Here is a 57,671-nt window from a genome sequence, read left to right on the forward strand (position 1 = left end):
CAGTAATAGTCGGTGAACCAGAATTTTCCAAAACCGTACAGATATTATTACAAATCCCCAAGTTATTGTTGAGGTTTTGTCTAAATCTACTAAAAACTACGATCGCGAAGATAAATTTCAGGCTTACCGAACTATTTCTACCTTCCAAGAATATTTATTAATTGACCAAACTCGGATTCATATAGATCAATTTTCCAAAACTGGGAAAAAGCAATGGGCGCTTCGTGAATATGATGAAGAAGATGATGCGATCGCACTTGTAACTGTACAATTTGAGATTTCCCTACAGAATTTATACAACAAAGTTAAGTTTGATTCGATTGAGTTGGAAGGGGAAAGTGCTGATGTTGAGGAATTGGGGTAAGTGCGATCGCCTGTTTTTGGTAAAGTGAGAAGTGTTAGGACTGCTTATACTAATATTTAGTCATTAACTCTTTGTTGTCTCCGGCTAGCAAAATTATGTTGAAGACGATAAAAATAGAAAATTTCCGTAGTTTCCAATCTTTCGAGCTTCAGCAGCTTGGTAGAGTTAACCTACTGGTAGGTAAAAACAATAGTGGTAAAACATCAATACTGGAAGCTATTCAACTTTTATGCTCACGAAATAATCTTGATCCACTACGTCAGACAATGACTAACCGGAGTGAATATTTTTTTGATGATGAGCGTAGTGAACGTAGGTTAAGGTTAGCTCAAGAGCTTGATGTTCGTCACCTTTTTTATGGTCACGAAATTGAATTTGGGAGCAAATTTTCAATAACAGGTATTAATGGCAATATTCAAGAGGAGCTTGTTGTATCAATAGAAGAACGCAAAATTCATTCAAAAGAGCAACTTAGCTTATTGCCTGAGTTTCTAGATGATGAAGTCCCAGATGCATTAAGGGAACTAGATTTCAGTATTAAGTGGAATTATGGGCGAGAAGAAAAACCTTGGAAACTACCGCTATCAGCTAATGGTGGACTTTCTATAGAGGATTATACTCGCCAATTGCGTAGAGATACTAAGAATTCATCACCAAAAATACAATTTGTCACATCATCTTCTCTAGGAACCGAGAAGATGATTGAACTATTTGATCAAATAGTACTAACACCTGAAGAAACACTTGTAGAGCAAGCACTTCATAGAATAGACTCTAAAATTCAACGGATTGCTCCCGTTAGTTCTCGAAAGTCCAGGTATTCCTTAGATTCGCGGGGCGGTTTTTTTGTACTTCTTTCTGATAGTAATCAGCGTGTACCAATTGGCAGTATGGGCGATGGTATTTGGCGTATCTTAGGACTAGCACTAGCTACAGTGTGTGCTAAAGATGGATACTTATTTGTTGATGAGATTGATACTGGACTACATTTTACGGCAATGTCTGATATGTGGAAACTGATTTGGGAAACAGCCAAAAGATTAAATGTGCAAGTTTTCGCAACTACTCACAATAGTGATTGTTGGACAAGTTTAGCCAGTATTGCACAGCAGGAAGATGCTACTGAAGATGGTATTAGAATTCACAGAATTGAAAGAGGTAAAGAAACAAGTGTAGTCTTCACTGAACCTCAAATTGTCATTGCTGCTGAAAGAGAAATTGAGGTACGTTAGTAATGGTAAAAGGTTATGAACCCAAGAAGCTGTTAGTAGAAGGATCGGAAGATTTACGAGTAATACCAGAATTAATAGAAAAAAACGGAATTCGTTGGGGTGATAACAAAAGGGAAGCAATTGTATCAATACAAGATTGTGGAGGTTATGAAAACATTGATGAAAACCTTATATCTACTGAATTACAAGCATCAGGACTTACCCATTTAGGCGTGATAATAGATGCAGATGAAGATTTACCTGCACGTTGGATAAGTATAAGAAATGCTTGTTTGCCAAGTATACCTGACATTGCTGAAGAAATATCAGAGACAGGACTTATCCACGTTACAAAAAATGGGATTAAGTTTGGTATCTGGATTATGCCAGATAACCAAATGAGAGGTATGTTAGAGACGTTTTTAGCTTACATGATTAGAGATGAAGGCGAAACTATTTGGCAATATGCTCAGGAAGTAGCACAAGAAGCAAAAAATCAAGGAGCATCATTCAAAGATTCTTATCTTGATAAAGCGAAAATTTACACTTGGCTAGCATGGCAAGAAGAGCCAGGAAGACAACTGCATCAAGCTATAAAATATGAAATTCTGCATCCTCAACATCCAAAGGCGCAGACATTTTTAATATGGTTTAAAAATCTGTACAACTTATAATATTTTGCTATTTTCAAAAAGCGATCGCCCCTTCCCCCTTTCCCCACCAACTTAGATAAAATCACTATGGTGCTACTTAACCCGAAGACTGATGAAAAGCGATGTCTGGCGACAAGCCGCTCCACGTCTACGCACTTGTAACCGTACCCTTTGAAATTTCTCTACAGGATTTATACAGCGCATTTAAAGTTGGTGAGGTACACAAGCAAAGTCTCAAACCCTGGTGTAAAAGCTGTTTTACTTCTGAATTCTGACCCCTGAATTCTGAATTCTGCTGTATAACAAAGTTAAGTTTGAGCCTGTTGAGTCGGAAGGGGAAAGTGCTGATGTTGAGAGATTGGGGTAAGGTGCGATGACGAATAGCCCATCGTACCCCGACGGGGAAGCAAGCTACGTGTAGCGTCTGGCAGAGAATACAGCAGATTTCAGGTTGGTGAAGTACACAAGCTAAGTCTCAAAGTCAGGTATAAAGCCTGTTTTACTTCTGAATTCTGACTCCTTAATTCTGAATTCTGCTGTATATCGCTGATTTCATACTTTTGTGTCATAGTATTTTAGACCTTTTTTCAAAGATTAGAAACCTACAAGCATAAAAAAATGGGCAAAAAAAAACTGATAGCTTTTGGCTGGTATGGTGGTAAGTTCAGCCATCTTGATTGGCTTTTACCTCTATTACCAGATGCCCAGCATTACTGTGAACCATTTGGAGGTTCGGCGGCAGTTTTGCTCAATCGACATCCTTCACCAGTAGAAACATATAATGACTTGGATGGTGAATTAGTAAACTTTTTTCGTGTATTAAGAGAGCAAAAGGAAAGTTTAATTGAAGCTATTGGTCTGACTCCCTTTTCTCGTGAAGAATTCGAGATAGCAATCTCTGAACCTACCCAAAATTTATCTGATATTGAAAGAGCTAGACGATTTTTCATCACAGCTAGACAGGTTAGAACTGGGTTAGCACAGAAGGCAAGTTCTGGTAGGTGGGCACACTGTAAACTAACCAGCCGTGCGGGGATGGCTGGTGCAGTTTCCAGATGGTTAGGAAGTGTAGAAGATTTGCCTGGGATTGTCCAAAGACTTTTACGAGTTCAGATGGAGCATGACTCAGCAATTAAAGTGATTCAACGCTATGATTCTGAAGAGACTTTGTTTTATTGCGATCCTCCATATCCACATGCTTCAAGAGGCGATCGTCAAGCTTACGCTTACGAGATGACAGATGAACAACATCGGAAACTGAGTGATGTTCTTCATAATATCAAAGGCAAAGTTGCTATCTCAGGTTATCAATGCTCTCTCATGGAAGAACTTTACAGTGATTGGAAATGCATCGAAGCACCCACTAAAACTTGCCATTCTATAAAAGGATTGCGAACAGAAATCCTGTGGGTAAATTATGCGCTAGATGATATTAGAAAAAATACTGTTAATGGCACTCAGACACAACAGCTAGAATCTCAATGTCAACCCCAGAAGCTATCCTTGATTTAGCTTTTGAAAGGGTTGTTTCCGATTTGACGATCATTTTCTACATCTTTTCCATAGATTACGAATGGTTTTTTTGGAGGCATATCAACAATTAGTACTCGATGAACCTGATAGTGCTGTCAGCCAACCTTTAAAAGAGGCATTCCTCGCACTACGCCAAGCCTCTGAAAGTAGCAAAGAGGAGTTAGAAGAATGAATGAATGTCTATTTATTATTACAGGACGTTTACGTTGTCGTAGCGTGTGCAAACTTTATCAAAAATAAAATTAAAGATGAAATCAGATTCACAAACACCACTAGATTTAGAAGAATTGGCTTTTTCGCATATTCCCGTTTTGGGGCGAGAAGTAATTGAGGGTTTAGCGGTGCGTCCGGGCGGGCATTATTTAGATGTGACGGTAGGCGGTGGTGGTCATAGTCGCCTGATCTTAGAAGCTGCGGCGGATGTGCGGGTAACGGCTGTTGACCAGGATGAAGATGCTTTAGCAGCAGCGCAGAAGAATTTAGCTGAATATAGCGTTAGCGTTCGCGAAGCGTCTCCGTCAGGAGAAGCTCCTGCGAAGGAGGCTCGCATACAATTTATTCATTGCAACTTTGCTGACTACGAGTTTACGCCTAATACTTTTGACGGTATTATCGCCGATTTAGGGGTGAGCTCTTACCATTTAGATCAGCCAGAACGGGGTTTCAGCTTTCGCCAAGCCGCAAATTTGGATATGCGAATGGATCGAGGGCGATCGCTAACTGCTGCCGATGTGATTAATAATTGGAATGAAGCAGATTTAGCAGATATTTTCTTTAAGTACGGTGAAGAACGATTATCACGGCGCATTGCTAGACGCATTGTAGAACGGCGTCCGTTGCACACGACTGTTGAGTTGGCTGAAGCGATCGCTTCTTCAGTTCCCCCTAAATACCGTTATGGTAGAATTCACCCCGCTACCCGTGTTTTTCAAGCTCTGCGAATTGTCGTCAACGATGAGTTAAAATCCCTAGAAACCTTTTTGGATAAAGCACCAAATGCCCTTGTCCCTGGCGGCAGAATTGCGATTATCAGTTTTCACAGTTTGGAAGATCGCCCGGTGAAGCACGGTTTAAGAAATTCACCTTTATTAAAGGTCTTGACAAAAAAGCCGATTATTGCCCAAGAAGAGGAAATTGCTAATAATCCGCGATCGCGATCGGCGAAACTGAGGATAGCCCAAAAGCTGCTGTAACTACAATGCAGCGTTAAACTGCTCCATCTCGTGGCTCAGAACTGCTACGAATACGCTCAATGAACTTAGGATAATTTTCTAAATCCTCTTCTGACTGTAACGGTGGCATTTCAATCCAATTACCTTCGACATGCAGCTTATCCACATAAGCGTAGAAGGCTTCCTGATCTTCCCGATGAGCAAGAACGTAATCATGTAACTCTTTCTGACTCATTGCATGAAAATTAGGCTTGCTCATCCTATGTATCTCCATTTACCGTTAGGGTATATTTCTATAATATTTTCCTCACCTGCCAAGAAGAATAGATTTTCTGTCCGTTCATCCATCCGAACGATATTTATAGGCAAGTAAAGCCTAGTAAACCAGCAGCACAATATGTAGCACTGTGTTTTTTGTTCTGGTGTAGGAATAATCTGAACTCCAAAACATTTGTACCCCGACTGATTGATAGTATTCTAAAATGACGAATAGCTTTTTTCGCTAGACTTTTCGAGGGAATACTCCATGACTATTTGGGTAAATGAGCAAATTGATCCGTCTGGGATGATTCATGCCTGTATTGCCTGTTGTAATGAATCTCAAGCTAAAGATTGTCATGATTCCTATGAGAATAATTTAACTGAGACACAAAAGGCAGCAGGTTGGGTAGCGCGATTGCGGACAGTCGATTCTTGGGATGAGGTGCCAGTGAATTCTTTAAAACTCGATTAATTCGGGTCATTTTTGGGGATTTTGATCGACCAAATTTCAGGAGCGTAGGTGTAGGCATCGCTTGTCTACCACACGCTGTATCTATTCCAACGCCTACAGCGATCGCCGCAAATCCCATTAGAATAGGTTAATAAAGGATAAAATTCGGATTAAAATTGTTAAATTATTAACAACTGCTACCAAAAAAAGCAACATATTAGAGAAGATTGATGATTTTTTGGAACTTTTAAGAGCTATCATCTATACCGGAGATTAAATTAAAAAACTTGCATAAACCGAATCAATTTAGTGAACTATCCCAAGGTTTACACTTCGGAGCAAGCCTGTCCCATTAACTTAGTTGCCGAAACGGGACAAGCGGTTCAAATTTCAATTCATCCTCCCAGTCAATATATCTGTGCCAACTGCGAACGGATATTACCAGATTGGAAACGGCAGCCATTTTTACGAGTAGTGATTGTCTTACAGCAATCGCGTTATCAACTAGTTGAAAAGACGGCAGAAGTCGAGACAGAGAAAGAACGCTTGCGAGAAAAGTTTATGAGATTTGGCTGCGATTTAGCATTTAATCTGCGCGATCGCGGCTATTTAACCGACCTAATCGACCCTCGTACAGGCTATCCTTTATTGTCCCATCCGGGAGCAATCCCCCACGATGACACAGCAGTTGTCAAAGCTTTGCTCAACTATCCAGTGATTAAAAATCAATGCCGTGTGTTAATTCATCCCGACTGGGGTGCAGCAGTTTATCCTAGCATTTTGATATCAGAAGCTCCCCCAATTACGATCGAATGGGTTACAAAAAGCATCGCAGCCATGCATGGGTGGAAAGAAATTGATTATTAATTGGGCATTGGGCATTGGGCATTGGGCATTGATTAGCAAAGCCAATATTTTACAGTGGCTGATTTAAGCGTAATCTACCAAAAGATAATAATTAATAAAATCAGGTGCAATCATGCCAGATGGCAGAATACGACAACCTTTGTAAAATACTCGCAGAAAAGTATCCCCGCGATTTTACTCGTTGGTTATTAAATCAAGAACCGCGAACAATTGAAATTTTAAAAACCGAATTGAGCATTGAACCGATCCGCGCTGATTCCGTGACATTTCTGCAAACAGAAAATCGGATTTTACACCTGGAATTTCAAACCACAATTAAATCCCAAAAACCAATTTCTCTGCGGATGCTAGATTATTACGTCAGATTGACACGGAAATATCAAGTTCCTGTTACCCAGGTAGTGATTTTCTTGCAAGAGACTAGTAACGAAATCGCTTTTACCGAAGAATATGTCAGCGAAGTCACAACCCACCGTTTTCGAGTTATACGAATGTGGGAGCAAGATTCGGCATTATTTCTTAGCAATTTTGCGTTATTACCTTTAGCACCGTTAACACGAACAGATTCAGCCCAAGCGTTATTATCGCAGGTTGCCGAGGAAATTGCTAAAATTCCAGATATCGAGACTAGACAAAATACTGCTGCTTACACGGAGATTTTAGCAGGGTTGAAGTTTGAGAAAGATTTTATTCGTCAATTATTCCGGGAGGAGATTATGCAAGAGTCAGTGATTTATCAGGATATTTTGCATCAGGGAGAACAGAAGGAAGCATTGAAATATACTTTACGCCTTGTAAATAGACGCTTTGGTGAGATAGATTTATTAATAATTGAACGTCTCCAAGTATTATCTACTGAACAATTGGAAGGATTGGGATAAGCATTTTTAGATTTTTCAAATGTATCTGATTTAGTCGCTTGGCTTGAGCAAAATACAAGCAGTTAAATTCATCATATTTTGCGTGCGATCGCGTTATTCTTAATATTCAGAAAAGTTAATTTTGTCAGAGCGGATAAAGCCTTGAGATCGCTGATTTCATTTGAGTTGAGGTACAGATAAGTCAAATGCTTTTGGGATTTGCCAGAGGAGCAGCAATAGTCTGTGTGGTGTAAAATCCCAAAGTAAAAGTAAATATTGTGGCGATCGCTAAAGTAAGTTTCATTGCATAATCTTATACTATCCGCTTATGCAATTACACTATGTAATAATTACCTAAATTTAGTATAAAAAATTAATAAAGGAAAAATAAAATCAGCTATTTTTCGGTTTACGCAATTTCTGAGAACCAATTGGGCCGAGAATTTGGTTAAGGCTCCGCAACTGCTCTGCTGTACCCATCCCAATTAGCCGATCTCCCGGCATTAACACCGTATCGCCAGTGGGTCCACCGATTAAAGTCCCATCAAGGCGGCGAATTGCCAGAACTAACGCCCCAGTTTGCGATCGCAATCTCGCTTTTTGCAAACTCTGACCCACAAAAGGACAAAAAGCCGGGTCAAGTAAAAATTCTTCCATATACAACTGACGGTCTGTACCTGTCAAAATCCCGTCTACAAAGTCCAACACTTGAGGTCTGAGAGCCGCAGCAGCCATGCGCTTCCCACCAGTAATATAGGGGGATATCACCTCATCGGCGCCACCGCGTTGTAACTTCTGCAAAGCCTCTTCTGTACTTGCCCGTGCGATCACCCGAATTCCCGTATTCAGTGTTTTTGCTGATAATACTATATATAAATTTTCGGCATCTGAAGGAAGTGCTGCAACGATACAAGTCGCTCTTTCAATGCCAACTTTCAAGAGTGTATCATCTAGGGTAGCGTCGCCTTGGTATGCCGTGTAACCTTCCATCTGCGCCCTTTGTACAGATTCCATCCCCGAATCAATCACCACAAACAGTACATCTTCTGCCTGAAATTCTTTGGCAATTTGACGACCAGTCCGACTAAATCCACAGATAATGTAATGTTCTGATAGAGATTCCATTAACCGCCTCTGCTGCTGTAGCCGAATTCCTTCGTGAAAGTAGCCTTCAATGATTGCTTCTGTAAATCTGTTGACAATGTAACCGATATTGACTACACCCAACAAAATCAGGGCAATTGTAAACAACCGTCCTCGGCTACCCAATGGGTGCGTCTCTCCATATCCCACAGTCGCTAAAGTGATGACTGTCATGTAAGCCGCATCTTCCCATGACCAGCCCTCTATTATTCGATACCACAAAGTGCCAATGAAGAAAACACCGCCAAGAGCGATCGCCCCGGCCATTAACTCCTTTTGGATACGTTGATATTTTTGCTCAAGTGTTGAGAATGACGTAACAATAGTACTTTTAACCTACTTTTTCTAGTTTTCTGCTAACTTTATAGCATTCGTCCTTTTTAGTATATTTAAACTAAGTACAACATTTGATTTAACCGCAGAGCAGATTTTTAATGCTGGTAATCAAGTGTTGAGAATAACGTAACAATAGTACTTTTAGCCTACTTTTTCTAGTTTTTTACTAACTTTATAGCATTCGTCTTTTTTAGTATATTTAAACTACAAGTTATCTAAATAACTCAGGACTACTTATCTTTTTTCTTGTCTAGTGCTTCCTGGATAGCGCGTCTACAGAACTCTGGGGGGTCATCTTGTGCTTTCACCTCTTCTTTCATATCCTTAGTAACCCGAAAGTTGAGTTGTTCAGTTAGTTCTTTGCTTGGTTGATTTCCGAAATTTTCAGGTTTACCCTTGGGGTTAGGCATTATTGAGAGATGTAAATAACGATTGAATCGATGTTAACAACGATATAAAGTTTTAAATCGGTGGTGTTCTCAGTCTGACAAACGGTTCACCACCGATACCACTTTTACCAAGAGGTAATTCTATTTTATGTTCACGCGTTCCGAGTTAGAAATCAAAACCATCCCAGAATTACGCGACTTATGCCGTCGATATGGTATTAAGCCTACAGGAAGTGCAGCATACAAAGTCAGCTACATAACTTCTCTGATGGCATTTCCTCAGCTAGCACTCCAGCAGGTGAGAGAAGGAAGGGGATTAAAATCTCCTGGATTTAGCATCATTCAATTTTTTGAAGGGGTGATAGATGAAATAAATTCACCCACAGATGAGCAAGCAGCACTGATTAAAATAACCTTGGAAGGTAGGAGGATGGCTTACCCCGATCGGTTTGATCAAGAGAACCTGCTGAATTTGCACAAGGCTAAGATGCATCTGGAAATGGCGGTTGGGTTACTAAGTCAATCGTGATCGACAAGATCCCCGACTTCTTTAAGAAGTCGGGGATTTGTGGCTTTCAATTGCTCAAGTCTTGAGTACAAAGTTTTTTCACCACCGCCAAGCGTTTGAGGTTATATAAGCGTTAGCCTAAGAAGAAGTACGAGTTGTGCTAAATAAAAAGTATTTTTTAGGGATTTCTAGGAAACTAGTAAATAACTATATAATTAAAAACTTTCAGGAGGAGCGGTAGTGAGCCTACAAACTCTCGTTGACCAAGCCACCATCCCCCCAGATTCAGGGTCAGCATCCAGTCCCTTTGATGCAGATAGCTTTAATGAAGCTGTCATGTCCACCTACGCGCGGTTTCCCTTAGCCCTAGAACGGGGTGCTGGATGCCGGGTTTGGGATACACAGGGGCGAGAATATCTGGACTTTGTGGCGGGAATTGCCACTTGTACTTTAGGGCACGCCCACCCAGCGATGGTAGAAGCGGTGACACGCCAAATCCAGAAGCTGCACCATGTCTCTAATTTGTACTACATTCCTGAGCAAGGTGAATTGGCAAAATGGATCGTTGATCATTCCTGTGCCGATCGCGTATTTTTCTGCAACTCTGGCGCTGAAGCTAACGAAGCCGCAATTAAACTGGCGCGGAAATATGCCCACACAGTATTAGACATTGAAAAACCGATTATTTTAACCGCCCATGCTAGTTTCCACGGACGGACTTTAGCAACCGTTACCGCCACAGCACAACCGAAGTATCAAAAGTATTTTGATCCCTTGGTTCCTGGGTTCCACTACGTAAATTACAACGATATTAACGCTGTGGAAGTAGCAATTAGCGAGTTGGATGAAGGCGATTATCGGGTAGCGGCGATTCTGATTGAGCCATTGCAGGGAGAAGGCGGTGTGCGTCCCGGAGATGTTGCCTATTTCAAAAAGCTCCGGCAGATTTGCGACGAAACTGGCATTTTATTGATTTTTGATGAAGTGCAAGTTGGCATGGGGCGCAGTGGCAAATTATGGGGTTACGAACATCTCGGCGTTGAACCGGATATTTTCACCAGTGCCAAAGGCTTAGGTGGCGGTATTCCCATCGGTGCAATGATGAGCAAGAAATTCTGTGATATTTTCCAACCAGGGGAACACGCCAGCACCTTTGGCGGAAATCCTTTTGTGTGTGGTGTGGCACTTAGTGTTTGCCAGACATTAGAGCGGGAAAATATTTTGCAGAATGTGGAAGATCGGGGTGAACAATTGCGAACTGGATTGAGAGCGATCGCCGCGAAATATCCTCAGCACATTGCCGAAGTTCGGGGTTGGGGTTTAATCAACGGTTTGGAGTTGCGAGCCGACATCGGGCTAACCGCAGCCGATGTCGTCAATGCTGCCATCAACCAGGGCGTATTGCTGGTACCCGCCGGGCCAAAAGTAGTCCGATTTGTGCCACCGCTAATTGTCACAGAGGCGGAAGTAAACACTGCTTTGGAAGCTGTGGATCAGGCGATCGCGATTCTCACAAAATAGGCAATCTGGAAAATATAGTTAAAACAAGTCGCAAGTCGCAAGTCGCAAGTCGCAAGTAAGTTTTGTGACGGGGATTTAGACCCCGACCCAAAACGTTCTGCTTAAAAAGCAGGGGACTTAAACCCCTAAACTTAGTTAAAAGGGCGGTTAGAAACCGCGTCTACACGAAGCAAAACCCACCCGCGTGGGTTTCAAACACTCAATTTTTCCTTAGTCCGCGCAGGCGGACTTTGCCTGTGTAGCCAAGCCACTGCGTTGGGCGGGTTCCCCGACTTGAAGCAAGTGGCGTGCGAATTCTATTCGCCAGGGCTTTTTCATGCTTGCGAAATTTCCCGATAAGCTTGCCGACACTGCTGATAATTGTCTGGCAAAATCTCGGCATTGCCAAAACATAATTGCTCGTGAGTAGTAATTAAAGTTTCATAAGGCTGTATGGGAGTCACAGACGATCGCAGCAATTGTAGATATTCTCCATCTGTGCGGCTGAGTTTGTGGGGTGCGATCGCGTTTTGATCCAACTGTTGCAACATCGCTAAATAGACACAACGGCAAGCCTCACGGTAGTTACCTTGACGGTAAAATTCTTGCGATCGCTCCAACAAAAGGGCTATGGATGACTCACTAGAGCGAGTTTTTGCGCGAAAATCAATGAGATTACCACTTCTATTCAGCCAAGAATATACATAAGGACTGAATTCTCGCCATAATCGCCAACCCACCCAAGCTATAAATAAGCCTATTACCAGCCAAAACAGGAATTTCAGCAACTCACCAAGCCTTGGGCTAATTGACCATCCAGTAGGCAATTCGGGCATTGCCTGTTCAAAGCGGTAAAACTGGTATTCCCACCATTCTCCCGCTTGTTGTTGAAATTGAGAAAGCTGCCAACTCCAGCTAGTTTTTTCAAAAGTATCTGTCATAGGGGGGAGTGGGGAGTGGGGAGTGGGGAGTGGGGGGATGAGGGGGACAAGGAGAATAAGCAATGCCCAATGCCCAATGCCCAATGCCCCATGCCCCATGCCCAATGATTAATTGACTACTGACTCTTTTTTGATCATTATCCAGCCCATAACAATAAGTAGCGCACCGAATGCAAGAAATCCTAGATCCCAAGCTAACTGATTTGGGCCTGCTTTTACATGATGGATACCGAGAATTTGGTGGTCAATTAAACCTTCAACCAAGTCAAACAACCCAGTCCCAATCACTATTGACCCAATAAAAGTCTGTGATGACCAAGGAACATCATCACGCCCTCCTGCACGCCATAGCAACACAAGTCCGACCACGGTGAATACCCAATCCAAGGCATGAAATAACCCATCCCATACCATGTTCAAATCTATATTCGCCGTGTTTGTCAGAGGTCGAATGCTACTGACCATATGATGCCACTGGAGGAGCTGATGCAGTAAAATTCCATCAAGAAATCCTCCAAGACCCACACCAAGAAAAATTCCAGCCGTAATTAGCGGTGCGCGTCGGTTGAAGGTTTCACTTTTTGCCTCCATTGTCAACCTCATAGATAGGCTTTTTTACCAAAATACAACTCTTTTAGGAGAAATATCTTCTATCTTGAGGCAAGTACAATCATTCAACTTAAATATTATTTTCACGGTAACTGAAAGTTTGGGGATTTGAAAACCCTTGATCATCGTGAAGTTCATAGCCGATAAAGGTATTGTAATAAAAGCGATTCCTAGATAAAACAAAAAATTTATATGACTTCAGTTGATTCTAGCAAGCACAAAAAAGCTAAAGCCCTCAAACCTACCAGCCGCCGCCCTGCTAAAGAACTGTGTAGCGAGTGCGGACTATGTGATACATACTATATTCACTATGTCAAGGAAGCCTGCGCTTTTATTAATCAGCAAATAGGCGAACTTGAAGCAGAAACGCACACGCGATCGCGCCATCTTGACAACCCTGATGAACTCTACTTTGGTGTTCACCAAGATATGATAGCAGCGCGGAAACAGCAGGCGATCGCAGGCGCACAATGGACGGGTATTGTTAGCAGCATTGCCATTGAAATGCTCAATCGCGGCTTAGTTGAAGGTGTCGTCTGTGTGCAAAACACCAAAGAAGACCGCTTTCAACCCATGCCCATCATCGCCCGGACTCCAGAAGAAATACTAGCAGCACGGGTAAATAAACCAACACTTTCCCCGAACCTTTCCGTATTGGAACAGGTGGAAAAATCGGGGATGAAGCGGCTGTTGGTAATTGGTGTTGGTTGCCAAATTCAGGCATTACGAGCCGTAGAAAAACAACTTGGTTTAGAAAAGCTGTATGTTTTGGGTACGCCCTGCGTAGATAATGTTAACCGCGCCGGACTGCAAAAATTCTTAGAAACCACCAGCCGATCGCCTGATACAGTTGTGCATTACGAATTCATGCAAGACTTCCGGGTTCACTTCAAACATGAGGATGGCTCATCAGAAACAGTACCTTTCTTTGGCTTGAAGACCAACAAACTTAAAGATGTCTTTGCCCCATCCTGTATGAGTTGTTTTGATTACGTCAACTCCCTAGCCGATTTAGTCGTTGGTTACATGGGCGCACCCTTCGGCTGGCAATGGATTGTAGTTAGAAATGACACAGGTAAGGAAATGCTGGACTTGGTGAAAGACCAGTTAGACACCCAACCAGTGATGTCTAAAGGGAATCGTAAGGAAGCTGTACAGCAAAGCATTCCCGCCTACGATAAAGGCGTTACCCTCCCCATGTGGGCAGCAAAACTCATGGGTGTGGTTATCGAAAAAATCGGCCCCAAGGGTTTAGAATATGCGCGGTTTTCCATTGATTCTCACTTTACTCGGAACTATTTGTATGTGAAGCGGAATCATCCAGAGAAATTAGAAGCGCACGTTCCAGAGTTTGCCAAGCGTATTGTTGAGCAATATAAGTTACCTGAATAAAGATTGGGCATTGGGCATTGGGCATTGGGCATTGGTGTCAACTTAAGGTTAAAAGGGCGGTTAGAAACCGCGTCTACACGAGACTTAACCCACCTCCGTGGGTTAAGAACCCTTGATTTTGTATTAGTCCACGGAGGTGGACGAGAGTTTGTGTACCCGCAAATTCTATTCGCCCTGGCTCTAAGTTGACACGTATGCTCCTTGTCCCCCTCATCTCCCTCATCTCCCTCATCTCCCTCATCTCCCCACTCCCCACTCCCCACTCACCACTCCCCACTCACTTATAACTACTAGCTTGACGAGTAAACATCAAATGATACTGTCCCCCTAGTGCGATGAGTTCGTCATGAGTGCCTACCTCGATAATTTGACCATGTTCTAGTACTACTACTTGGTCTGCTAGTTTTGCCAAGGCGAGGCGATGGCTGACTACAACGGCTATTCTCCCCTTCGCCAAGCTCTGCAAAATATTGTAAATCTCATGTTCTGTCTTCGGATCAAGGTTCGCTGTTGGCTCGTCAAGTATGACTAGTTCGGCTGGAGACAGTCGCAACAAAGCACGAGCGATCGCTAATCTTTGCCATTGTCCACCTGATAGATCAATACCTCCTTCTAGCTGTTTGCCCAAGAGGGTTTCTAAACCTTGATCGAGGTTTTGAATTACTTTAGCCAAACCAGCCTCAGCGATCGCTTCTGTGATCGCGGCATCATCCTGCATTTTCGCTAAATCTCCAAAGGCAACATTCTCCCGCACAGTAGTCGGAAACCGAGCGTAATCTTGCATAACTACATCAATCCGCGATCGCAAATCTTCTAACGGGAGCGATGCCAAATCCTGCCCATTCCAAATAATCGCACCTTGGCTAGGATCATAGAGGCGACATAATAACTTTGCTAATGTGGTCTTACCAGCACCATTTTCACCCACTAATACAATCATCTCGTTGGGGTGAATCGTCAGATTGATGTTTTTTAGGATTGGGCGATCGCTGTTGGGATAGCTAAAGGATAGATTTTTGATGTAAATACCTGTCTGCGATGCTTCATTGAAAGCGGCGGGAAACTCCATCCCCTCGTGGGTGGTCGAGGTTGCTCCCCCCAACCCTTGGGGCATAGGGCATGGGGCATTGGTAACTTCTTCCCCATTCCCCATTCCCCATTCCCCATGCCCAAAAACTCCACCCACAAGGGGATGGAGTTTTTTATACTCAGTTGCATTCACACCTGATAAAGCTTGCCGATGATCAGATGAATTATTTCCATTTTTTTGAAAGTTCCGATTGTTAGCAGCCGATTCCTTGGCTTCTCCCCATACCTTCTTTGATTGCAACTCTGGATGAGAACGGGATAACTGCGGCTCTAACTCCAAAAGCTGGAAAATAGGCGTCGTTGCCAGTGCAATATTATACAACTCTGACCCGCCAGACATCAGATTCTCCAAACTCCGACGCACTTCCAAAATTACCCCAGTGTAAAGCGCCAAATCCCCCAAAGTATGGGTTCCACCGATCACTCCCTGGACTACGTATACATAGGGCAACGCCAAACCTAAACCACTCAATAAAGACCAGCCAATAACGGCTGTTGTCCCCCGACGGCGGATTTGTTGCATTGCCCGAAAAATAGTCCGGTAAAGCCCGTGCCAGCGTTCTAATAGTAAGGTTTGCAAGCTAAATAAGCGTATTTCTTTGGCGTATGTCTCTCCGGTTAAAACCGTTTTATATAAGTTCATTTCACGAAGAACACTCGCTTGGGTTCTTTCTACTCCCCAAACTTGCTTACGGTATTTTATCTGCACATACATCACAGGGGTAACGCAGCTAAACAAAATTAGGGGTACCCACCAAGCAAGAGACACCAAAAGCAGTATGGCTGGAATGAAGATAAAAACTCCCTCTAACATCGTCACAAGCCTCATACAAAGCTCTGGAAGTCGTTGCACTCCCTTTTCGGTCAACTGCACCAAATTGAGCAAATCGGGTGTTTCAAACAGGGCAATATCTTCAAAAGTGGCAATCTTTTCAATCACTTGTCCTTGGACAAAACCGGAAATGCGATCGCGCAGAGAAGTATATACAAAGGGATTGATGTTTGCGATCGCATCACTTACCAAATTCACCAGCAGGGAACCGGCAATACTGGAGAGTAGCAGTGGTTGGGAAAGTATCAGGGCGATCGCATTTTCCGTTGTGCCGATGCTCAATAAGCGGGTAATTTCATCAATGATCTCCTTGTTGAGCCAAATGGCGAGCGCTGGGCCTGCACCACCCAGTAATGTCAGAATTGTTACATAACGTAGCTCCTTTGGAACTACCTGCATCACTGTTGCCACACTGCGGCGAAATGCTTGGAATGGAGAAATTTCAATTATTTGCATCATGTTTCAAAGTAGCAAATAATTGCAAAATTCTCACTCAAATGATCAGCAAGTGCGATCGCCTTAGACTTCGGCAACCGCAGTTATGCTGAGAGAAATCAATCTATATATATTTCATATATTTCACCTCGACAGGGTTACACCCAACCCCTAACCAATCTCTAACAATATCTTCAAAACACCCCGATTCTGAGCGTGTTCAAAAGCTGCAAGACCTTCAATCAGGGGGTAGGTAGCATGAATCAGGGGTTGCACGTCAACTTGTCCTGTAGCTAGTAGCTGGAGTGCTGGGGGAAAGGGACCACAACGGGAGCCGATGAGGGTGATTTCATCCACTACTAAAGAAGAAGCATCCAGGCTGAGGTTGCCAGCATAAGTACTTTTAAGTACAAGCGTACCACGAGGACGTAGGGCGCGACGAGCGATCGCAAATCCTTCTGGGTTGCCAGTACATTCTACTGAGATATCGAAATATCCATCTGTAACAGCATCGGCTAGACTCGTTTTTATTCCCCGTGCTTCTAAGTTAGCTAGTTTGTCTCGATGACGCCCCACAGCTAAAAGTTCACAGCCAGTTAGGGCTAGTGTCTGGGCTACCAATTGCCCTAGTTTGCCATCTCCAACCACTAGCACGCGGTCATTTGGATGCAATAATACTTGCTGCTGAATTTCCAAAGCTGCTGCTAAAGGTTCAGTAAATGTTGCTACTTCTGTTGGCACATTATCAGGTACGCGATGCAAGTTCTCCACCGGCAAACAGAGATATTCTCCAAAGGCTCCATGACGGTTGACAATACCTAGAACTGTGCGATTTTCGCAGTGAGTTGGTTGTCCACTGCGACAAAACCGACAATGCCCACACACAGCGTTGATTTCTCCAACTACGCGTTGGTTAACTAAGTGTTCTGGTCCTTGTTCGACGATGCCGACAAATTCATGACCTAAAATACCACGGTAAGGATAGTAGCCTCTGAGTAGTTCCAGGTCAGTGTTACAGATACCTGCACGCAAGACACGTACCAAGGCTTCTCCCGGTGGTGGTTCAGGAATAGCAATATCTGTGCGTAATTGCAACTGGTTGTTTTCGAGCCAAAGTCCTTTCATTTTTCTTCGCATCCTTTGTCTAATATTTTGTCATAGCATTTTGAAAAATCTTTGCAATATAATCAATCGGCTATAGGGCAATACAGTTCAGTTAAGCATTTCTTCCTTCTCTCTGTGTTCTCTGCGCCTCTGCGGTTCGTTAAAAAAAATTAATTTTCACAAAGAGTTTTAGGCTTAACCCAAGCGTATTGGGCTATAGGGGCCTACATCTGTATATGGGTGTTAACTTAACGTTAAGCGATCGCATTTGCTACATCGGCGCTCGCATTTGCGATATCGGCGATCGCATTTGTGATATCAGCGATCGCATTTGCTACATCGGCGATTGCATTTGCGATATCGGCGATCGCATTTGCTATATCGGCGATCGCATTTGCTACATTGGCGATTGCATTTGCTACATCGGCGATTGCATTTGCTACATCGGCGCTGGCATTTGTTATATCGGCGATCGCATTTGTGATATCGGCGCTGGCATTTGTTATATCGGCGATGCCTACGGTGGTAACAGAGCCTGCGTTGCCTACTTCTTTCCTCCTACCTTTCTTAAAAAACTAAGGAATCATCGCTACCTTAATAACCTGACGCGCCTTCATCTCACAAAACACCTGTTCTAAATCTTTTAACGATCGCTGTTCACTAATAAGTAACTCAAAGGGAATTTTGCGACTAGCAATCAGTGCAAGCGCCTGCCGCACATACTCCGGTGTATTATGAAACACGCCTTTAATAGTAAGTTCGCTGTAATGTAGCTGTTCTGTATTGACAGTAATGCTGGTATCTCGTGGACATCCACCGAATAAGTTGACTGTTGCACCAGGACGGGCGCAGGCGATCGCAGTTTCCCAAACACTTGGTACACCAGTGGCTTCAATTACTATATCTGCACCCCATCCTTGGGTAAGTTCTTTCACCACATTAGGAATATGTGGGATTTGATGATAATTAAAGGTCTGGATTGCACCCAATTTCTGACCAATTTCTAGCCGGTGGTTATTACCTCCCCACAGCAAAACCTCAGCTTTCTCACTCAACGCCGCCACAAACATCAACCCGATCGCCCCATCTCCTAAGACGACTACTTGATCTTTGGTTTTGACATCAGAACGCGCTATACCATGTAACACACAAGCTAAGGGTTCCGTCATCGCTGCCAATTCCCACGGCAACTCATCGGGAATTTGTAACAAATTATGCTGTACTATTGGTGCAGGAATTTTCAGGTATTCGGCAAAAGTTCCATTATTCCAGGTCAGGTTCGGACATAATGAATACTCTTGGCGTTGACAAAAAAAGCACTGGCAGCATGGGGCGGAATTATTAGCGACAATGCGATCGCCTACTTGCCAATCAGCGACACCTGCACCCAAGGCAACTATTCGCCCAGCAGCTTCATGACCAAATAGTGACGGCGGTTTCAGCATCTTGGCATGACCACCACGCCGCCAGACTTTCAAATCTGTACCACAAGTTGTTGCCGCCCCCACTCGGATCACAACTTCACCAGCCGCCGGAGTGGGGTCAGCAACTTCCTCTAAGCGTAAATCTTCTTGGCCATAAAGTAAGGCTGCTAACAAAATTTTAAACCTATCAATTAGCTTCATCCGATTTTATCAGTTAGAGCTAATTGATAGGTGTAAACTCGATTTCTATAGGACTCCTATTTGATTTTTGAACAAATTAAGTACTAATCGAAAAGGCTTATTCCCTACTCCCCACTCCCAGCCTACGCAAGCCAGTTCAATAATCAAAGCGGATTACTATATTAGGCTTTATTATGTCGAAGAATTAAGTATTCACCACTGGCTGGGGAACCACTCCGGTGTTCCGGGTTTCCAGATTAGGCAAACGAGTAGCAGTTAATAGCGGTACTTCTTGTCGGCACGACAGGCAAAACCAATATAGTTCACCATGACGGGCATGACGCAGGAGGGAACCACCGCAGCATGGGCAGGTGTTAGTTCTCGTACTCATACCAATGTGCTCCTTAAAAAAGTTATTGTTTAAGCTGGATAAAAAAGCAGTTGATTAAAACTGGATTTTGGCAGCATGAATGCGGCCATTAGATTCTATGCGGTCTTTTATAATTTGTCTGTAAACAGCTTCATATCCGTTAACCATTTGGCTAACGCTAAAGTTGTTTTCCACATATTTTCGACAGGTTTGACGATTCAGTTCCAAAGCTAGTGGAATCATTGCCGCCATTTCTGCATAGCTTTTGCAGATAAAACCTGTTTTATTGTGGGCAATCACTTCTGGTACCGAGCCGAAATTCATGGCAATCACTGGTGTACCAGTTGCCATTGATTCAATCATTACTAAGCCAAAAGGTTCTTGCCAGTTAATGGGGAAAAGAGTTATGGCAGCATTGCCCAGAAGTTCAGCCTTTTCGGTGTGGCTAATTTCGCCTAGATATTCGATTTGCTGACCATCTATTAAGGGGGCAATTTCTTGTTCAAAAAACTTAGAGTCTGCTAGATCAACCTTTCCTGCCATCTTCAAGCGCCAACCACTCTGTTTCGCAATAGCGATCGCATGTTGTGGACCTTTTTCTGGCGAAAAACGGCCTAGAAAAGCCAAATATGGAGGTTCTGACGGTTGGGCTACGAATGGATAATCTGCTAGCTCAATTCCGTTATAAACCGTGCCAATATAATTGAGATCGATTTGACGCTGAGAGTTACTAATGCTGACGTAGGGTTGATTTTGGTGGTAGCTAAATGCGTGACGGTTGTCCGTTGTAAAGTTACCGTGCAGGGTGTGGACTGTAGAAGTTGCTGTTATCAAACTCGCTAAAGCTAATGCCGAAATCCCTACATGAGAATGGATAATATCGAATTGGGCAGCACTTTGGTAAACTTGGCTCAGTTCCAGCATTTCGTACACTGCATACTCTTTGATATTTGGATCTAAGCGCAATGCCTGCGGATAAACTGCTTCTAAGTGAGCTAAAGTTTGAGAATCGCCAGAGGCAAACAAAGTTACCTTATGACCGCGACGAACAAGTTCATCAGTCAAGCGACTCACTACCAGTTCGATTCCTCCATAACTAGGAGGTGGAACCCTTTCCCATAAGGGGGCGACTTGAGCGATTTTCATAAGTTGTTTTGGTTCAGTCTATGAAATTGTCCTCTATATAATGAGCTACATCATTATATTATGAGGAAAGAGGATTTCTACTTACTCTTTTGACATTTAAATTAACCTAACAGGCTGCCAAAAGCGCAATAACAGTTAACCGTACCGCAAATTTTCTACCGACAAATCTAACCGACTATCGGCAAAAGTCAACCTGGAGCTACAGTTCTAACCGTATAGCTAATCAATTACTTGTTGCATCTGTCTTGGGGATCATAATGAAGTAGAATATTTTGTAGCAGAACTTACAAAATGGAAGAATTTGTAGCTGAGAATACTAAAATACTGAATGGGATCAAGTCATTAAAGCTTCGTTTAAACGTAATTGGGAAATGGAACAGAAATTATAAGTATTAAATAATTGTACAAAAATTACATGATGTGTAATTAGTAATTTACAAAAATTCTGATAACTAACGAATGAAAATCGCTACTTGGAACGTCAACTCAATTCGCACTCGCCTCGAACAGGTTATCGATTGGTTAACCCTAAATCCTGTTGATGTTCTCTGCTTGCAAGAAACCAAAGTTGTGGATGCCGAGTTTCCGCGATCGCCTTTTGAGCAGTTAGGCTATAACCTTTATATATCAGGGCAAAAATCTTATAACGGTGTAGCCTTGATTAGCCGCCAGCCACTCTTAGACGTAAGTAGCGGGTTTCGGGCGATTTTGCCAGATTTACACCACGAATGGGATGACCAAAAGCGGGTGATTACAGGTGTAATTGATGGTGTTCGGATTGTGAACTTATATGTTCCCAATGGCGCAGCAGTCGGAACTGAAAAATACGAATACAAACTGCGCTGGTTGACAGCGCTACACGAGTATTTGCGATTGCTAGTGCTGTTAGAACCTGCAATTTGTGTGTGCGGAGACTTCAACATCGCACTGGAAGACAAAGATATTCACGAGCAAGTGAGTACAGAAAATCACATTATGGCAACAGAAGCAGAGCGCCAAGCCTTACGAGCTATTCTGGCACTCGGATTTGCCGATGCTTTTCGCAAATTCACTACAGAAGGCGGAAATTTCAGCTGGTGGGATTATCGCGCCGCCGCCTTCCGTCGCAACTTAGGTTGGCGGATTGACCATCACTATCTCACAGCCGTGCTATATGAGCGTGCTAAAAGTTGCATCATCGATGTCGCACCCAGAAAATTAACCCAACCCAGCGATCATGTGCCGGTAATTGTAGAATTTTAAATTGGGCATTGGGCATTGGGCATTGGGCATTGGGCATTGGGCATTACATTACTTCTTTCTCCCTCATCCCCCTCATCTCCCTCATCCCCCCTCATCCCCCGACTCCCCACTCCCTACTCTCCATCAATTTAACGGATAATAAATATCCTCAGAACCGGGATTGAGATAAGGACGCTGCAAATCTATTAAGTGTCGCGCAAAGTGTTGGTCAATAACCCTCATCCGTTCCTCCATCGTATTCTTACCTTTTTGCCAAGCTTCCAATAAAGCATTAGCGACAATTTGGCAACGGTTCATCCCAAAACTTTCCTGTGCTGCAAATTTTTGGGTTGGTTCTTCGGCTAAACCTAGCCCTGGTGCTAAAAATTTGGTAAACAAAGGAATTTCCGGCTGAAAATGGGATTGATTTTCTGGATAAACAGCCTGAAGGATTGTGCGGATTGCTGGATAGTCGGGGAGTTCAAAGTAAAGTAGCCCCGAATCATAGCGTCCGTATGCAGAAGGGTTGTGGAGAACCTGAAAGCTAAAGGGAATCGAGGCTGCATTCAATTGCAATGTCAGGCTTTCCATCAGAGCGATCGCACCAGATGCCGTAAAATTAAAGTAAATTCGCCCTGCTCCCAAATCAGCATCAGGGTTGCTCTGGCGTTTCTGTCTAACATTACTAACTGCCAAATAACAGCCATTTTGCAGACGATTTTTGGGCATCCAGATTGCTACCATCTCACCCACTTTCGTAGATTTTTTACTAGATTCTAGATGGCAGTCTGGCTCAACATAAAGTGTTAAACCGCCTTTAGTCACCGCCATCGTCCCATCAGGTTCTTTCCGCAACACCTGCCATTGAGGGTCAAAGTAACCTAGTCCGTGATTACTGGCGTGCAATTGTTCGTAAAAGTTCCAATCAATCTCCAAAATGGAATTATCTGCTAAATTATGCTTGGGCGGGCAATTAGTACTATCAGTATTGAGTGCTAAAGTACTTTGCAGCGAGCCATTGTAATAGATTCCATAGAGAAAGTTTCGCAGCAATAGAGTGAGATACTTCTGTTGTAAATCTACAGAATTGTGCTGAAATCTCTCGGCTATTTTAGTCGGCAGAGCAAAGGGTTGATAATTAGGATGGCAAATACAAAAACTTGACTCAATCTGGATATTTTTAGCAATGTCCAATAGAGAAGTTAACGGTTGATTGATAGTATTTTCTGTATTCTGTATTCTGTATTCTGTGTTCTTCTTCAAATTATTCTGCTCCCTGCCATTAACAACCGCGAAGCCGAGTTTTTTCGTAATAAATGCGAATTAACTGTGCCTCTTTTACAGGTTGAGGAAGTTGATGGATTTTTGCTACAGGATTTAGGATTTCTGACTCTGATATCCCGAAAATAGTCAGCACAGCTTGCTCCGGTATAGTGAGTAAACTTTTAGCAACTTTGAGCATACAAATGTCAGCATTATTAAAGTATTTGCTCCCCGTAATCATCTCCTGAATTTCATGAATCAGTGCCAGTCCCGCAAACTGGATAACACGCGAAATAAAGTCACTGCGGTATGACAAAATCATGGGAAAAGCATTTATATAAGCCCTAATTAGGGCAATAATTGAAGGTTGTAAAATCTCCAACGGTGTCAACGCTAGGTGTAGAGATTCTTCTAAATCAATAGTGGGGTCTACTACCAGACTCTTGAGCCAAATTCCTAAATAGCTTGCTAATAAAGTTCCTAAATCAAAAGCTGGATCTCCCCAAGAACAAGCTGACCAATCAATTAGTCGTACTAGACAATTGTCTAGTTTCTCCCACCTGGAATGAACCAAAATGTTGTTCAATTTCAGGTTGTTGTGAGTCAAGCAGCAAGGATTCCAGTTAGATGCCAAATCTGCGATCGCAGATTCCAAACTCTCATACTGTTGATAGAGAACATAGAATTTCAGTGCATCTGTGGGAACAGTCCCAAATATCTCCGGCTCAATTGAGCCTACTCCTTGCGCCGGATTGTAAAAGCCATAGCGAAACTCTCCTTGGGGAGCAGTTGCCATAAAATCCTTATATTCTCGGCGGTTGAAGGTTGCGCGATGCAGTCCCGCCAAAGTAGTGCCGATCGCAGAAGCAATTTCTTGTGGAAAAATCTCATTGTTGTGGTAGAATATCGCAAGCTCTTGATATTCACTCAGGTAATTGCGGACGAGGATAGAATTTTCTTCGTCAAAATGCACTACCAACGGTGCGTAGTTTACCGCCGTAGGCATCGCTGAAATATTGCCGAGAACTGGAAACTGCTGGAGCAACTGGTGAAATAGCCACTCCTGAAACAATTCATGAGGCGGCGCGTCATTGTTCTTAACGTTACGTTCTTGTTTAACGAGCAGTTTGCGATTATCTGCTAGAGTCACTAGTAAATCGAAATTGTTCTTACTACTTCCTGGCAACTCAGATTTATCTGATGCGCCATCTTCTGAGCTACACAGACCCGCGTCTTGCAGATACTGGATAACGTTATGAGAAGACAGTGATAATACCATGTATTATTTCCTACTTCATAAATTACTTAAACTTTTCTGTGTCAAATTTGCTTGGTCTTAGCAGCTTTCCGTAGATAGTAGCTGATGTGTAAATAACAATAAAGATTTGTACAATCTACTAATATCCCATATTTTGGGTAGAAACCTGCCAAAATGGCACCAAGTCTTTTACAATTCCTTTAAAATTTGCTCCTAGATAGCGTGACATCTTTACAAATACATCTAGTACCGCTTCGCGTAATTCGTAATTCGTAATTCGTAATTCGTAATTACGTTTTAGCAAGGGTTTCAGACATTACAAATGGTGAACCAGCGCTGCGGGAGGGTTTCCCTCCGCAGGCGACTGGCTTTCCCGTTGGGGTGGCTTATTTACGCCGTGCTGTAGTAGAGTAAGTTTTGTAGTTCAGCCTTTTGATGTAGCTCTATCTCCTTTTTTTGTGGTAAAGAAGCATCCCCAGCAAAAATTTGATGTTCAGTAGTCATCCTGAAACCAGCGAAGAATTTCAATAATCCTTAGCGATTGGAAGCATGACATTCAACGCTATTATTTTTATTTATCATCACAAGGCCAAAAAAACCGGACTTTTTAGGCAATTAGTGATGATTTTTTTCTTTAATTTTCAGAATTGATGTCTGGAAACCTTGTGATTCCGTCATTTGTGTCACCTACAAATTGTAAATGACTAGAGGCGATCGTAGACAACGGCTACATGAGTGCATCTTATGAAACTGCACTTCTGTCAGGGGCGAACAGTAAAATTAAACACACGCTCTGCTGCATCTTGATAGGAAAGTGAAAGGGCTGTTCGCGCAAGATATAGCGGTCTATTTCTAAGGAACGTGGATTAAACAAAATGCAAAACTTCATCCTGTATCTAGCTTCCCTCTCCAATATATCGGAGAGGGATTGAGGGTGAGGTAAGCCAGGGACATAAATTGTATGTTATTTAATTCTTATTTCTAAGCGCCAAGTCGGGGGCAAATTCTCTAAGAAACTTTCGATTTTCCCTCGCAGTGGTCATGAACGAGTTGAACCTTTTCCGCTATGAGTAACCCTATTTCAGACAATTACAGACATTTGCTAATGGAAATAAAACAGCGTATTCGTTCAGCCCAGTACGAAGCATTAAAAGCAGTTAATCGGGAAATGATTAACCTCTACTGGGACATTGGACAGATAATTGTTACTCAACAGCAGGGCGCTAGTTGGGGAAAATCCGTAGTAGAACAGTTATCAAAAGACTTACAAGCAGAGTTTCCAGGAATTAGCGGATTTTCTACTGCTAACCTCTGGCGGATGAGACTTTTTTATGAATCCTATGTCAACAATGAAAAACTCGCACCAATGGTGCGAGAAATTGGATGGACTCACAATCTGGTCATTGTAGAGAAGTGCAAAGATGACCTAGAACGGGAATTCTATATCAGAATGACTCGGAAATTTGGCTGGACAAAGAATGTTTTGATTCACCAAATTGAAAATCAAAGCTATGAAAAGACTCTGTTGAATCAGACTAACTTTGATAAAACTGTACCAGCCGATATCTGTAACCAATTAAAATTAGCTGTCAAAGATGAATATACTTTTGATTTCTTGGAACTAGCAGATGAACACAGCGAACGACAGCTTGAACAGGCGATTTTGGCTAGAGTTGAACCATTCTTGCAAGAAATGGGTGGGCGGTTTACTTTTGTTGGCAGTCAGTATCGCCTAGAAGTTGGTGTTCAGGAATTTTTTATTGACCTGTTGTTATATCACCGCCAATTAAAATGTCTAGTTGCGATTGAGTTAAAAACTGGAGAGTTCCTACCTGAGTATGTAGGAAAAATGCAGTTTTATCTGGCGGCTTTAGATGATTTCTCTCGACTCCCAGACGAAAATCTCTCAATCGGAATTATTCTTTGCAAATCCAAGAATAAAACTATTGTTGAGTATGCACTGAGAGAATCGAATAAACCTATTGGTATAGCAAGTTATAAGCTATTTTCTACAGTGCCTCAAGAACTAAAAAATCAGCTTCCCGCGCCAGAGCAAGTTGCCAAGTTGCTAGAAGGCGTGGATTGACACTCTCAGGTCTAAAGACACTGAGATTCTTTAATCAAAGACATGACTTGCTCATCCAGGATTACTCCAGCATGAGTAGTGGTCGCATCTCCTAAAGCGTTGCTTGCATCAAGTGCAAAGGTTCCGGTATGCCCTACCGTACCCAATCCTCGACTAAGGATGTTTCTAGCTGCATTTTCGTCCCTATCCATCACACAGCCACACCTACAAACATGTGTTCTAGTGGATAGTGTTTTTTTCACGATTTCACCACAGCTAGAGCAAACAGCGCTTGTGTATTGCGGATTAACCGCAACCGTGACCCGTTTAAATACTTTCCCAAAGTATTCAATCCAAACACGAAACTGATACCAAGACGCGTCATTAATGGACTTAGCTAAACAATGATTTTTCACCCTTACGGGTTCGCCAGTCGCTTCAAGTCGGGGAACCCGCCCAACGCGCTGGCTCACCATATTTTTAATCCTCAAATCTTCATAGGCTATCAAGTGGTTTGACTGAACTACGCACCGTGCTAATTTCACAGCATGGTGCAATACGATTGTCTACTTATTTTGAGGTGGCGATTTCCTAAAATCAGCCTAGCCTTGCCCCGATTTTTTGAACTTTTTACCTTTCTGGAAACGCGACGTTGTGAACGTTTAAGAACCTTTTCTCCTTGACGAAGAAATCTAGGATTCTCAACCATTGCACCATTAGAGTCGGTGTAATATTCTTTTAGACCTACATCTAATCCAATCGTATTTCCTGATGGTTCTATATTTTCTTCTCGGTTAACATCAATACAAAACTGAACGTATACACCCTCTGCACGTTTTATCAATCTAACCCGCTTAATTTGGTTTATTTGATAGAAATGCAAATCACGTGTACCTTTGAGTTTTAATCGCCCAATACCTTTTTTGTCAGTAAAGGTTATGGATTTACGATTATCTGCAAGCTTCCATCCTGATGTTTTGTATTCAACAGAACGACAATCTTTCTGGAATTGTGGATACCCCTTTAAACCTGTAATACCTTTCTTACAATTGTCATAAAACCGAGAGATATTTGTAAAAAAATGGAGTTTAAAAATGTCTAATGATGATTGGTTATCAGGTGATTTTGGCTTTAAATGGAGACGGCGGCTATTTGCTGCGGTTGGTAGTCAGAACCAAGTTTATTGGCACAAAAGCCAGTATCCCGTACTTGATTTGGTTCAATTATTTTTCCCCAGTCCAAAGGAGTCACTACATACTGTGTCGCTCCTTGCTGCTTAAAATCTGCGTTCCAAGAGTTATTAATCTTAGCTTGATTCATATTAAATCCCAGTTGCCAATTGCTAACCTTGGTATTTCCCTGATTTGTAATTTTGAAACTGACACAAAATCCAGTTTCCCAGTTGGAATTGATGTCAGTAGTAACTTTTAGTTGGGTAGCACCAGTAGGAGATGGGGAAACAGAAGGAGTCGGAGTTGGGGAAACAGGAGGATTACTTGGTTGAACTGTCGGTTGAACTGTCGGTTGAACTTGTACAGGTGAGAGCAGTTGGGACAGTAATTGCTGCTTGGGTAGATCAACACTTTGCCAATCATCTAGTAAAATTCCGCCTGTATCGCTACTATCAGGATTCCAACTCCAGTAAGTAAAGCTCAAGTTATTTTTTTGAATGTATTTCACCAACTCATTTTGCCAAATTCCCTCTTTGGAATTTAAGTCTACTTTCCGTCCCCCAAACTCTCCAATCAAGATGGGAGCAATATTCTGACTAGCGATATAGTTAAATCCTATTTCCCAGCGATCAATTAGATTTTTAGGAAAGTTAGAGTCATAAAAGTAGGGCTGATTGTACACCCCAGCGCCGTACTCATGAGGAGAATAGACTAGCTTGTTAGAACTAGATAAACGTACTGGGTAGTGGTTAACACCTTCTAAATTTCCACCATACCAATGCTGTAGCAGTTTTTGACCGGGGACATTCTTTTCTACACCTTCAACGACAATCAGCCAATTAGGATTGACACTTAGAATAGCATTGCCTGCGCGTTCTGCTGCTAGTCGCCAGTCGGTATTAATGTTGTTATCACCCCAGCTAGCTTTCCCGTGAGGTTCGTTTTTTAAGTCTGCGCCAATGACGTTAGCTTGATTTTTGTATCTAATGGCTAACATTTTCCAGGTATCGATCCAGTCTGCTTCCGTAAACCCATCTCCATACCATAATTCTGGAATTTGCTCGTCGTTGAGGCGGTGGCTGTCGAGTAGGATTAGTAATCCTTGGCGTCCTGCTTCTTGAATGATTAAGTCCATTATCTCTAAGGGGGTTTTACCTTGGAGTTCTATGTTGCTGCCAATTCCAAAGTCAATGCCACTTACATTAGGCGATCGCAATCCTGCCACAGAATAAGGTAATCGGATGACGTTGTATCCCAAGCTTTTAATCTGCGCCAGCATTTCTTTATAATCTCGTTTCCATAAACCATGAGGGGCGTGTGTATTAGTTTCCATACCAAACCAGTTAACACCTCTGGGCAATACAGCCTTGCCTTTCGCATCCACAATTGTTCTACCAATCGTTGAAAGCGGTAGCTCTATGGGATCTATGGGCATCGCAGCCACAATTGTTCTACCAATCGTTGAAAGCGGTAGCTCTATGGGCGTCACAGCCCTAGAAGCATCTAGCTGGATACTAGCAGGTACTTTAGTCAAAAATATTACTAAAAACACCACTAAGCTTAAGGAAAATATCAGGACTTGCTTGTGTAACCTGAATGTTCTTGGTTTACTTTTAGAGATCACTCGCATAATTTTATTACTTTTCCTGGAGATCAATATCTAAGCTTAATTACATAAAAAAATCTGCACTTATTTTTACAAATAATATATATTTACAGTATCTTCACTGAAAAATTATTTTTAGATATCTGCCTATTTCATCGAGCATAAATTTTCCTACTCTGATCACACTGCATTTATTTGACAGCTTTTTAGTTATTAAATTAACATTCCATACATCTAACCATCTAATAATCTTAGAGTAATATTTAGCTACTATTGTTTCTGTATCCGCAAAAATTGGATAGTGGAAGTTAAGAGCGCTAAAATCTTTGACTAGTAATACGTATAAACTTCTGTCTATATTTTGTGTGCATCTTTATATAATCCATCTTAGTTGTTTAATTTACAAAAAATTTACGGATTTTACTGAGTTCTTCATGAGTTGTTTATTGAAAAAATCTTGTATAGAGGATAATTTAGATACTAAGGCATTACACATATTGACTGACCGTGAAAACTCTAAACAAGTTAGATGTTACAAGCGGTAATTAGATTTGCTGCAATCTATCTATAGTCTTTTATTTGACAAACCCATTCTGCTTATGACACTTTCTGCACTGCAAAAATTCTTACTACCACCCGCGATCGCTTCTCTAAGTGTATTTTCTTTAATGTCATTGCCCCTTGCAACACTAGGTGATAAACAAATTGCCATCAAATTCCAGGAAGAACCTATTTTTTCCGGCAAACTTAGAGATATTGCTATTCCTTACGTAATTTTTGCAACTGCACTGAGTATAGGGTCTGGAATTTCAGCACTCGCTTTCTGTGGTTGGCGAAATTCTTCCTCTAAATCAGCGAAAATTCGGCAGGAATTATCTAATCTAGAGCAACACCTAGAGCAAAAAGAAGCATTACTAAAAGAATGGCAAGTTTCCGAGCCTCGGCTACAAATTTCTGGATTGAACGCTTTTTTAGATGACGAGATGCCTTTTGACCAAGCTCTCAGTTCAAAAAGCTCTGCAATAACTGCATCTCAACCTATTGGAGCGCAAACCCCGACATCGATGTACACACAGCCAGTAAATCCTGTAGCAAAGGTTGCAACTCAAAAAAAGACCACTACGACTATGAGAAATGTTGCTGCTACCTCTGCATTTGCATCTGCTCAAGCTTTCCTTAGCTATGCTCAAGAAAATCCTAATAACATCAAACAAACTACTCCTGATGAAGTGAATCAAACAGCAATCATGCCATCAGAATTTGAAGAGTTGCAAAAACAAATTAAAGAGATGATGTTACAGATGCAGGCAATGCAGAACAATTTGCAATTAACGCCCCAAGCAACAATTGCTGAGGTGGAACCCACAGCTAAATTTCAGATTTACTACAATACGGTTATTTGAAATCTACTCAAATCTGTTTATCAAAGAGCAAAAGCTGAAGATAAACAGGTTTAATATTCATTACCTACATTTTTGCTTCATATAATATCTGGATGCCAGCGCTCATATTGAGGCTGGTATTCCAGTTTTTATCTATCAAACAGAGAGGATGGTGGGCTACAGTACCATTGGTGTCAACTTAAGGTGAAAGTTAGTCTAGAAGCAGCATTTAGAGATTGTCTCGTTCCCAGTCTCCGACTGGGAATGCCCGTCGTTGAGGCGGAGCCTCAAGACTTGCGGCAAAGCCACTTTTGATCTGCATTTCCAGCAAGAGGCTGGAAACGAGGTTTTAAAAGGGTTTTGGCTTAAGTTGACACCAATGCTACAGTACCCCGTCCTCAATCAAGTAGGAAGATTCAGGAGCGGAGCCGGAGATGCTCTGCGGCTTGGCATCAGAATATTTCCCTTTCTCTGCTAAAAGCCCACGACTAAAGTCGTGGGGAATGCGTTACCTAAGAAACTCTGAAGGAGTCACAGAGGCATTCGTCTGCCTATTTTTAGCTGGTGGAAGTAAGGTAGTTTTAGAAGCTATAGATTGCGGCGGGATTTGATATCGGTTTCCCCAGCCACCATTCAAGTCTTCCGGTTGCGGACGAGGTGCTATTGTTTTCCCCGTAGGTAGGGGTATTGTTAAGCTTTGGCTAACTTGTAAATACTTTTCACCTTCGTTAGTAAAGCGAATCAACTTACTTTCAAGCTTTTCAAGCTGTTGATTTTCTGACTTTAACTTTTGAGGGTTTTGATTATCTGACTGTTCCCACTGACTAGCAGGATCGAAAATAGCTACAAATGTAACGCCATCTTCTGGAAACAGTCGTATTTGTGCTGGATTTTGTTGCCAAGCTTCCTGAAAACTACCATTGGGTGAAACTTGCCACAGATTTAGCGCGGCCTCCCATTGTCCCTGTTTGACTTCCACAATTTGACGAGCCAGAATTGAACGGTTAGTATTCGTGTTTAAGTTGGGCAAAGCTTCTGCTTGTCCTGAGACTGGATGCAAATAACGCACAGCAGCCACTGTAATCTTACTAGACTCAGGCAGATTGCTACTACCGACGACGTTGTATACGCCTTTACTTGATATAGGTTGTACATTTTCAATTTGCATCTCCACCTTTTCTTGTGCTTTTTGAACACAACCATAACTGGCAGCTAAAAGCATTAGGCAAATGGCTACCTGGAGATTAGCAGTAGTTAAAGCTTTAAATTTGGGAATAATAGTCTTTAAATCAATATTTTTCATGATAAAAGGCAGTATTTTTGGGCTTTTTCTAATTAAGTCTAGCTTTTTACCTATTATGCCCAATTTATTCTTATAAATAACAAGTTTTATGACTCTTAACCTAATTAGTTGGAAATTACAAAGTTTATGTAATCTAGTGGCTAATACTCATTAACTTTGCTAAAGTTGCGACATTAGATCACCTAAATATGTAGTTGTTACTCAACTAGGCTGATGAGGCAAACAGTACTCGATTGTTATAAATTTACTTTTCCAAGCCAGTACCACAAGGTTTATCCACTGCTTTGCACTGTCGCCGTTTCGATTTGCTGGGTACTGGCACTGAGCGAAAAGTCTTTAGCTCAAGTCAACCCATCTCAGCTACAGACTAGCGACTACCAATTGGGTTTAACAGAACCGCTACCAGTACCTCAATCGCAGTCAAGGTCGCAAACATTGCCTCTTTTACCCGCGACGACTGGTGTAGCAGTTGCACCGAACGCTAATCCAGTGCCGAAATTTGTACAGCAGAAACCAGCCAACGATCTCCAACAACTAGAGAGTGTCTTCATCCAGCAGCAAGTGACTGGAAAAGCCCCGCCAGTAGCACGTCGTTCTGTTGCCCCACGAGTGGTAGGAGGTGGGGACACTTCTGACCGATTGCAGGGACAACAGATGAACAGCTCAGTAGTAGCTCCACTGCCACCACTGGACAACTCGTCTGCAACCCAAGAATTCACTGCACCAGCAGCACCAACTTTTAATCAACTACTCAGTTCTCAAGCAGCTCCTTCGCCACCACTGGCCAACTCGTCTGCAACGCCAAAATCAACTGCACCAACTTTTAATCAACTACTCAGTTCTGAAGTAGCTCCGCTGCCGCCACTTCCCAACTTGCCTGCAACGCCAGAATTCACTGCACCAGCAGCACCAACTTTTAATCAACAACTAATCAATCCAGAGACAAAACCATCATTCCCTAGTAATACTCCCACTCCAATCACAGCAGTACCAGTTACGCAATCAGCAACTACTCAACAACGTCCTCAGCTTACTAGCAATAGTTTAAGGGAACCCTCTTTACAATTCCAAGGAGTTTATATCAACCAAGGCGGTGACACCACAGCACGGGCGAGAGTCACGGGAGTCTACCCACTTTCTCCCCAAACTTTGGTTGGAGCAACCCTGGATTTAACCAGCCAAGGCAGCTTGTTGGATGACTCTCGAAACGACGGTTTGAACCTCAACGAGCTTTATTTGGCAACTTCTCTGCCAGGAGTGCCTAATCTACGGTTTGTGATCGGTCAAATAGATTTAACGTCTTACTTCGATCGCAACAGCTTTGCTAAAGATGGGGCAAGTCAATTCTTTAATCCGGTGTTTCAAACTAACCCAGCACTGGCGGCGACGGGGATTAGTTCACGCACTAGTTTATTAGTCAACTGGAGTGTCACCGACAATATTGAAGCGAAAGCAGCTGTCTTTTCATCAGCCAACAAAATCGGTGACTTTTCCTTAGATGGATTTGCCGGAGAAATCGGCATCCGTTACGGCAATGCGATTATTCGTGGTACTTATGCCACCGATCGCGACGCTGGTGTTGGTGATAGCTTCCTTGAAAGCTACAGCATTCCCAGAGGTAACAATCAATTTGGCACTCAGAAAGACGATCGCGAACAATCATATGGCCTCAACGCCGAAGTCTTTATTCCCAATCTGAAATTAGGTTTGTTTGGGCGCTATGGTCATTACGAAAATAGCACATTAGCAGAGGGTGCAAATACTTACCTATTGGGAGCCAGCTTATTAGATACGTTTACCCCAGATGACCGACTAGGGGTAGCTTATGGTCGCCCTCTCTCCAACGATAGTCTGCGTCGTGGAGATCGTCCCGATGTATTAGAAGTGTTTTATGATTTTAAATTTATTGACAATCTACGGCTAGGCTTCTCGATTCAGGAACGTGATAATTTCTCCGATACAGTCTTCGGTATCAGGGTGAAATCAGAATTTGATGTGACTCCAAGACGGAGAATTGCTCAATGAGTCAAAACAATATAGATAAAAGCCAAAAGGTAAAAGCTAAAAGAATTAAATATCGTTCTCTTTTTACCTGTTCATTTTTGCTTTTTACTTACTTGGTAACTGTGCCGCCTTTGGGTAGCATTGCCCCTGCTCAAGCGCAGAACATACCTGCGTCGGCACAAAAGGGTTTTGCATTCTTAAAAAAGGGCTTAATTAATGATGCGATCGCAGCCTTCCAGCAAGCCCTCAAAAGTCAACCGCAATCTTCGCAAGTTAGGTTAGGATTAGCGATCGCTTATCGCAAAGCCGGACGTATTCCCGAAGCTTGGAGTGCTTATCAACAAGTACTGGCGCTAGACTCCAACAACCAACTAGCTTTAAAAACGGTTGGTCTATTGGCTACTTATCGTCCTGAGTGGAATTTAAAAGGAATTGAGGCTCTGACAACTTTTTTAGAGTTGAATGCCAACGACTCAGAAGCTCGCGGTTATCGTGCCTTACTCTACTCCTATCAAGGACAATTAACCGAGTCCCTGGCAGATTACCAAATGGTGTTGAGCAACAACCCGACACCAAAGGCAGTCCTTGATGCAGCTCAAACTTATAGTTACAGTGGGGATTTTCCGAAAGCACTGGAGTTGTTTAACCGCTACCGCACCACTGGCAAAGCGATTACAGGGTATACAGCACTAGCCTACGGTCGCACCTTACGAGAAACAGGCAATCCGGCGGGGGCGGTACAAGTGTTAGAAGCGCAGTTGCAGCGCTCTAATAAGCTTGATGAAATCGGGATTGAAACTCGTAAAGAACTGGCTGTAGCATACCTTGTCAATCAACAACAAGCTCAAGCATTGGCAGTCTTAGATGTATTACAGGGAAGACCAGATGCGATTTTGCCCTTAGCGCGATCGCTCAATGAAATTCGTAAGTACACTAATAACCCCACCCTCACCCAGCAAGTTTTCAATCTCTATCGTCAAGCCCTCCAAACCGATCCCAACCCTTCCCCGAAATTGCTGCGCGAAGTCGCTGATGTCTTTAGTGGGTTCCCCGAAGGACGGCAAGCAGCACTGCAACTATATCGACGGGTGGCGTTAGAATTTCCCAACGATCAAAGTTTGCTGGTGCAGCAATTAGCTTTGGAAAATCAGCTAGGTTTACTCGGTAAAAATGACTTGAAACAGCGTTTGGCGACTGCAATCCAATCACTACCGAGCGATCGCGTGCAGTTACAACAGCTAGCTAATGCCTTAGTCAACATTGATGCTCCCGACCCAGAATTTTTACCTGCATACCAAAATATTTTGCAAACAGGGGTCAACGTGCCATTTTTGAATTTCCGGGTGGCGCAAATGTATGTCCAGCGCCAAGACTTGAATAGCGCAAGGCAAGCGTTGGCAGCTTATACAGCTACCCCCGCAGGTGCTAAAGACCTCGCACCCCAGTTACTAGCAGCAGAAATTGAGCGTCGTGAGGGTAGTCTCGAACCTAGTGCCCAACGTTACCAAGCTGTGCTTGCTAGCAAGCCAAATAGTAGCGATATTATTGATGCTGCTTTGGGCGGACTGGCTGGAGTGCGACTGCAACAAAAGCGTTTTGATGAGGCTGTGACAGTTTATGACCAACTGATTGTTCGCAATCCTGAAAATTTATCGATTCAACTAGGGCGTGCTAGTATCGCCTATCAAGCCAAGCGAATCTCCCAACCAGAAGCAGAGGCAGTTTTAAACAATTGGTTAGCTACACAACCTGCAACCAATACTCCTCCAGAACTATACAGTTTGCTAGGAACGCTGCCTACAGATCCGCAAAGAGAAGCTTTATATAGTTACCTGCTAGAAGCTGATCCTAGTTCCATACCATTACAACTACGCCTATTACAGGTGATCGCAAAACGTAATCCAGCCCAAGCACAAGCGCGGATGAAGCAGTTGATTGCTCGCATTCCCAAGAACTCTGACTCATACCAGTTGCAGGCAGAATTGGCTCGATCTGTAGGTGATTTTAATTTGGCTAGCAGTACCTATGAGAATATTTTGGCACAGCAACCAGATAACATCGATGCTCTAGCGGCTTTGGGCGGAATTCGTTTTGAACAGCGCCACTTTGAATCGGCACAGGAGATTTATGCTCAAGTAGTGGCACAAAAACCAGAAGACAAAGGCGCACGCCGCGCCCTCGCGGGATTGAATGCGATTTTAGATCAGCCTTTGACGGCGCTGGCGCAGCTAGAAAAATTGCAACTAGAAGCCGCCGCCCAAGGAGGAATTGATAGTGATGCATCTGGGCAAATACAGCAAATCCAAACAGACTTTCTGCAACGACGAGGATTTCAACCCGCTTGGGAAGACTATCAACGTCGAAACCGGAATTAGCGATCGCCTAAATTGCTTCATGAAAGTTAATTTTCAATAACAACTCGGCTAATGTTTTACAAATCAAACTGTTCTTAGGATGTGGTACTTCCCAAGAGTGGCAGCTATTGCCAGCCTGATTGGTTTATCTGCCTGTATCTCTAGTTACTCGGCAGCAAAACCCCAAACACCGGATAATCTAACTCCGGTGGCAAACCTTCCCACTGAAGGTAGTAGTCAAAATCTCACTAGATTTTTAGCGGATCTTCCTGAATCCACCCCTAACCGGGAATTACTAGCCCAAAGCTGGGATAGCTACCGCCAAAGATTTATTCAGTCAGATGGGCGGGTGATTGATTATGAAGCAAGCGATCGCTCCACTAGTGAGGGTCAAGCTTATGCTTTACTACGAGCAGTACTGATTAATGATCCGGCAACTTTTGCCCTAACCTTACACTGGTCGGAAAATAACCTCCAGCGTCAAGCGGGTGGAAAACGCACAGATAGTTTGTGGGCTTGGAAATGGGGACGAAAGGAAGATGGTAACTGGGGTATCATCGATACCAACTTTGCCAGTGATGCAGATATAGATGCGATTACCGCCCTGATTTTAGGATCACGGCGTTGGAATCGACCCGAATACTTGGAACTGGCAAAACTTAAATTGCAAGATTTATGGAACCTGTCCACGATCTCAGAAACCCAAGGTAAGCGTTATCTGTTACCAGGGTCTACAGCTGCATTTGTCCCGAATGCATCTACTCTCTACCTCAATCCCTCTTATTTTGCTCCTTATGCTTTTCGGATCTTTGCACAAGTTGACCCTCAACATGATTGGTTGAGTTTGGTAGACAGCAGCTATCAAGTGCTAGAAAATTCCGCAAAGCTTTCTAGCGTGGGTTTACCCAGTGACTGGGTAGCTCTAAATACCAAAACAGGACAATGCGAAACCCTACCAGCATCTAGTACTTTGAAGAGTTTATATAGCTTTGATGCCTATCGAGTATGGTGGCGTTTGTCATTGGATGCTACCTGGTTTAATTCACCGCAAGCGCAGCGCTATCTAGTGACATCCACTCAACACCTGCGAAAACTGTGGAGTAAACAATCGAGTCTACCAGCACGCATTGATCTTCAAGGAAAAGCATTAGTGAATTATGAAGCTACATCCCAATACGCCATGTTGTATGCCGCTATGCAATTAGTAGAACCAGCAACAGCTAAAGAACTGCTTGTGAAAAAAATACTGCCTCAATACAAGCAGGGAGTTTGGGGAGATCAATCGGCTTATTATACCCAGAATTTGGCTTGGTTAGGATTGCTACCTCCAAAGACAATACCCCAACGGCTGCTTATAGGCAAATGACATCATCCGATGCTGAATTAGAGTACGCGCTTGCCAAACTCATGATTGAGTATTTGCCCTTTACTCCCGGCAGACTGACTCCAATTGATTTCCTTTAGAAAATACGAAGAGATGATTTTTAAGTCAACACAGTTCAGTTAAGCATTTCTTCCTTTGCGTCCTTTGCGTCCTTTGCGGTTCGTTAAAAAAATTGACTTTGACAAAGAGTTAAGCCTAAAAACCCTGAGTAAATTAACACTAAAATCACGCTCTACCATGAAGCAGTTGTTTCACCTTTCCCAAATTAGTAAAAAAGCAATTATTGTTACTTCTTGCTTTTTTTTGTTCCCTAGTTCATTGTTGAGCGCCCAAGCCCAAACCAAAGGCGAACTGCGACAGCAAGTAACCTTATTAGCTCAAGCAACAACATCAGAAAATAGTAGTAAAGCAGACTTAGAAACAGCTAGCGCCAAAAAACTGGCAACTTACATCCTAGAATTTAACCGTAGTCCGATTGTGGGCAACCGGATGCGCTTGCGCGGGGTTTACTCAGAAGGTCGTCTTGCTTTTACCCGTCCCCGTGGCTGGAAACTAGATCAAGGTAAGGTACAAGCCTTAATCCGCTTTCAACACTCGCCAGCACTGTATGCCAATCGTTCCAACCTGACTGTGCTACTCAATGGCACCAGTGTTGGTAGCGTACCACTCAATCGCAAAGATTCCCAAGTAGGTCAAGTACTGTTCAATATCCCACCAAAGCTGCTTCAAGACTACAACGAACTCGTATTGGTGGCACAGCAGAATAACACTCTCGAATGTAGCGACCCCAGTAGTCCCGACTTGTGGACAGAGATTCTGCCAGATTCCAAATTAATCTTGAATTATGAACGGCAGTCGATTCCCCTGAATTTCAGCCGCTATCCTTATCCTTTCTTTGACGAACTCGGCTTAGAAACTAACCAAATTGCTTACTTACAACCGAGTCAAATTGATCAATCCTGGCTGACAGCAGCAGCTCGTTTACAAGCAGCATTGGGAAGAATCGCAGATTTTCGCCCGATTCAGACGAGCTTAGTGTCTGATGTGGCAAATGTGAAGGCAAGCGATCGCTTGGTAATCATTGGCACTCCCACCGAGCAACCAGCCCTAAATACTTGGAAGAATTTACCCCTGAAAGTCGTCAGCAATCAAATTCTGGATCGTGATAACAACCCTGTACCAGATGAAACAGGGGTGTTGATGATCACTAAAATCGAAAAGAGCGGGGTTCCGGTTTTAATTGCCACTGGCAACAGCACAAAAGCTGTGGAAAAGGCCACCCAATTTTTATCACAGCCAGACTTACGGAAAATGGGGACTGGTCAGGTAGTTTTTGTCAATACCCTCAAGGAAGGTTCGACACCAGGACTCCGCCAGTGGCCTCATTATTTGCCAGAGCAAAATTCTTTTAAACTCAGCGACATCAAAACCCAAGTAAATGGTGAGCCGTTTAATGATGTCACTGTACGCGGAATGGCAGCACCACCAATTGAAGTTGATTTTCGCGCTTTACCGGATGATCGATTTCTCCGGGGTAGTTCGATGAATCTGATGTACAGCTATGGGCCGCAGGTTAATCCCCGAACTTCTGCGCTCGAAGTTTTACTGGATGGAGTTTTCATCGGTGGGGCACGTCTTGATTCTGAGTCAGGAGAAACTCGCAAAAACCTCAAAGTCAATTTGCCGGAAAACTTGATCAAACCTAACTCAAAACTGCAAGTTTTCTTCCGAATGAGTCCCAGAGAACCGTTTGATAAACAGAACTGTCTTCAGCCACCAGATCAACAACTCACAGGTACGGTGCATTCTGATACTAGCTTCGACCTGAAGCGGGAAATCTCTACACAACTACCAGACTTGAACCTGCTGAAATTTGGTTTCCCCTTTGCTGCACCACAAGATTTATCCCAGACGGCGATTGTCGTGCCACAAATCCCCTCGAAGACAGATATTTTGACCTTGTTAGCTTTTAGCGAACGCTTAGGCAGGCTCAGTCAAGCAGATACCGTCAAACTAGAAGTTTATACACCGGATGCTTTGCCAACAAAAGTCCGCAAAAATGACCATTTGGTAGGAATTGGTACGCGAGAAGAGTTTCCTTTTCCGGAAGTGTTTAATTCCAGTGGCTTCAACTTGAACCAAGCATTTTCCCGCTCCTCTGCCTATGCTGCGGTTCAGACCCCGCAGGATACACAAGGGATGATTAAGCAAATTATCTCTCCTTGGAACAGCGATCGCGTCGTTCTAGCTTTAACATCTCAAACCGAAACTGGTTTAGAGCGAGTGCGGCAAGTCCTTAATCAAGACTCGTGGTTCTTCCAACTCAAAAAGGATACGGTGCTTATTAGTAGCGATCAAAAAGATTCAGTTTCCAACGATGCTGATGCCTATCAACTACAGTTTTTCCAAAGCGCCCCGAATAGTCGTCGCTGGGAAAATACCAGTCCCCTCAGTAAAGCATCACGTTTTTTACAAGAAAATTGGCTATTGCTACCTGTAGGCATTTTGAGTGTTTCTCTAATTCTTTACGGGATTGTTCAGTTGTATCTGAAGCGGCTAACTGCTGACAAAAAGTAGACACTTTCCGTCAGGTATCGCCAATCTTAAATTTAAATTTCCAAATTGAGATCCAAAATGTCTTCTTCCCCCGACACATTGCCCCGGAAATCACGCGATCGCCAGCGCTTAAAATTGAGCAATTGGCTGATTGATATTACCCCCCGATTTTTTGACCACACTCTCCAAAAGGTAGGTGTAAAACAGTTTAAGTGGTTAATCCTGCTCCTATTAGTGCTATCAGTCCCACTGATTGTTACTCCGATAGAAGTTTGGCAGCAAGGATTGGTCGCAGTATTTCTGGTGCTACTCGGTCAACTGGTGATCCACGCAGAGTTTCAAGAGGACTCTCCAGAAATCAGCCAGTATTACCACTTGTTTTTGGTATGGCTGAGTATGGTAACAACGCTGCGTTATTTATTCTACCGCACCAGTTATACCCTCAACTTTGATGGTTGGATCAACAGCATCGCTTGTACGTTGTTGTTCCTTGCCGAACTCTATGCCATCCTCACCTTGGTATTGGCATACTTTCAAACTCTGAAAATTCAAGAACGCCAACCAGTTAATCTCACAAACATTCCTCAACAGGAATGGTTCAAAGTCGATATCTACATCCCCACTTACAACGAAGACGTGGAGATTGTGCGTAAGACGGCCGTGGCAGCCTTAGCCTGTGATTATGCTGCTGATAAAAAAAAGGTTTATGTCCTCGATGATGGTCGTCCAGAAAAGTATAAGGAAAACGACCCACGCCGAGAACAGTTTAGCGCCAGACGGGAACAGCTACGGCAAATGTGCCAAGAACTCGGCTGTATACACATGACGCGGGACAGTAATGATCACGCTAAAGCTGGTAATATCAATACCGCCTTTGAGAAAACCGACGGCGATTTAGTGTTGATTTTGGACTGTGACCACATCCCATCGCGGCAAATTCTCCTGCATACAATGGGTTTTTTCTTCGATCCCAAAGTATCCTTTGTCCAAACTCCCCACTGGTTCTATAATCCCGATCCCTTCGAGCGTAATTTAGTCACCAAAGGTAGAATACCCGCAGGCAATGAACTGTTTTATAAGGTGCTGCAAAAAGGTAACGATTTTTGGAATGCCGCCTTTTTCTGCGGTTCGGCAGCATTAATCCGTAAATCCCACGCTTTAGAAGTTGGGGGAATTGCGGTGGAAACAGTGACAGAAGATTGTCACACCGCCTTGCGATTGCATTCGTTGGGTTACAAGTCTGTCTACTACGACAAAATTATGGTGGCTGGATTAGCACCAGAAACGTTTTCTTCTTATGTGGGGCAACAAGTGCGCTGGGCAAGGGGAATGGCGCAGATTCTGCGATTGGAAAACCCCGTTTTTAATCGGAAGTTGAACCTGACATTTGCCCAGAGGATTTGTTATTTTAGCGCGACTTCGCACTTTTTGTATGGCTATCCTCGACTAACATATGCGATCGCACCGCCGCTATTTTTATTATTTGGCGTTAACTCTGTTCAAGGTTTGGGTTTAGAAACTCTAGCTTATGCCCTACCCCATATTCTCCTCTCCCTTTTTACTAACTACATCATTTACAAAAACGTCCGGTTCTCCTTCTGGAACGAAATTTTTGAATTTGCAATGGCTTTCCAGGCTGGGTGGGTGACGATGTTGGCGCTGTTTAACCCCAAGCTGGGTTCATTTAACGTTACCGACAAGGGAACATCTATTAGCAAACGCGTCTTTGATTGGGAATCAATGCGTGGTCTTTTGGTAGTGACAGGATTTGTAGTCTCTTCCTTACTGGCTGTTCCCTATTGGCTGCTGCTACGTCCTGAAGATTGGCAGGCGGTCTTAGTTAACACCATGTGGTCTATTTTTAATCTGGTTTTGCTCTCAGCTGCTTTGCTGGTTGGCTTTGAACAACCGCAAGTACGCACTGCCCACCGTTTACAGCGTCGTCTGCCCATCTTAATTACCAGTAACGGTCAAACAATCATGGGCAAAACGGTGAATATTTCCGAAACTGGCGCCTTAATTTCTTTGGAAACCTGGCCTAATTTACTGGATGAAGTAGAAGTTGAGGTGATGGGAGATTATACTGCTAGCGCCTCTTTAACGGCGCAGATTGTCCGAGTCTCTCCTATAAATGACACACAAACGCTTCTGGGTGTTGATTTTGTGAAGCTCAACAGTGCCCAACGCGATGCTTTAACTATAGTTTTATATTCTGATGTCCGGGAGTGGTATTCTCAGAAAGCCCAGTACGTAGACCAGCCCCTAGCTTCTCTAGGATTTCTAGCCACCAGTCTGACTCGGGCCTTGCGTGACCTCAACCAAACTAGCCGTAAAAAGGTACGCAAGCAGGTAAACACCAATAGTCAACTCTACTGGGATGGTAACTTCTTCTTTGGAGTAGCTACAGAACTAGGAACAACGGGTTTGCGCTTGGAAATAGAGGATAAAAAAGCCGTGTCTTCTCACAAAATGATCGGACAACAGGATTTGCATACGATGCGGACTGTTAAACCACTGGTTGGTTTACTGTTAAATCAAGATGCCGATAATTTGTCATCTAACCGATTTGTTGCCGAAATTTATGCAGTAGAAGAACAGGCAAATGGCAAGATTGCGATCGAGTTAATTTTTCCAGAAAAATTCAAGGAACGCCAAGACACCAAAATTAAACAACTGTTGCAGGTTCTGTAGCAACATTGGTGTCAATTTAAGCCAAAACACTTTGAAAATCTAGTTTCCAGATAGAACCTGGAAATGCTCAAATATAGTACCCAGAACCCTGACTTATCAGAAGTCGGGGTTCTATCTCCTGAGCGTTTATCGAAAATCGAAAATCCAAATCTCAAAAGGTAGCATCACCGTAAGATCGTCCGATGCTCTCGCTAGCTTGTCGAAAAACGCTTGCAAGTGCGGTGAGACGTTATCTGTGAGGCTCTCGCCATCATTCAGGACAAAGGCATCCAAGAAGATGAGCCGACTCAGTCCAGATCATAAGTAACACGTAACTTTGGGGCACTGCTCCCCCAGACAATTGAGACTATTATTTCCAAGAAGGTTGGTAATCAAACAACCATCTAAATTGCAAGTCAGCTAACCAAGTGGGAGTCAGTTTGTAAATCCAATTGCGGATGAGGCATCCGATTACAGAGTTAGTTTGTCCAAGCTGACCAACTTGCCGAGAAGTAGTAAATACACGAGTTACGCGTTTGCTACGGCTACTCTCAAATTGACGCAACAATAACACAACTTGATCAGAGCTTGCTCCCTTAGTAAGCAACTTGACCAGTTCAAAGGCATCTTCTATGGACATACAACCCCCTTGACCAAGATTTGGTTGCACAGGGTGTGCTGCATCTCCGATTAAAGTTACTCTTCCTTTACCCCAAGAATTTCCTAAAGGTTGACGATCAAAAATATCATCTCGATAAATGCTTCCGCTTTCTAAAACTTTGAGGATGGAAGGTACAGGTTCAGCATAATCTGAAAATATTAGTTTTAACGCATTCAAGAAACCCCCAACTAAATCGTCATTCCCACCCTGTTCACTGTTATTGAAGGCATAAAACGAGAATTGTCCTCCGCCAACATCAAAATATCCAAAGCGATTTCCCCGACCCCAAAATTCCATCCAACTATATTCTTTATCTAATGGAACACTTGAGCCGTTGAAAAACCCCCTCCAGCAACACATCCCACTGTAAACTGGCGACTCTAATCTTTCTTGACCAGAGAGACTTGCACGTACTTGTGAATAAAGACCATCCGCGCCTACTAATATGTCGCCAGCTGTTGTACTGCCGTCTTGAAAGTAAACTCGTACACCATCTTCGGTTTCCTCAAATTTCTCAAAAGTCATCCCAGTATGTACTATTCCATAAGGCAATGCTTCATACAAAATTTGTTGTAATTCTCCTCTGGAAAGACATATACCTAAGTCTTCTTCTCCAGCAAATTTTGGCGAGTTAATGTACAGTGGAGTTCCATCTTTACTAGAAAAACCACCCTTTAAAATTTTGCCTCCCTGTTCATAAAAACGTTGATAAATTTTTCCTAACCAAAGAAGTTGATAAACTCGTATCGCATTTCTTTGAATAAATATACCTCCTGCTCCAGAAAGCATTGCATCCAGTTGACGTTTCTCATATATTTCTACTTCGATATTTGCATCTAGGCAGGCACGAGCTAAAGTTAACCCACCAATTCCACCCCCAATCACAATTACCTTCGACACTGAGGACTTAATTGCTTTCCCTAATGTTTGCATCACTTGTTCTAGATGGGTTGGTATCTTTGTTGAATACTTTTAGTATTATTGCACGCACCTTATCCTACCTTAATTCAAAACCTCATAAGATTTCAAATGGTTTCTATAATGGCTAATTAGACAGATAAGATACAACCTGTCGAACTCACGTTAAACAAGACTGACAGCCCCCTCTAACATTCGTATTATCCCAAGTTCAGCATCTATTTCCACTTCCACACCGATTGGCAAGGTAAATTTATCTTTAATATGACCAATCATTGAACCATACCAAGCAGGAATCCTTAAAGGAAGTATATGATCTTGCAATACTTGCATTAAGGTAAATGACGGTTCATCCCCAAGACTACAATTAGTGCATTGCCCAAAGATAAAGCCAGCAATTTGATTAAGTATCCCAGCAGTTTTTAACTGTGTCAGCATCCTATCTATACGGTAAACATCCTCGCCAATTTCTTCCACAAACAGAATGCTTTTGTTCCAGGAAGGTAGATAAGGCGAACCTACCATTGCTGATAGTACTGATAAGTTTCCACCCACAAGCTTACCCCTCGCCTTTCCCGGTGCAATTATCTCCACTCGCACTTCGCTAGGGTTGAGATTTTGCATCGTCACCGCTTCACCATTAAATAGGATGCGCTTGAAGTAATCCACTGTAAACTGATTCCAAGTAGACGTAGCAACTGGCCCATGAAAAGTAATCACTTGACTACGGGCATTAATTGCCAACAACAGCGTCGTAATATCGCTGTAGCCGATGATAATTTTCGGATGGGAGCGGATCAGTGAGTAGTTTAGTAGGGGTAAAATGCGATTACAACCCCAGCCACCACGCATGGCAATAATTGCTTTTATGGTGCGATCGCTAAACATCAAGTTTACATCATCAGCGCGATCGGTATCTTTACCTGCTAAATAGCCGTAACGATCTAAAATATGCGCCCCAAGCTTGACTTTTAACCCTAACTGTGAAACGGATTGCTGCGCTGCATCGATGTCTTTGGCATCAACGATACCCGCAGGGGCGATTAATCCTATGGTATCACCTACTTGCAGGCGGGGCGGTTTGCTGATGGTGTTTGGAGATAGCTTACCTTCAGCGCTAAATGCTGGTATTTGGGTGGCTAAGGTAGCTAGTCCAGAGGTTGCGAGAAATTGCCGACGCTTAATAGTCATAACCATTGAGTTGGGGACTAAAGACTGTTTTTCTAATACCTAATACCCAGTTTTGTACAGAGTAGTTATAGCAAGCGTAAATCTTCAGCACACAAGATGGAATGAAGTTAGCCAGACACACAGACGTCACTACAGTTTATTTGACTTCCGCATCGACCCAAAAGGACAACCTTGGTTCTTAGAAGCCGGGTTGTATTGTTCTTTTGCCCCCAAAAGTGTGATTTCCTCTATGGCGAAAGCAGTCGGAATCCCTCTAAATGAGTTATTAATAACGGCTATTAATGGTTTCTACTCACAAAATCCCCTCACGGGCACTGAAACGCCACGAGGCTTAGGTTAGGGACTTCCAAGAAATAAATTGCCCATAAAATATCTCAGCTTTATGGTGCGTTAGCGATTTTCGACCCCAAGATTGGCAGATCAGGATACAAAACTTATATAGTTGCGGCTACACATACTCCGGCATACAAGATAGGCGAACTAATTGAAACGGATGAACCCCACAAGAGCAAACCAATTCTCAAAATTGTACTTTGTGGCCCGCCACAGTCTGGTAAGTCATGTCTGCGTGAAGGTTTAAAGCAAGCAATCTCTCAGATTGAAGGCGCACCGTATCCTTATGTGATTACAGCTTGTCCAGATGGCGAAGGTGCATGGTTTTCTGATGCCGCACGGCGAGATCCAGATTTAGCAAGACGATTGAAGGATGAGTATAAAGCCCAGTTCACCCCAGAGTTTGCACACAAAGCTGCGGGTTGGGTACGGAGTGCTAATACACCACTCAATATCATTGATGTGGGCGGGAAAATCACGGAACAAAATCGAGTTATCATGCGTGAGGCGACTCATGCGGTGATTTTAGCAGGCGATCGAGGCAAGGAAGAAGTTCCGCTTTGGGAAGAGTTTTGTCGGGATTTGAATATACATATCATTGCGAATCTTCATAGTGATTATCACGGTAAGGAAGATGAGATTGTTACCCAATCTCCTTTATTAACTGGTAGCGTTCATTGCCTCAAACGGGGAGAGGATGTTTCTTCTCGTCCAATGGTGCAGGCTTTGCCGCGGGTTTTGGTGGGGTTATGTGGAGGGTAGATAGCCAAGAGAGTGAAGCAAAACCTGAGCATTTCAACAAACACAGTTATCTGGACATGACAAAATGAGTTTCTACTCACAAAATCCCCTCACGGGGACTGAAACGTTCAAGTGCTATTTTTTCTCATAGCTCAGAATAGGTTTTTGTAGACTTATTGATTTCTCCAAGATGATGGAAATTGCGTACAATATTCAAGATTATTCGCATAGCCCTAAGCAATGCCAAGAGCAGCTACATCCACTACTCGCAAACTAAAGTCAAAGCAAAAATCTCCAGCTTCTGTTTTTACATGGGCAGATGAAACCGAATTGGTAGGGTTAGTGTTTGAACTGGAGTCAACTGCTGCTGCTTTGCTTTACTCGCAATACACAATTGGACTGCACGCGTGGTTTCTTGACCAGGTGCGACAATTCGACCCACAGCTATCCGCCTATCTCCATGATGGAGAGTCAGAAAAGCCCTTCAATATCTCAGCGCTGTCAGGCCAATTTGTAGCTAGTGGCAAACAACTAAAACTGGAAGCCAACCAAATTTACTACTGGCACGTCAATGCACTATCTCAACGAGTAGCACAGTTTCTCAAACATTGGTTAACCCAACTACCGCAAAGCTTAGATTTAAAAGGTGCATCTCTACAGATAAAACAGGTGAGCATTGCCCATATACCCACTACCTACAGACAACTACTGCAATCATCTACAGATAGACCCTCTACAATCAGTCTGAGTTTTATCTCACCTACAAGTTTTCGTCGCAAAGGTAATCATTTTCCTTTGCCTGTGCCAGAAAATCTTTTTCATAGCTATCTACGTCGCTGGAATGACTTTTCAGCGATACCAATAGAACAAGAATCTTTTCTCAAATGGATAGATGAAGGGGTAATTATTCATCAACACCGCTTGCAATCAGAAAAAGTGGCAGCTGGTAAGCGTGGTTCGGTGACAGGTTTCACAGGCGCAATCTCATTTGGTTTAAATAAAGCAGCTTTAGCTAACTTTGAATTTAGCGAGTTGTTTTATGCTTTAGTACAACTTGCTCCTTACTGCGGCACAGGACATAAAACCACATTCGGGCTAGGACAAACTCGGTTAGATTGGGTAGAGCAGCAGGCAAATAAATCAACTCAGTTGCTAACAAATCTGCTAGCAGAGCGAATTGAGGAACTGACAAGCATATTCACTGCCCAACGCAAACGCACAGGAGGGGAGCGAGCTGATAAAATAGCTGTCACCTGGGCAACGATTTTAGCACGGCGGGAGATGGGGGAATCATTAAAGGCGATCGCTGAAGATTTAGAGATGCCGATGTTGACCGTCAAAACTTATGTGAAATTAGCCAGAAGATCGCTCAAACAGCAAAGCAACAGTATCACAACCGAGGAGTTTCTAATAACTAATTCCGCTAACGGGGACTAATATCATGTCCGCCAAATTACCCATAATAAAAGAACCCCACCCCCAACCCCTCCCCGCCGGCTCTTAGGGGAGCTAAAGCGCAGCTTTGGCTCTTTGGGGTTCCAGGTATTTATTATGCTTATAGCGTTTCCTAATCAGATCAGGTATATCTTAGCCCCCTCTCGAAGAACGGGGAGGCACGGTGGTTTCATACAAGCAGAGAAAAACTAAAACTCGGTTTCAAAGCCTCTCCCCCCGTGGGGGAGAGGTTTGGAGAGGGGTAAAACCCACATTCCGCAGGTGCGATCGTAAATGCTGTATTTTGAAGAATGACGTAAATGCCGCATGATGGTGAGCATGACAGCATCTCAACTAGATATTAGGGTACAGGATATTGACCACTGCCGCATAGTCGCAGGCATATGTGATGAGATGAACTTGGTAGAGCAAATAAACCATCTATTAGGGACTCATTCTCAAAGAAAATCGGCGGGAATCCCATCCCTTCAAGGGATGGGAGGAATAGCCGCCCGCCGATTTAGTCATTAGTCATTGGTCATTGGTCATTGGTCATTGGTACTAATGACTAATGACTAATGACTTCGATTTGCCCCCGGCTTCAAGCCGGGGGATGAGTTAAGAAATCATCAACTCACTGATATTGAAATCAACGAAGTTCGGCGACACACTGGTCGTGGTAGACCCCCTAAGGACCGAAACGCAAATGTTTACTACCAGGTTCGTGCCTCTGTTGTGCCTAAACAAACCGCGATAGATATTGAAACTGGAAGAGCCGGAAGATTTATCTTGGCAACAAATGTTGTGAACGCGAGCCAACTAAGTGATGATCATCTGCTGCCATATAAGGCACAACAATCAACTGAGCGTGGTTTCCGATTTCTGAAAGACCCGTTATTCTTTACGAGCAGTGTTTTCCTTAACTCGGCTGAACGAGTTGCAGCGATCGCTATGGTTATGGGTTTGTGCCTGCTTGTTTATAGTTTGGGTCAAAGAGCTTTACGTCAAGCTTTGCTACGAGCAAAACAGACTATTGATAATCAATTGGGGAAACCGACTGCCGCTCCAACTTTACCTTGGGTGTTCCAATGTTTCATGTCGATTCATTTGGTAACGAGCGCCCAAACAAAGCAAATTGCTAACCTTACCGAGGAGCGGTGCTGGATTCTCAAGTTTTTTGGTGCCCCTTGTCGGAAATATTATCTCCTTTGCTGATCAACCTGCGGAATGTGGGCTATAGACTTCATGGCGCTCCTTCTTCGCAAATAAAATAGGTACACGCAAGTTAATTTTATTTGTGCCTACCTATTTAAGATTAGGCACGGACTACATCTTCAATCAGTTCAGCCTCTGTGACAAGACCAATATATTTCCCGACTTTTTAAGAAAAGTCGGGAAATATATTGATCACGAATGACTTAGGGATGCTATCTGACCAAACACTTTGACTGCTGCATGAGTTAGGAGTTCTCCCCATCTCCTTGTCCCTCTACTCTGACTGAATTGGATTGTCTCTGGGATTGACTAACCTCAGCAGTTTTTGCTTAATTTGAGCGTCGAATACTTCCCATTTCATTTTTGCATAGGCAGAGTTTTCGTTGCTGCCAGACAAGAAGCCCATCGGAATTTCAAAGCCACCTGCGCTTGTCCTTCCACCGCCGAAAAAGCGCCCTGCGCTATCTTGCCCAAAGGCTTCTTTGATGAATTCATCGGGGTCAAGGGTAAGTTTAGTGGTTCTCAGGGAGCCAATGACTATTTCTAGTTCTTCGTTTTCGTCGTGAACAATGCCATAAACTACGGCGGTGTGAACGTTTTCTTCGGTGACGAGAAAATCAGCCGCTTGGGGGATGGCGTCACGGTCTTCGTAACGTAAGTAACCAACGCCAGCGATGGAAAAGTTATTTTGGACAATGCGGTTTTTGAGCGATCGCTCGATCACATCCATTACCCGCTTAGAACGGTTCGCCTGTAAAATGGCGTTCAGCAGTTGCGCGTCATAAAATCGGCTTAAATACGCAGCTGCCATAAAGTCTTCTTCTTGTGCTTGCATGAGCCGATTTGTATCCGATCGCAAGCCGTGCATCAAGGCAGTAGCACATTTGACGTGTTGATTTATGCTACTATCTAATGCCAATAATCCTGTTTGGAGGTATTGAGTAAAAATTGTTGCCGTGGCTCTTACATAAGGACGGATATCCTCAAACTCTGATTGCAGATCACCTTGTATACTGTGATGGTCGATGAGAACTACTAGGGGAATTCCAGCCTGCTGCACCGATGACAGTAGTTGTGAAGTGGTTCCTTGGTTATCAATTAATACAAAACCTTGATAAGATGACAAATCTTTGGTTTTCAAGGTTTGGAGTGTCCATCGCTGAATAGGTAAATTAGTCAGCCTTACCAAGGCAATATTCTCTTGATGGCTCAAAGCGCCAGCATAAATAATTTCACATTTGATATCATATTGCTGGGCAATTAACTGGTAAGCCCAGGCACAGGAAAGGGCATCTGGATCAGGAAAATCTTGCAGAATTACCAGTTGGCGATCGTGTCGGTGTGCCAGAAGGGTTTTTTGCAGTTCTTCTGACTTTTGTTGTGCAAGAGAATTTCCACGGTGACTGAGATATATAGCTCCGTCACCTACCGATGGCGGTAATGACGGACTCTTAAATGCAACTTCCACTGGCGCTTTCTCGATTTCAGGTTCCTCTGGGTTTGGCTCTGTGGTCAATGACAAACTCTCAAAGTGAGTAACGGGAGAATTCAAGTACATAGGGAACTTTTTTAAAGTGTGAGGCTCCTTTAATTCAGAAATACTACTTTCAGCAATTCACTGAATTTAGCCACATTATTATGATCTTCGCAAAAATATCAAGACTTTGCACTATACACCTGAGTATATTTTTTGTCAGTAACAGCGCTCAACAATCAACTAAATTCCACTACAGGGCGTATAACTGCTGGGAACAAAGAAATTTAATATATTGGGCTGTATCTGGTAGTATAAATCTGTTTTAAGAGCTTTTTTGTCTTAGGTAAATTGAATTACCGGGGTTTCTATCAGACTTAGGGTATACATTCTATCTTATACTTTCGGCTTAGTCCTTGATATTTGAAATATTCTTATGCTTAATACTCTCATTATTGTGGATTCTTGAGCAATTAACAATTATTTTTGATGAAGAATGCGTGTTTCGCATCCCCTTTGAAAACTCTGAGAATTCTGAGTAGCATTGGCTACTGTTTTTCTTGCGTGTATTTATGCAGACTACTGTGTTGGTTTGTGCCGAAAAATGTGGTTCACAAAGAGTGGACAACCCTGCTCCAACAGACAATTTGTTAGAGCAAATGTGTCCAACACAGCTTTAGCGAGACTCTAAAACTAAGCACAAACGCCAACCTGTGACTATTTCTTGATGATTTTAGAATTAGCTTAAGTCATGTCAAAGACCTATAACATACTTTTGCCACTCTGTATGCAGTCCACTCTTAAGATGTTTACTAACTTCAAAATAGAGGCTGCTATAAGGTTGGCGGGGCGGATGACGCAAAGGCATATGAGCTTCGTGGGGAGTGCGACTGCCTTTTTTGACATTGCAACGCACACAAGCGGTAACAATATTCTCCCAGGTATCGCCACCGCCGCGCGATCGCGGTATTACATGGTCTAGGGTCAACTCATCCCCTGTGTAACCACAGTATTGACAGGCATGACCGTCACGGTGCAATATATTTCGGCGAGTCAGAGGAATTTCTTTATAAGGAACGCGGACATAATGACGCAACCGGATCACGGTCGGCAACGGAAAATCCGAATAAAGGAATTTACCGTTGTGTTCTACCCGTTCTGCTTTGCCTTTGATTAACAGAACGACAGCGCGACGCCAGCTCGTTATATTCAGAGGTTCGTAAGAGGCGTTTAAGACTAAAACCTTCCCCATTTATCTGCACTCAGGGTATGAGTTTTACATATGTTAACACGAATATACCCTGCTAGGGAGATGAGAATAAATTATACTTTCAGGAGAATTCGGAAATTAAGTTATGAGTTGAGAGTTAGGACAATACGGTTCGGATAAGGTTTTTTAATGACACGTCCTAGATTGCAAAGACGCGATAAATCGCCGTCTTTACAATAATCAGTCCTTTGTCTTGACGCCGATTTATCGCGTCTCTTGCCTTAACCGAACCGTATTGAGAGTTAGGAGTGAGGAGTTAAAGATAAAACCATTACACCGAAAAGCCAATCATATTAAGGGTTTCCCCTTATCTTAGTGCCATTCGTTTGGGAGAGTTTTTGCGTAAGTCCTAAATTCCTAACTCATAACTCCTCACTTTTACTTTAATAACGCAACATCTTGTATCAATTCCAATATGAAGGTTAAACTTCCTATTTAATCTGATCTCGCTTTTAGGAGCGTGTATAGATAGATAATTTGGAAGTTTAGCCGTGGTGGGATAGGAGTCAGTACAAATGTTGAGTCATAAACAAACCCCAAGTTTTGCTGATAGTCAGGAGTGTGATACCTACGCGTGGTTTTCGCAACGAGCCTGGGTAGAAATTGATTTAGGGGCGTTGTCGTACAATGTACAGCAACTGGTGCAGTTTTTATCGCCGCGTACCCAGTTGATGGCAGTAGTCAAAGCTGATGCTTATGGACATGGAGCGGTAACAGTCGCCCAAACTGTAATCCAGTCGGGAGCTAGTTGGCTGGGAGTCGCTACAGTTCCAGAAGCGATTCAATTGCGAGAAGGTGGGATTCAAGCGCCCATTTTGATTTTAGGGGCAACTCATACAGCAGAGCAGATTCATGCGATCGCACACTGGAAACTTCAGCCCACACTCTGTAGCCCTAAACAAGCTTTGGTATTTTCCAATACCCTAGAATCGATGAATTATGGTTCTGCCATACCCGTACACATCAAATTAGACACGGGAATGTCCAGGTTGGGAACTAATTGGCAGCAAGCTGGGGAATTTGTGCAATTAGTGCAACGATTACCACATCTTGAGATAGCCAGTATTTATTCCCATTTGGCAACAGCAGATGATCCTGATACCACGGCAATGGAAGAACAGCATAAACGATTTGAGGATGCGATCGCTCAAATCAAAGCAATGGGAATCCAACCACCCTGCTTGCACTTGGCAAACTCAGCAGCTACACTCACAGATCCGGCATTGCACTACGACATTGTGCGAGTCGGTTTAGCTGTTTACGGACTCTATCCAGCAACCCATTTACAAAATGCGATCGACCTCAAGCCCGTTTTGCAACTTAAAGCACGAGTCACCCAAGTTAAAACAATTGCCCCAGGAACAGCTGTTAGTTACGGCCATCAATTTATTGCCCCGCGTGAACTTCGCCTCGCCGTGGTGGGAATTGGCTATGCTGACGGTGTTCCTCGCAGTCTTTCCAACAAAATGCAGGCGTTAATTCGCGGTCGGCGGGTGTCGCAAATCGGCACAATTACAATGGATCAGTTGATGCTGGATGTGAGTGCTATACCCAATATCCAAGAAGGAGAAGTAGTCACCTTACTAGGGGAACAGGGAAAAGAAGAAATTTCAGCAGACGATTGGGCAGAACAACTAAACACTATTTCCTGGGAAATTCTCTGCGGCTTCAAGCATCGTCTGCCTCGTGTTGCGGTTATGTAATTGGGCATTGGGCATTGGGCATGGGGCATTGGGCATTGGGCATGAGGCATGGGGCATTGTGAAAACACTTTCTTCATCCTCTTGTCTCCCTCATCTCCCCACTCCTCTTCCCATAAATAATTTCTTATGGTACGATAGTAAACTGATGCGGATATGGCGAAATTGGCAGACGCGCTAGATTTAGGTTCTAGTTCCGAAAGGAGTGAAGGTTCAAGTCCTTTTATCCGCACTTTCCTAATGCATTTTCTAAATCTGTAACTGGAGATGGGTTGAGAAAACTCTTGATTTCAACTTCTATTTTTTGCTGACTTTTTTCTGCCGCTATAAGTTCTTCTGCACCCAAGTTTATATATAAATCTTTTGTGCCACATTTTAATTGAAATGGATCATCAGTAATTAGCCAACCATCTTTTTATAGGGCTGTTATCACAACATTATGATAAACATCTTTGGCTGGCATGGGTGTTTGCAGAAAGTGTGTTTGTGGAGTTATTTTTTATGGTATTTTAACACAATATGCTTTGAAGTGTATCTTGGCAGACAAACAATGCAGTAAGAGTAATCAGGAAAAAACAGGCGATGCCTGCGGCGGTCTACGCCAACGCATCCTCCTGTCACTTGAAACATAATCATTTAATAGTTTTAATGCCTAATCTAAAGATATGGCGTAGTTTACAGCTGTAGGCATCGCGATCGCACTACATCTACAGTAGGAATAATCTTGCTGTGCGATGTCTACGACGGGCTACGCCTACGCACATTTTCGATAACCAGAAAAATTCACCTGGAACTTGGTTAATTTCACGTCTTTTTCTGGTATTCTTACTAGCCATTCTGAATTGCTGTTTTATTTTTGTCAATAAATCAGTATTATTGCTGTGGTCAAGTTGAAGTTAATCGATGCAGAGTGGCTTCAGATAGTCCTTACTTGCTAAAAGACTAGATTTTTCTTAAGTGTAAATACTGAAGTTAAAATATATTAATCTCTACAAAATCAGTATTATTCCTGTGGTCAGATCGGGGTTACTCAATGGAAAGTGGCTTCATCTACTCTTGGCATTTTTATGTCTTATTCTCGAAAGGTGTTTAGAAATCTTAGAAACAGTAAATAAAAATTAATCACAATTTACGAATTTACTAAGATTTGCTCATCTAAAAATAACGCGTACTGTCGTTGAGTTTCACCACAAAGCTAGATGAAAACTGATGTACCTTAAAATACAAACCCTTGATGCCTTTTACTTGATTTCAATTGTGGAATAACTCTGCACGAATTTAGCTTACACGTATTGAATTTAGCTGAAGTAAAAGCAAAATGAGCACAACTCCTATAGGTAGCTACAGGTTGTTTCAGAAACTACATCCGCTATCTCTGTTGGCACAATTAACTAGTCGGCGTGCTACAGGTTGCTTAAGGGTATTTACCGCGATAGTTTCTTGGTCAATCTATCTAGAGGACGGTAAACTTACTTATGCCTCCTATTCAGATAAACTATTTGAGCGCCTTGACAGTCACTTGCGACGCTTGAATCGGCAAATTCCTGCTCTCAACGGTGATACTCGTATGCAGATGCGGCTGATGTTTGAGACGAAGAATGAACATCAATCAATACCAAATGCAGATTACCAAGCTATTTGTTGGTTAGTAAATCAGGACTATATCACCTCTGTGCAAGCAGCAAACCTGATAGAGGAATTGGCAAAAGAAGTGCTGGAATCATTTCTGTGTTTAAAAGAAGGTAGCTATGAATTCAGTCCAGAAAGCTCTTTGGATGAACTACCAAAGTTCTGTCGCCTAGATTTGCGATTACTTGTTGAACATTGTCAAAAGCAGTTACGAAATCGGAAAAATATCCAGTCATCAATTCCGGCTGGTGGGGGTTCCCAAGTTCTGTCTACAACACAACCGTCTCAAGTTCAGCCACAACTGCAAATAAAAGTTGGGCAAAAATTGCTGAGAACAATCAATTTTGATATTCCTGATAATAATAAAATTACTCAACCACCTGTAGGCAAAAAACTATATACAATTGCCTGCATCGATGATAGCCAAACAGTTTTGAATTCCATTAAACACTTTTTGGATGAAAACGCATTTTCAGTTGTGATGATCAACGATCCGGTAAAAGCTTTAATGCAAATTCTTCGGAGTAAGCCGGATCTGATTTTGCTAGATGTTGAAATGCCAAGTTTAGATGGCTACGAGTTATGTTCTTTATTGCGAAAACATTCAGCTTTTAAAAATACACCTATTATTATGGTGACAGGTAGAACAGGATTTATTGACAGGGCAAGGGCTAAGATAGTCAGGTCATCAGGATATTTGACCAAGCCTTTTACACAATCAGAATTGCTAAAAATGGTTTTTAAGCATCTTGGTTAATTTAAACAAGGCAATAAAAATAACAAAATATTTTTAATTTATTTTTTTAGGAGATTTAATAGTGAGCCTGACTTTGCTTGGCACAATTATGATTGTAGAAGATTCTCCCAGTGAATTGGAATTAATGAGCCATTATCTTAAAGAGAGTGGTTACAACGTCATTAAAGCTTCTGGTGGAAAAGAAGCTTTAGAAAAAGCTGTGTTAGAAAAACCAGATGCGATCGTTACTGATGTAGTGATGCCAGAAATGAGCGGATTTGAATTGTGTCGCTCTCTGAGAAGAAATCCGATTACTGCAAAAGTGCCGATTGTGATTTGTAGTTCCAAAAATCAAGAAATTGACCGTTTATGGGCGATGAGACAAGGTGCAGATGCTTATATAACTAAACCTTACACCCGCGAACATCTCCTACGTACTATTAAATCAGTGGTAATTTGAATCAATGACTAGTACAAACATTACTCTTTCTCCAAAACCAATCCAAAATAACTTAGCAGATGGTTATCTGAAGTTTCAGCTAAATCAACAAACTACTGCTGTTTTATCAATGACGCATACCCAAGAAGCAATTATTGTGCCTGTCGAATCTATCACCTCGATGCCTAATATGCCACCCTGCATATTAGGCTTAATGAATTGGCGGAGTCGGATAATTTGGGTAGTTGATTTGCCAAGAATGCTTAATTTAGAATCTCTAGATTCTCGACTACGACAATACAATACGATCGTTATCCGAGTGGAATCATTGGTGTTAGGTTTAGTTGTGCAAGAAATAAAAGGTACAACCAAGTTTTTAGCTGATGCTATTCATTCTCCTATCGGACAAGTAGCATCCAGTTTAGTTCCTTATTTATGTGGGTGCGTTGTGCAACAGGAAGAAATATTACTGGTATTAGATGCAGAGGCAATTGTGCAGTCTTCTATTCTCCGTAGTGATTAGGGTGTACTACTAAAAAACAAGATTTTTAGTGTTCTTATTCATATACTTCGGAGAACTACTTTTATGTTTAATAAAACCAACACGAATCAAGGTAATGGCGCTCAGAATCGAGCATCATTGATTTCATCTCAAAAAGGTATTGGGACTGTAGTAAAGCCACCAAGTAAGGCGACTACTGAAACTGCTAATAATTCTTCTTGGAATCAGGCTATTGCTTATTTTACAAGGCTGGGATTGGTTAAGAAAGCGACTATTTTAGCGATCGCAATCGGTACAATACCAGTATTGGGCATAGGCGCGATCGCTTTTAGTTTTGCCAACAAATCAATTACTAAGCAAATTACTCAATCTCAACAAGCCGAAGCTACTGGCTTAAGTGATAAAGTTAACCGCTTCATG

General features: G+C 42.8%; 50 protein-coding genes, 1 tRNA gene and 6 pseudogenes (2 of these 57 running past the window's edge). 32 read left to right on the forward strand and 25 right to left on the reverse strand.

Annotated features, from left to right (window positions below; all coding sequences use genetic code 11):
* The 6 genes and pseudogenes from V7L05_RS03050 to rsmH all read left to right on the forward strand — a co-directional run.
* A pseudogene (locus tag V7L05_RS03050) lies at positions 1–364 on the forward strand (Uma2 family endonuclease) (it extends 253 nt beyond the left edge of the window).
* 95 nt (positions 365–459) lie between these two features.
* Positions 460–1,596, forward strand: coding sequence for an AAA family ATPase (locus V7L05_RS03055; protein ID WP_335161680.1), 1,137 nt, complete (start codon positions 460–462; stop codon positions 1,594–1,596).
* A gap of 2 nt (positions 1,597–1,598) precedes the next feature.
* Entirely contained in the window at positions 1,599–2,249 is a 651-nt protein-coding gene (locus V7L05_RS03060) for a DUF3226 domain-containing protein (protein WP_335161682.1), read from the forward strand.
* A gap of 597 nt (positions 2,250–2,846) precedes the next feature.
* Positions 2,847–3,740 carry a DNA adenine methylase gene (locus tag V7L05_RS03065; RefSeq protein WP_335161684.1) on the forward strand — a complete coding sequence of 298 codons (894 nt, stop codon included), beginning with the start codon at positions 2,847–2,849 and terminating at the stop codon, positions 3,738–3,740.
* A 61-nt stretch (positions 3,741–3,801) separates the two neighbouring features.
* Positions 3,802–3,933: a hypothetical protein gene (locus V7L05_RS03070; protein WP_335161686.1), complete on the forward strand. Its 132-nt coding sequence runs from the start codon at positions 3,802–3,804 to the stop codon at positions 3,931–3,933.
* 76 nt (positions 3,934–4,009) lie between these two features.
* Entirely contained in the window at positions 4,010–4,954 is a 945-nt protein-coding gene (gene rsmH, locus V7L05_RS03075) for a 16S rRNA (cytosine(1402)-N(4))-methyltransferase RsmH (protein ID WP_335161688.1), read from the forward strand.
* 13 nt (positions 4,955–4,967) lie between these two features.
* Here rsmH and V7L05_RS03080 read toward each other — a convergent pair whose 3' ends face one another.
* Both V7L05_RS03080 and V7L05_RS34590 read right to left on the reverse strand, forming a co-directional pair.
* Positions 4,968–5,192 carry a DUF6887 family protein gene (locus V7L05_RS03080; RefSeq protein ID WP_335161690.1) on the reverse strand — a complete coding sequence of 75 codons (225 nt, stop codon included), beginning with the start codon at positions 5,190–5,192 and terminating at the stop codon, positions 4,968–4,970.
* Positions 5,189–5,404 (reverse strand): DUF6888 family protein, encoded by a 216-nt coding sequence (locus V7L05_RS34590; protein WP_442937833.1) that lies wholly within the window; start codon positions 5,402–5,404, stop codon positions 5,189–5,191. Before V7L05_RS34590 ends, V7L05_RS03080 begins: the two co-directional genes overlap by 4 nt.
* Before the next feature lie 55 nt (positions 5,405–5,459).
* Here V7L05_RS34590 and V7L05_RS03085 point away from each other — a divergent pair, with 55 nt between their 5' ends.
* From V7L05_RS03085 to V7L05_RS03095, 3 genes are all read left to right on the forward strand, one after another.
* Positions 5,460–5,666, forward strand: a complete 207-nt coding sequence (locus tag V7L05_RS03085; protein WP_334953636.1) for a glycogen debranching protein — start codon at positions 5,460–5,462, stop codon at positions 5,664–5,666.
* A gap of 288 nt (positions 5,667–5,954) precedes the next feature.
* Positions 5,955–6,512: a methylmalonic aciduria and homocystinuria type D protein gene (locus tag V7L05_RS03090; RefSeq protein WP_335161692.1), complete on the forward strand. Its 558-nt coding sequence runs from the start codon at positions 5,955–5,957 to the stop codon at positions 6,510–6,512.
* 119 nt (positions 6,513–6,631) lie between these two features.
* Positions 6,632–7,393 carry an Rpn family recombination-promoting nuclease/putative transposase gene (locus tag V7L05_RS03095; protein WP_442937828.1) on the forward strand — a complete coding sequence of 254 codons (762 nt, stop codon included), beginning with the start codon at positions 6,632–6,634 and terminating at the stop codon, positions 7,391–7,393.
* A gap of 71 nt (positions 7,394–7,464) precedes the next feature.
* On the opposite strand, the gene V7L05_RS34595 is transcribed toward V7L05_RS03095, so the two are convergent.
* From V7L05_RS34595 to V7L05_RS03105, 3 genes are all read right to left on the reverse strand, one after another.
* Positions 7,465–7,578, reverse strand: a complete 114-nt coding sequence (locus V7L05_RS34595; protein WP_442937829.1) for a leucine-rich repeat domain-containing protein — start codon at positions 7,576–7,578, stop codon at positions 7,465–7,467.
* A gap of 187 nt (positions 7,579–7,765) precedes the next feature.
* The gene (locus V7L05_RS03100; RefSeq protein WP_335161694.1) at positions 7,766–8,782 is read right to left on the reverse strand and encodes a potassium channel family protein; all 1,017 of its coding nucleotides are present in this window, start codon (positions 8,780–8,782) and stop codon (positions 7,766–7,768) included.
* Between the two features lie 299 nt (positions 8,783–9,081).
* Positions 9,082–9,261: a hypothetical protein gene (locus V7L05_RS03105; RefSeq protein ID WP_292798616.1), complete on the reverse strand. Its 180-nt coding sequence runs from the start codon at positions 9,259–9,261 to the stop codon at positions 9,082–9,084.
* A 127-nt stretch (positions 9,262–9,388) separates the two neighbouring features.
* Between V7L05_RS03105 and V7L05_RS03110 the strand changes: the two genes are divergently transcribed.
* Positions 9,389–9,769, forward strand: coding sequence for a hypothetical protein (locus V7L05_RS03110; RefSeq protein ID WP_335161696.1), 381 nt, complete (start codon positions 9,389–9,391; stop codon positions 9,767–9,769).
* 219 nt (positions 9,770–9,988) lie between these two features.
* Positions 9,989–11,269 carry an aspartate aminotransferase family protein gene (locus V7L05_RS03115; protein WP_335161698.1) on the forward strand — a complete coding sequence of 427 codons (1,281 nt, stop codon included), beginning with the start codon at positions 9,989–9,991 and terminating at the stop codon, positions 11,267–11,269.
* Positions 11,270–11,583: 314 nt separating this feature from the next.
* On the opposite strand, the gene V7L05_RS03120 is transcribed toward V7L05_RS03115, so the two are convergent.
* Together V7L05_RS03120 and V7L05_RS03125 are read right to left on the reverse strand one after the other, a co-directional pair.
* Positions 11,584–12,189, reverse strand: coding sequence for a DUF4129 domain-containing protein (locus V7L05_RS03120; RefSeq protein ID WP_335161700.1), 606 nt, complete (start codon positions 12,187–12,189; stop codon positions 11,584–11,586).
* A 108-nt stretch (positions 12,190–12,297) separates the two neighbouring features.
* Positions 12,298–12,780 (reverse strand): DUF2243 domain-containing protein, encoded by a 483-nt coding sequence (locus V7L05_RS03125; RefSeq protein WP_335161702.1) that lies wholly within the window; start codon positions 12,778–12,780, stop codon positions 12,298–12,300.
* A 210-nt stretch (positions 12,781–12,990) separates the two neighbouring features.
* On the opposite strand from V7L05_RS03125, the gene V7L05_RS03130 reads away from it, so the two are divergent.
* Complete coding sequence (locus tag V7L05_RS03130; protein WP_335161704.1) at positions 12,991–14,190, forward strand: Coenzyme F420 hydrogenase/dehydrogenase, beta subunit C-terminal domain; 1,200 nt, start codon at positions 12,991–12,993, stop codon at positions 14,188–14,190.
* Here V7L05_RS03130 and V7L05_RS03135 read toward each other — a convergent pair.
* From V7L05_RS03135 to V7L05_RS03145, 3 genes are all read right to left on the reverse strand, one after another.
* Complete coding sequence (locus V7L05_RS03135; protein WP_335161706.1) at positions 14,115–14,453, reverse strand: hypothetical protein; 339 nt, start codon at positions 14,451–14,453, stop codon at positions 14,115–14,117. The two genes, V7L05_RS03130 and V7L05_RS03135, sit on opposite strands and share 76 nt — an antisense overlap.
* A 14-nt stretch (positions 14,454–14,467) precedes the next feature.
* Entirely contained in the window at positions 14,468–16,570 is a 2,103-nt protein-coding gene (locus V7L05_RS03140; RefSeq protein ID WP_335161708.1) for an ABC transporter ATP-binding protein, read from the reverse strand.
* A gap of 147 nt (positions 16,571–16,717) precedes the next feature.
* Positions 16,718–17,671 (reverse strand): MDR/zinc-dependent alcohol dehydrogenase-like family protein, encoded by a 954-nt coding sequence (locus V7L05_RS03145; RefSeq protein ID WP_335161710.1) that lies wholly within the window; start codon positions 17,669–17,671, stop codon positions 16,718–16,720.
* Positions 17,672–17,886: 215 nt separating this feature from the next.
* On the opposite strand from V7L05_RS03145, the gene V7L05_RS03150 reads away from it, so the two are divergent.
* Positions 17,887–18,288 (forward strand): hypothetical protein, encoded by a 402-nt coding sequence (locus V7L05_RS03150; RefSeq protein ID WP_335161712.1) that lies wholly within the window; start codon positions 17,887–17,889, stop codon positions 18,286–18,288.
* Here the strand turns inward: V7L05_RS03150 and V7L05_RS03155 are convergent.
* The 3 genes from V7L05_RS03155 to V7L05_RS03165 all read right to left on the reverse strand — a co-directional run bounded on the left by V7L05_RS03155 (position 18,226) and on the right by V7L05_RS03165 (position 20,770).
* Positions 18,226–19,248, reverse strand: coding sequence for a zinc-dependent alcohol dehydrogenase (locus tag V7L05_RS03155; RefSeq protein ID WP_335161844.1), 1,023 nt, complete (start codon positions 19,246–19,248; stop codon positions 18,226–18,228). The genes V7L05_RS03150 and V7L05_RS03155 overlap by 63 nt on opposite strands.
* Before the next feature lie 211 nt (positions 19,249–19,459).
* A complete protein-coding gene (locus V7L05_RS03160) occupies positions 19,460–19,645 on the reverse strand; it encodes a hypothetical protein (RefSeq protein ID WP_334939347.1) in 186 nt (61 codons plus the stop codon).
* A 54-nt stretch (positions 19,646–19,699) separates the two neighbouring features.
* Entirely contained in the window at positions 19,700–20,770 is a 1,071-nt protein-coding gene (locus V7L05_RS03165; protein ID WP_335161714.1) for a glycosyltransferase family 4 protein, read from the reverse strand.
* Between the two features lie 459 nt (positions 20,771–21,229).
* Between V7L05_RS03165 and xth the strand changes: the two genes are divergently transcribed.
* The gene (gene xth / locus V7L05_RS03170) at positions 21,230–22,012 is read left to right on the forward strand and encodes an exodeoxyribonuclease III (RefSeq protein WP_335161717.1); all 783 of its coding nucleotides are present in this window, start codon (positions 21,230–21,232) and stop codon (positions 22,010–22,012) included.
* On the opposite strand, the gene V7L05_RS03175 is transcribed toward xth, so the two are convergent.
* The 4 genes and pseudogenes from V7L05_RS03175 to V7L05_RS03190 form a co-directional block, all read right to left on the reverse strand.
* Positions 22,009–22,122: a histidine kinase gene (locus tag V7L05_RS03175; protein ID WP_335161719.1), complete on the reverse strand. Its 114-nt coding sequence runs from the start codon at positions 22,120–22,122 to the stop codon at positions 22,009–22,011. The genes xth and V7L05_RS03175 overlap by 4 nt on opposite strands.
* Before the next feature lie 13 nt (positions 22,123–22,135).
* On the reverse strand, positions 22,136–23,254 hold the full coding sequence (locus V7L05_RS03180; RefSeq protein WP_442937830.1) for a T3SS effector HopA1 family protein: 1,119 nt from the start codon (positions 23,252–23,254) through the stop codon (positions 22,136–22,138).
* Between the two features lie 19 nt (positions 23,255–23,273).
* Positions 23,274–24,533 carry an aminoglycoside phosphotransferase family protein gene (locus V7L05_RS03185; RefSeq protein WP_335161721.1) on the reverse strand — a complete coding sequence of 420 codons (1,260 nt, stop codon included), beginning with the start codon at positions 24,531–24,533 and terminating at the stop codon, positions 23,274–23,276.
* 746 nt (positions 24,534–25,279) lie between these two features.
* Positions 25,280–25,377, reverse strand: a pseudogene (locus V7L05_RS03190) (WYL domain-containing protein); the annotation flags it as partial.
* Positions 25,378–25,578: 201 nt separating this feature from the next.
* On the opposite strand from V7L05_RS03190, the gene V7L05_RS03195 reads away from it, so the two are divergent.
* A complete protein-coding gene (locus tag V7L05_RS03195) occupies positions 25,579–26,598 on the forward strand; it encodes a PDDEXK nuclease domain-containing protein (protein ID WP_335161723.1) in 1,020 nt (339 codons plus the stop codon).
* Positions 26,599–26,609: 11 nt separating this feature from the next.
* On the opposite strand, the pseudogene V7L05_RS03200 reads toward V7L05_RS03195, so the two are convergent.
* Together V7L05_RS03200 and V7L05_RS03205 are read right to left on the reverse strand one after the other, a co-directional pair.
* A pseudogene (locus tag V7L05_RS03200) lies at positions 26,610–27,655 on the reverse strand (RNA-guided endonuclease InsQ/TnpB family protein); the annotation flags it as partial.
* A gap of 53 nt (positions 27,656–27,708) precedes the next feature.
* Positions 27,709–29,379, reverse strand: coding sequence for a cellulase family glycosylhydrolase (locus V7L05_RS03205; RefSeq protein WP_335161725.1), 1,671 nt, complete (start codon positions 29,377–29,379; stop codon positions 27,709–27,711).
* A 575-nt stretch (positions 29,380–29,954) separates the two neighbouring features.
* Here V7L05_RS03205 and V7L05_RS03210 point away from each other — a divergent pair.
* Entirely contained in the window at positions 29,955–30,758 is an 804-nt protein-coding gene (locus tag V7L05_RS03210) for a hypothetical protein (RefSeq protein ID WP_335161727.1), read from the forward strand.
* 487 nt (positions 30,759–31,245) lie between these two features.
* Here V7L05_RS03210 and V7L05_RS03215 read toward each other — a convergent pair whose 3' ends face one another.
* Positions 31,246–32,040: a hypothetical protein gene (locus V7L05_RS03215; RefSeq protein WP_335161729.1), complete on the reverse strand. Its 795-nt coding sequence runs from the start codon at positions 32,038–32,040 to the stop codon at positions 31,246–31,248.
* Positions 32,041–32,253: 213 nt separating this feature from the next.
* Between V7L05_RS03215 and V7L05_RS03220 the strand changes: the two genes are divergently transcribed.
* The 5 genes from V7L05_RS03220 (at position 32,254) to bcsA (ending at position 43,029) form a co-directional block, all read left to right on the forward strand.
* On the forward strand, positions 32,254–34,065 hold the full coding sequence (locus V7L05_RS03220) for a porin (protein ID WP_335161731.1): 1,812 nt from the start codon (positions 32,254–32,256) through the stop codon (positions 34,063–34,065).
* The gene (locus V7L05_RS03225) at positions 34,062–36,419 is read left to right on the forward strand and encodes a tetratricopeptide repeat protein (protein WP_335161733.1); all 2,358 of its coding nucleotides are present in this window, start codon (positions 34,062–34,064) and stop codon (positions 36,417–36,419) included. Before V7L05_RS03220 ends, V7L05_RS03225 begins: the two co-directional genes overlap by 4 nt.
* 79 nt (positions 36,420–36,498) lie before the next feature.
* Entirely contained in the window at positions 36,499–37,764 is a 1,266-nt protein-coding gene (locus V7L05_RS03230; RefSeq protein ID WP_335161735.1) for a glycosyl hydrolase family 8, read from the forward strand.
* A gap of 255 nt (positions 37,765–38,019) precedes the next feature.
* Positions 38,020–40,359, forward strand: a complete 2,340-nt coding sequence (locus tag V7L05_RS03235; RefSeq protein ID WP_335161737.1) for a cellulose biosynthesis cyclic di-GMP-binding regulatory protein BcsB — start codon at positions 38,020–38,022, stop codon at positions 40,357–40,359.
* A 57-nt stretch (positions 40,360–40,416) separates the two neighbouring features.
* The gene (gene bcsA / locus V7L05_RS03240) at positions 40,417–43,029 is read left to right on the forward strand and encodes a UDP-forming cellulose synthase catalytic subunit (protein ID WP_442937831.1); all 2,613 of its coding nucleotides are present in this window, start codon (positions 40,417–40,419) and stop codon (positions 43,027–43,029) included.
* Positions 43,030–43,378: 349 nt separating this feature from the next.
* Here bcsA and V7L05_RS03245 read toward each other — a convergent pair whose 3' ends face one another.
* Positions 43,379–44,602, reverse strand: coding sequence for an FAD-dependent monooxygenase (locus V7L05_RS03245; RefSeq protein WP_335161848.1), 1,224 nt, complete (start codon positions 44,600–44,602; stop codon positions 43,379–43,381).
* Between the two features lie 150 nt (positions 44,603–44,752).
* Complete coding sequence (locus tag V7L05_RS03250) at positions 44,753–45,778, reverse strand: S66 peptidase family protein (protein ID WP_335161739.1); 1,026 nt, start codon at positions 45,776–45,778, stop codon at positions 44,753–44,755.
* A 124-nt stretch (positions 45,779–45,902) separates the two neighbouring features.
* On the opposite strand from V7L05_RS03250, the pseudogene V7L05_RS03255 reads away from it, so the two are divergent.
* The 5 genes and pseudogenes from V7L05_RS03255 to V7L05_RS03275 all read left to right on the forward strand — a co-directional run.
* A pseudogene (locus tag V7L05_RS03255) lies at positions 45,903–46,118 on the forward strand (hypothetical protein); the annotation flags it as partial.
* A 281-nt stretch (positions 46,119–46,399) separates the two neighbouring features.
* Positions 46,400–46,873 (forward strand): hypothetical protein, encoded by a 474-nt coding sequence (locus V7L05_RS03260; RefSeq protein ID WP_335161741.1) that lies wholly within the window; start codon positions 46,400–46,402, stop codon positions 46,871–46,873.
* 219 nt (positions 46,874–47,092) lie between these two features.
* The gene (cas6, locus tag V7L05_RS03265; protein ID WP_335161743.1) at positions 47,093–48,289 is read left to right on the forward strand and encodes a CRISPR-associated endoribonuclease Cas6; all 1,197 of its coding nucleotides are present in this window, start codon (positions 47,093–47,095) and stop codon (positions 48,287–48,289) included.
* 336 nt (positions 48,290–48,625) lie between these two features.
* The gene (locus tag V7L05_RS34600; RefSeq protein ID WP_442937832.1) at positions 48,626–48,817 is read left to right on the forward strand and encodes a DUF4277 domain-containing protein; all 192 of its coding nucleotides are present in this window, start codon (positions 48,626–48,628) and stop codon (positions 48,815–48,817) included.
* 90 nt (positions 48,818–48,907) lie between these two features.
* Positions 48,908–49,501 (forward strand): annotated as a pseudogene (locus V7L05_RS03275) (IS1634 family transposase); the annotation flags it as partial.
* Positions 49,502–49,775: 274 nt separating this feature from the next.
* Here V7L05_RS03275 and V7L05_RS03280 read toward each other — a convergent pair.
* Positions 49,776–51,059 carry a DHH family phosphoesterase gene (locus tag V7L05_RS03280; RefSeq protein ID WP_335161745.1) on the reverse strand — a complete coding sequence of 428 codons (1,284 nt, stop codon included), beginning with the start codon at positions 51,057–51,059 and terminating at the stop codon, positions 49,776–49,778.
* Positions 51,060–51,729: 670 nt separating this feature from the next.
* Positions 51,730–52,227 (reverse strand): HNH endonuclease, encoded by a 498-nt coding sequence (locus tag V7L05_RS03285; RefSeq protein WP_069070622.1) that lies wholly within the window; start codon positions 52,225–52,227, stop codon positions 51,730–51,732.
* Between the two features lie 533 nt (positions 52,228–52,760).
* Between V7L05_RS03285 and alr the strand changes: the two genes are divergently transcribed.
* Positions 52,761–53,948: an alanine racemase gene (gene alr / locus V7L05_RS03290; protein WP_335161747.1), complete on the forward strand. Its 1,188-nt coding sequence runs from the start codon at positions 52,761–52,763 to the stop codon at positions 53,946–53,948.
* A gap of 147 nt (positions 53,949–54,095) precedes the next feature.
* Positions 54,096–54,177 (forward strand) — tRNA-Leu (locus V7L05_RS03295).
* On the opposite strand, the pseudogene V7L05_RS03300 reads toward V7L05_RS03295, so the two are convergent.
* Positions 54,169–54,348, reverse strand: a pseudogene (locus V7L05_RS03300) (element excision factor XisH family protein); the annotation flags it as partial. The gene V7L05_RS03295 and the pseudogene V7L05_RS03300 overlap by 9 nt on opposite strands.
* 915 nt (positions 54,349–55,263) lie before the next feature.
* Between V7L05_RS03300 and V7L05_RS03305 the strand changes: the two are divergent.
* From V7L05_RS03305 to V7L05_RS03320, 4 genes are all read left to right on the forward strand, one after another.
* Positions 55,264–56,331 (forward strand): response regulator, encoded by a 1,068-nt coding sequence (locus tag V7L05_RS03305; RefSeq protein ID WP_335161749.1) that lies wholly within the window; start codon positions 55,264–55,266, stop codon positions 56,329–56,331.
* A 61-nt stretch (positions 56,332–56,392) separates the two neighbouring features.
* The gene (locus V7L05_RS03310; protein WP_334951179.1) at positions 56,393–56,770 is read left to right on the forward strand and encodes a response regulator; all 378 of its coding nucleotides are present in this window, start codon (positions 56,393–56,395) and stop codon (positions 56,768–56,770) included.
* A 4-nt stretch (positions 56,771–56,774) separates the two neighbouring features.
* Positions 56,775–57,272, forward strand: a complete 498-nt coding sequence (locus tag V7L05_RS03315; protein ID WP_335161751.1) for a chemotaxis protein CheW — start codon at positions 56,775–56,777, stop codon at positions 57,270–57,272.
* A gap of 63 nt (positions 57,273–57,335) precedes the next feature.
* Positions 57,336–57,671: the start of a methyl-accepting chemotaxis protein gene (locus V7L05_RS03320; RefSeq protein WP_335161752.1), read on the forward strand. 2,538 nt of this gene lie beyond the right edge of the window; 336 of the gene's 2,874 nt are visible here — the first part of the coding sequence; it begins with the start codon at positions 57,336–57,338; the stop codon falls past the right edge of the window.

The organism is Nostoc sp. (assembly GCF_036917755.1).
Lineage (GTDB): Bacteria > Cyanobacteriota > Cyanobacteriia > Cyanobacteriales > Nostocaceae > Nostoc.

What these genes read in the sequence shown, in the direction of transcription:
- V7L05_RS03055 (WP_335161680.1), top strand. Translation starts at nt 460, where the DNA reads ATGTTGAAGACGATAAAAATAGAAAATTTCCGTAGTTTCCAATCTTTC.
- V7L05_RS03060 (WP_335161682.1), top strand. Translation starts at nt 1,599, where the DNA reads ATGGTAAAAGGTTATGAACCCAAGAAGCTGTTAGTAGAAGGATCGGAA.
- V7L05_RS03065 (WP_335161684.1), top strand. Translation starts at nt 2,847, where the DNA reads ATGGGCAAAAAAAAACTGATAGCTTTTGGCTGGTATGGTGGTAAGTTC.
- V7L05_RS03070 (WP_335161686.1), top strand. Translation starts at nt 3,802, where the DNA reads ATGGTTTTTTTGGAGGCATATCAACAATTAGTACTCGATGAACCTGAT.
- rsmH (WP_335161688.1), top strand. Translation starts at nt 4,010, where the DNA reads ATGAAATCAGATTCACAAACACCACTAGATTTAGAAGAATTGGCTTTT.
- V7L05_RS03080 (WP_335161690.1), bottom strand. Translation starts at nt 5,192, where the DNA reads ATGAGCAAGCCTAATTTTCATGCAATGAGTCAGAAAGAGTTACATGAT.
- V7L05_RS03085 (WP_334953636.1), top strand. Translation starts at nt 5,460, where the DNA reads ATGACTATTTGGGTAAATGAGCAAATTGATCCGTCTGGGATGATTCAT.
- V7L05_RS03095 (WP_442937828.1), top strand. Translation starts at nt 6,632, where the DNA reads ATGGCAGAATACGACAACCTTTGTAAAATACTCGCAGAAAAGTATCCC.
- V7L05_RS03100 (WP_335161694.1), bottom strand. Translation starts at nt 8,782, where the DNA reads ATGGCCGGGGCGATCGCTCTTGGCGGTGTTTTCTTCATTGGCACTTTG.
- V7L05_RS03105 (WP_292798616.1), bottom strand. Translation starts at nt 9,261, where the DNA reads ATGCCTAACCCCAAGGGTAAACCTGAAAATTTCGGAAATCAACCAAGC.
- V7L05_RS03110 (WP_335161696.1), top strand. Translation starts at nt 9,389, where the DNA reads ATGTTCACGCGTTCCGAGTTAGAAATCAAAACCATCCCAGAATTACGC.
- V7L05_RS03120 (WP_335161700.1), bottom strand. Translation starts at nt 12,189, where the DNA reads ATGACAGATACTTTTGAAAAAACTAGCTGGAGTTGGCAGCTTTCTCAA.
- V7L05_RS03125 (WP_335161702.1), bottom strand. Translation starts at nt 12,780, where the DNA reads ATGGAGGCAAAAAGTGAAACCTTCAACCGACGCGCACCGCTAATTACG.
- V7L05_RS03130 (WP_335161704.1), top strand. Translation starts at nt 12,991, where the DNA reads ATGACTTCAGTTGATTCTAGCAAGCACAAAAAAGCTAAAGCCCTCAAA.
- V7L05_RS03140 (WP_335161708.1), bottom strand. Translation starts at nt 16,570, where the DNA reads ATGATGCAAATAATTGAAATTTCTCCATTCCAAGCATTTCGCCGCAGT.
- V7L05_RS03145 (WP_335161710.1), bottom strand. Translation starts at nt 17,671, where the DNA reads ATGAAAGGACTTTGGCTCGAAAACAACCAGTTGCAATTACGCACAGAT.
- V7L05_RS03150 (WP_335161712.1), top strand. Translation starts at nt 17,887, where the DNA reads ATGGGTGTTAACTTAACGTTAAGCGATCGCATTTGCTACATCGGCGCT.
- V7L05_RS03160 (WP_334939347.1), bottom strand. Translation starts at nt 19,645, where the DNA reads ATGAGTACGAGAACTAACACCTGCCCATGCTGCGGTGGTTCCCTCCTG.
- V7L05_RS03165 (WP_335161714.1), bottom strand. Translation starts at nt 20,770, where the DNA reads ATGAAAATCGCTCAAGTCGCCCCCTTATGGGAAAGGGTTCCACCTCCT.
- xth (WP_335161717.1), top strand. Translation starts at nt 21,230, where the DNA reads ATGAAAATCGCTACTTGGAACGTCAACTCAATTCGCACTCGCCTCGAA.
- V7L05_RS03185 (WP_335161721.1), bottom strand. Translation starts at nt 24,533, where the DNA reads ATGGTATTATCACTGTCTTCTCATAACGTTATCCAGTATCTGCAAGAC.
- V7L05_RS03195 (WP_335161723.1), top strand. Translation starts at nt 25,579, where the DNA reads ATGAGTAACCCTATTTCAGACAATTACAGACATTTGCTAATGGAAATA.
- V7L05_RS03205 (WP_335161725.1), bottom strand. Translation starts at nt 29,379, where the DNA reads ATGCGAGTGATCTCTAAAAGTAAACCAAGAACATTCAGGTTACACAAG.
- V7L05_RS03210 (WP_335161727.1), top strand. Translation starts at nt 29,955, where the DNA reads ATGACACTTTCTGCACTGCAAAAATTCTTACTACCACCCGCGATCGCT.
- V7L05_RS03215 (WP_335161729.1), bottom strand. Translation starts at nt 32,040, where the DNA reads ATGAAAAATATTGATTTAAAGACTATTATTCCCAAATTTAAAGCTTTA.
- V7L05_RS03220 (WP_335161731.1), top strand. Translation starts at nt 32,254, where the DNA reads ATGAGGCAAACAGTACTCGATTGTTATAAATTTACTTTTCCAAGCCAG.
- V7L05_RS03225 (WP_335161733.1), top strand. Translation starts at nt 34,062, where the DNA reads ATGAGTCAAAACAATATAGATAAAAGCCAAAAGGTAAAAGCTAAAAGA.
- V7L05_RS03230 (WP_335161735.1), top strand. Translation starts at nt 36,499, where the DNA reads ATGTGGTACTTCCCAAGAGTGGCAGCTATTGCCAGCCTGATTGGTTTA.
- V7L05_RS03235 (WP_335161737.1), top strand. Translation starts at nt 38,020, where the DNA reads ATGAAGCAGTTGTTTCACCTTTCCCAAATTAGTAAAAAAGCAATTATT.
- bcsA (WP_442937831.1), top strand. Translation starts at nt 40,417, where the DNA reads ATGTCTTCTTCCCCCGACACATTGCCCCGGAAATCACGCGATCGCCAG.
- V7L05_RS03245 (WP_335161848.1), bottom strand. Translation starts at nt 44,602, where the DNA reads ATGCAAACATTAGGGAAAGCAATTAAGTCCTCAGTGTCGAAGGTAATT.
- V7L05_RS03250 (WP_335161739.1), bottom strand. Translation starts at nt 45,778, where the DNA reads ATGACTATTAAGCGTCGGCAATTTCTCGCAACCTCTGGACTAGCTACC.
- cas6 (WP_335161743.1), top strand. Translation starts at nt 47,093, where the DNA reads ATGCCAAGAGCAGCTACATCCACTACTCGCAAACTAAAGTCAAAGCAA.
- V7L05_RS34600 (WP_442937832.1), top strand. Translation starts at nt 48,626, where the DNA reads ATGACAGCATCTCAACTAGATATTAGGGTACAGGATATTGACCACTGC.
- V7L05_RS03280 (WP_335161745.1), bottom strand. Translation starts at nt 51,059, where the DNA reads ATGTACTTGAATTCTCCCGTTACTCACTTTGAGAGTTTGTCATTGACC.
- V7L05_RS03285 (WP_069070622.1), bottom strand. Translation starts at nt 52,227, where the DNA reads ATGGGGAAGGTTTTAGTCTTAAACGCCTCTTACGAACCTCTGAATATA.
- alr (WP_335161747.1), top strand. Translation starts at nt 52,761, where the DNA reads ATGTTGAGTCATAAACAAACCCCAAGTTTTGCTGATAGTCAGGAGTGT.
- V7L05_RS03305 (WP_335161749.1), top strand. Translation starts at nt 55,264, where the DNA reads ATGAGCACAACTCCTATAGGTAGCTACAGGTTGTTTCAGAAACTACAT.
- V7L05_RS03315 (WP_335161751.1), top strand. Translation starts at nt 56,775, where the DNA reads ATGACTAGTACAAACATTACTCTTTCTCCAAAACCAATCCAAAATAAC.